Source organism: bacterium (genome assembly GCA_040754625.1).
In the GTDB taxonomy this organism is placed as follows: domain Bacteria; phylum JACRDZ01; class JAQUKH01; order JAQUKH01; family JAQUKH01; genus JAQUKH01.
Map to the genome: position 1 here is coordinate 1 of JBFMCF010000040.1, position 41235 is coordinate 41235.

Here is a 41235-nt window from a genome sequence, read left to right on the forward strand (position 1 = left end):
GAACATAACGGCAAAATAACAACAATAAGAATAGAATCCGCGTATGAATTTGAAGAAGACACCACGTGGAACGTAACACTCGAACTTTATGCCGGAGACACAACACTAACCGGTCAATTACTGGACTTTGAGACAATCCAGTTCAACAATCTGCCCGCCAGTTCCTGTGACACGAATACAGGTTATAACAGCACCAATTTAATAATAAACGGCATAGACGATCGGATAGAATTTATAATAAAAAACACAGCGCAAGACGGATACCTGTCGGGACAATACACCCTGAAAGCTTTAATAAACAAAGACAATTTTGAAACAACCTTAGGCCCTGTTTCATTCAACGTCGACAAATGCGTGACCCCGTTGTCCGGCGATACCCACGGTCCGTTTAAAATTACCGCTGTGGACAGGACGGGCATATGCTGTGAGGGCATCCAGGAACCCGCGATTATTCTGAATAACTATGGGAACGGGAAATCGGCGGCCTTCACATTCGACCTTGTCCAATCAAACAACGACACGACATTCGGAAAAATCAGGGAACTCATACTGAACAGCATAATCTGTACGACACCTGAAACAAGCCCTGTTTATCCGATGGCAACACTGCCGGTAGAAATAGATATTTTTAACAGAGGTAAAAATGTAGATTTAAAAATAAATGAAATAGTGCCGTTCGACTTGACAATTTCGGATATAATAGATGGCGGGATAAAAAACAATAACGAAATAACCTGGCAATTTAATATGCCGGAAAGCACAACAAAAGATTTAAAATACTATTTATTAATTCCGGATAATACCCTGCAATACACTTTAATGACAGAAGTAAACTATCTTGATTACGACAGCACCTGGAAGTTCTATAACAATTATCCGCTGGATATAGCCAATACCCACACGATGCTTGAATTAATCCAGGAAATAACAGATGAACTAAACAATATGAATTTAAGCCCCGGAGACAGGGAAAAGGCGGGTGCGGTAATAGAAAAGATGGAAAAAATAAGACTGCGAAACGCGGGGACAAAAAAAGAATATGAGAAAAATATTGAAGATTGTTTAAAGGCGGCAGACAAGTTAACTGATATAGCCGGTGCGGACATTACTTCGGTCAGGTTAAAACTGGATGAGGTTTTGAGGATAAATGAGGTGTGGTGGAGTAAAACTTTTTAGACAACTCTGGAGTCGGACAAATTATGTTAAAAAAGAAATTAGTTTATCTTGATAACGCGGCGACATCTTTTCCAAAACCCGGGCAGGTTTACCGGAAGATGGATTATTGCATGCGAAATGTGGGTGCCAACCCGGGGCGTTCGGGGCATCGTATGGCAATAAAAGCGGACGAGATGATTTACGAGACGCGTGAAACGATAAAAAAATTTTTCAATATGCCCGGTTCGGAAAACATTGTTTTTACATCCAATGCCACTATGGCATTAAATTTCGGGTTAAAAGGTGTTTTGCAAAAAGGCGATGAGGTTGTTACAAGCTCGATTGAGCATAATTCGGTTTTCAGGCCGCTGATGCAGTTAAAAAAAAAAGAAGGAGTCAGGGTTACATTCGTCCCTTGTTCAAAGGATGGTTTTCTTGACCCGGATGATGTTAAAAAGGCTGTAACCGGAAAGACAAAATTAATTATAGTAAATCACGCGTCAAATGTAACAGGGACAATAACTCCTGTAAGAGAAATTGGAAAAATCGCAAAAAAATCGGGGGTTATTTTTTTTATTGATGCCGCCCAGACCGCGGGAAATGTGCCTATTGATGTTCAAGAAGATTATATTGACATGCTTGCCTGTTCGGGACATAAAAGCCTTTTAGGTCCGCAGGGAACGGGCATTTTATATGTGGGCCCGGGATTAAAATTGAATACGATAATTGAAGGGGGCACCGGCAGCAGTTCTGAAAGCGAAAAGCAGCCGGAACTTTTGCCTGACAAATTAGAGAGCGGCACGCTTAATACAGCAGGCATAGCCGGGTTGGGCGCCGGCGTAGATTTTATTTTAGATACGGGATTAAATGAAATTATCGGCAAAAAATATTTATTAATAAAAAAACTGCTTGATAATTTAAAAAATCTTGAAAAAATCAAAATCTATGGACCGGGAGATCCAAAAAAAATTGTCCCGATAGTTTCTTTTAATATAAATTCAATTGACCCGTCTGAAGTCGGGTGTCTTTTGGACGAACGTTTTGGAATAATGACGAGGGTGGGTCTCCATTGTTCTCCTTTGGCGCATAAAACAATCGGTTCATTCCCGAGGGGAACAGTACGGGTAAGCATTGGTTTTTTTAACACGGAAGAAGATGTCGATTATTTGATAAAAAGCATAAAAAATATTTTAAAAATAAAGACATAATGGACAAAGAGCTGAAAGAAGAATGTATCCTGGTTTTTCAAACTACGCATAGAACGCTGCAGGCGGAAAATATTTTAAAAAAAGAGAAGATAAAGATTAAAATTATATTAAAACCCCGTTCAATTACAACTGATTGCGGCCTGGCGATTAAATTTGACCCTTTAAACAAAGATACAGTCTTAAAAATTATTAAGGATTATAATTTGTCATTAATGGGAATATACGGCAGGAGCGGAGAAAAATGGATAAAATTATAAAAAAGATATCGCGGGAATTATTTATGCTTTTTGTTTTGTTTATTGTTTTTTTAAATTTGCAAAAAGATATTTTTGCAAAGGATGACCAGAATTGTTCTGAATGCCATGCGCAAAAATATATGCGCAAGTACGACGATGACGGTAAACTGACAGAACTTTTTACGGATAAAGACATGTTTGACCATTCCATTCACGCAAAATTGACCTGCCAGACCTGCCATACAAGTGTCAAAAGCACCCCGCACAAGACAGAAGAAATTGAAAAAGTGGATTGCTCGGCGGAATGCCATATCGATGATACGACTATACCAAAGGCATACCGCCATAAGGCGCAATATGATACGGTGTTCCGCAGTGTTCACGGGGCAAGTTTTGAGGAGAAAAATGTGTGCGGCTGTCACGACCCTCATCGTATGACGAAAGCGGGAGAATTAAGCTCAAATGAAATTATAAAGGAATGTCTTAAATGCCATAATGATATTTATATGATGAAAAAACACAAGGTTTCGATAAAACCGCAAAAAACTTATGCTGATTCAATTCATGGAGAGATAATTAAATTCGGCGACCTTGATGCCCCAACTTGCAGTTCCTGCCATAATTATCATGATATACGGAGGAAGGATGATCCAAAAGCCACTCTTCATCCCCTCAATCTAATTAAAGTCTGCAAATTGGAAAATTGCCATCCGAACGCAAGGCCCGCGTTCGCGGAGGGCAGTGTCCATTTTATTTACAGGGGCACAAGAAAAAAAATAATATATTGGACAGAGAAAATTTTATTTTATATTCTTCTTATTACTGTCTGCGGGATGATGGTCCACTATCTTTCGGATTTTTTAGGTGAAGACGGCGAACGCAGAAAAAGTTTTAATATTATAATCAACCTTCTTATTGTTTTTTTTATTGCCGCGAGCGCCGGGGGATATTACTATTTTAATTTTTATAAAAAACTTCCGTTTAAATATGATACTTTTAATTTAAGTGCTGAATTCCAGAGTGTATGTTATACATGCCACGGGGAGATTGTGCATAAAAAAAATAAATCTATCAGGGCGTTTATGAACAGGCATACCCGGAAGATTGTCTGTGAAACGTGCCACCTGAAAAATAATGAGATAGTTGAAAAAGAAAGACTTTTATCTTTGGCCGGTGATGACAGCACCCTCGTAATACAGGAAAAAGGGGAGATGAAATACCGCTGGTATGACGGAGGCGGGGAAGTTTTGTCGGGCTTGAGGGGTAACGATGGTGATGACAAAGCCAGGATTGTTCCTTATCTTGAAAACAGCGGAAAAATGATATTTATTTTGTCGGATAAGGAAGGAAAAATTCCCCCTGGTTTTGCTGTTTCAAAACGGGGCAGGGAATGTTCTGAATGCCATCGCAAGGAAGGATTGCTTGATTTTAAGGCGTTAGGTTATTCAGACGCGCGAATAAAGAAATTTGAGGTATTGAATGTTTACAAACGAATGCGTGAAGGCGAAACATTTTTTCAACAGCAATTATTTTGATTATTTGAGTTCGGCAAATTTTTAATTTCAAAATCTCTTTTTGCTTGGCCCGAAACGCATTTCTATAAATCTAAGCTCATTTTGGACGATTTCCACAATCCCATCAAGGAGCAAATCAGGAGTCGTGGAAATCGAAATTCCAAAATTTCGCTAAGATTTATAACAAAAAGCGTTTCTATAGACGCAAAAAGAGACCTTGAAATTAAATTTGCCAAACCAAAGTTGATTACTTAAATAAAAATGAGAAAATTTTACAGGATATTTTTAATTTTATTTTTTCAAATATTTTTCTTAAGTTTTTTTGTTACCTCTCCTTTTGCCCAGGAACAGCCGGAGCCGGAAAAATCCCAGGAATTGCAAGAACAGCAACAGCCACAGGAGCCACAGAAACCGCAGGATACGGAGGTTCAAAAACCGCAGGAACAAGCGCCGGCCGCAGTTAAAGAAGAAGCACTTCCTCTTGAGCAGCAGGACATATCCAATGAAGAATGTGTAAAATGCCATTTTGAAGATGAAATAAACCTGAAATCCGGTTCAGGCACGGATATTATGGAATATAAAGGCGAAAAATATGTGGCGGACGAAATGATGTGCTATAGCTGCCACGATGGTTCCACTCTGGATAACCGTGCCACCCGGTGGACCGGGCAGCAGCATCCCATGGGAATGAAACCCTCTGAAAAGGTAGTTATACCCCCAAAATTTCCCCTTACAAAAGATGGTAAATTATATTGTTGCACATGCCACACCCCTCATGTTGTCCAGGGGACAAGCAATCTCAGGAAAGAATCAGTTAATTCTTCTTATTGTGAATTGTGCCATACAAAATTAAGCCAGGGAAGAAAGACCGGCGACCATCCGGTAAAAGTTGTTTTCAGCAAAAAACTTCCAAAAGAACTAGTAGGGACAAATGCCAAAATATCATTGTCAAATAAACCGGGAGAAGAGGGAAAACCAATTATGATATGCCAAACCTGTCATGTGGTTCATGGCGCGCCTAAGGGAACGGAAAAGCTCCTTGTAATAGCAAAAAAAGAGAATGGCATATCGGGCCCGCAGCTTTGTGAAGCCTGCCATGAGGATAATCCCAGCAGAATGGGTTATAAATATGGAACAACCAGCCATTCCATAAATATTATTCCAGGCGAAGAAAGTAAAATTCCTCCTGAATGGGAACCGGAAAAGAAAAGCATAAAAGGTGATGATGGAAGATTAACATGCAGGACCTGCCATACGCCTCATTTCGCAGTGAAAGAAACACCTATGCTGGTAATAAATAATAATAACGGTGCGTTATGCCTTAAATGTCATACAAAATACAGTGGCGGGGGAGTGAAAGAAAAAAATACGGGGTCCCATCCCGATATGATAAAACCAAAAAAGGATATGAAGATTAGTGACGTTGTCAAATCCCGAATGGAAGATGATATGGTAACATGCAATACATGCCATTCAAATCACAACACGGCTGATAATAAATTGCCCCAGAGCCCGAAGGCGTTATTAGTGGGTAACAGTGACGATTCAAATTTTTGTAAAAATTGCCACGAAAAGGATTACAGCGTAAGCAAAAAAGAAGCGGAAGAGACAGGCAACCATCCAATTAATATCAAAACTGGAAAGGTAAAATATCTGCCGGGGCTGAAGATTGCTGAATTAGGCGGCAGGTTAAGCAGTGAAAACCAGGTTATTTGCAACAGCTGCCACCGTACACACGGCGGTGTCAAGGGGACGGGTAACCTTCTTGCCTCTGTTGAGGATAATAAATTATGCGGCTATTGCCACCAGGATTACGGTGTTGAAGGTCTGGATTTTCGTGTCCGGATAATAGATAGTACAAAACTTGGTTTGCTGAAAAAAGGCTATGATTCTTCAGAAATTATTATAGAAAAGGAAGACGCCCATATAGATTTTACTAAAATAATTCCAGGGTCTTCACATCCTGTCAACCGTTCTTCGGAATTTATCAAGGTGAATAAGGACATCCTGGATGCAGGCGGGAGATTAGGCAGGGAAAATAAATTAATATGCCATACATGCCATAAATCACACGGCGCTTATAAAAATACCGCCAATCTTGTGCTGGAAAATAATAATTCCGGTTTTTGCCTGAAATGCCATAATGACAAAGAACCGGTCCTTCGCAGTGAACACAGCCTGGAAAAAATTGCTCCTCTGGATAAAAACATACAGGGCAAAACACAGTCCGAAAGCGGTATCTGCGGGATATGCCATTTGGCACATGGCGGGACAATAACTACGATGTTTAGCCGTGGAATTGATTCTACCTTAAACGACCCTGTATCACAGATGTGCTTAAGCTGCCATTCAAAAGGAAAGAACGGGGAGAAAAAATTGGCAGGCGAATACAGGCACAGCACGAACATTGGAATAGAAGAAACAAACCGGAAAGAAACATTACTGCCTTTATACAATAAATTGGGAGAGATTATACGTGTCGAGCCTAAAACCCTGAATAAGGATGGATTTGTTACATGCGGGACGTGCCATAATGTTCATCAATGGGACCCTTCGGATAAGAATAAGGGAAGTGTGGAGAATCAGGAAGGGGACAGCAAAAATAGTTTTTTACGTATGGTTTATAATAAAAAAGATTATAAATTCTGCAGTGAATGCCATACCGGATACGAGGCTGTCGAAGGTACGGAACATGATTTAAGGGTTACGGCCCCGAAGGAAAAAAACAGCAGGGGAGAAATCGCGGAAGAAAGCGGAGTATGCGAGAGCTGTCATTATATACATAACGGTAACCAGGCAAATATTTGGGCCAAAGAAGTAAAAGGAGATGCCGACACTATAACACTTTTATGCCGTGAAAGCTGCCACTGGCCGGAAAAATCCGGTGAGAAAAAATTAATCGGGAAATTTTCCCATAGCATTTTCGTCAATATGAAATATTCGGATGGTGAAACAATACTGCCTCTTTTTGATAAGAACGGGAAGGCCGTTAAAGAAAAAAGACGGGAAGAGAAAAAAAATGAACTTTTAATAACATGCGCGAGCTGTCATAATGTGCATCAATGGGACCCGCAAGACACAACTGCCGGCAGGGACAAGAAAAATACTGAAGGTACCAGGCTAAATAGTTTTTTAAGAATAAAAGATAAAGAGGAATCAGAATTATGCATGGATTGCCATTCTAACAAACCTACATCCAGGACAGAGCATGACCTCAGGGTTGTAGCCAAGGATGAAAAAAATATCAATAAGCAGACTACGCCGGAAAGCGGCATATGCGGTGCGTGCCACATAATCCATAATGCCAGGGACAGAATTTTATGGTCGAAAGAGTTAGATACAAGTACGGGAAAAGGCGGCTCAATCACAAGAGAATGTGAAAGCTGTCATATTGAAAAGAAATGCGGCGAAAAAAAACTGATTGGCAAAATCACACATCCGATAGACCGCGGCCTGCCGGGATATGAGGTAGTTCCTACTTTGCCGTTATATAGTGAAGACGGCAAGAGGATGTGGCCGAAAGAAGAGGAGAAAAATATTTATGGAGATGTGACCTGCGCCACCTGTCATGATGCGCACCAATGGGACCCTAATGATAGTTCTTTAGGGCGCAGCGGTAAAAATGAAGAAGGTAATGTATCAAACAGTTTTCTTCGCATGAGAGACGACTCTACATCTGTCCTTTGCGGGAATTGCCATGTTGAAAACGTATTAATCCTTAATTCTGAACACGATTTAAATATTACCGCGCCTAAGTCAACTAATGTTATCAAGCAGACAGTGAAAGAATCAGGGCCCTGCGGCGCGTGCCATTTAATTCATAATGGGCTGGAATTAAAACTTTGGGCAAGGATTCCGGTGCTTGTTAAAGATGATCTGATTGCGACCCTTTGCCTGAGCTGTCATTCCAAGGGAAATTGCGCGGAGAAAAAACAGACAGGTAAACATTCTCACCCCACAGGAATATCAATTTTTGAAGCCGGATTGACCACAAGCCTTCCGCTTTTTAATCCCGACGTTACAAAACGGGTGGATGGGAAAATGTACTGCAACACATGCCATAATGTACATCAATGGGCACCGGGTTTCCGCGGGCCCGGGGCCGGTGTTAACCTGGACGGCGATGGAACAAACAGCTTCCTGAGACTGCGTAATGATAAAGAATCGACCCTTTGTCTTGATTGCCACCAGCTTGAAGCTTTAATGGTCAACACGGACCATGATTTATCAGTAACAATTCCGAATGAACCGAATATTAATAAAGAATTGGTATCCCAGTCCGGTTCTTGTTCGGCCTGTCATCTTCCGCATAACGGCGGCGAAGCACAAAGATGGGCTAAACCGCTGGGACCGGGCGATGATATTGTGACAAAACAATGCCAGAGCTGTCATTATGACGGAAAAATTGCGGCGACAAAAGTAGGCGAGCATTCTCATCCTATTAATGTGAAGATTACGAAAAAAGATATGTCAACTTCACTGCCGTTATATACAAGAGACGGCAAAATTGATAATGTTGAAGGTGAAATAGGCTGTCTTACCTGCCATTTTGTTCATCAATGGAGCCCGAAACAATATGAAAAACAAGACAGGGCGTCAGGTATTTTTGATATAGAAAATATAAGCGATAAAATTATGGGAAAGATAGTCCATGTCGCGGAAAAATTTGTTTATGTTGACCCGACTGGTTTTCCTGCAAGCAGGGAACTTAAGGAAGGTGAGATACTTTCTATTTTGAAAAAGAAGAAAATAGCCGCGAAACTGAAAATTGAAAAGGTAAATCCTTTTTCTGCAAATTTCAAAATTTTTGCGCAAAGTCTTTCTGTAGACGAAGATGTTGTCCTGGAAGTGGGAGATGAGGTTTTGGATGACCAGAGACTGCAAAAGGGAATTGAGGGAAACGGGAAAAATAGTTTTTTAAGAAAGATATGTGATGTCTCAACTGCCTTGTGCATGGATTGCCATTATAAATATATCGGGACTATCGGTTCAGATCATGATTTATCGATAACTGCTCCGACCGCGAGGAATGCTGACGGAAAGACCGTTTTTGAATCCGGCTTGTGTTCGTCATGCCACAGGGCGCATGGAGGCAGCGGCCGCGGGATTTCCGCCCAGGCATTGGTCCATGGGCAGCAGGAACAACAAAACCTTCCTGTATTCAGGCCGATTTGTTATGCCTGCCACCGTGATTCCGGGGGGTTAGCCGACCAAAAGAAAATTTCCGTTCACCATAAAATCATTAAATATCCGGAATTTAGTAAAGCTATCAGGTTACCGGAAGTCCCTTTCCCTTTATATAATCAAAATGATTTACCATGGACAGTAAAGGATGAAGACAGGTATGTAAGTTGTGCCACCTGCCATGACCCTCATCAATGGGACCCCGAAAGAAAGAATACCCGGCATCCTGTTGATCCAAAAACCGGGAAATATATAATACGGGTAGAAGGCGACGATACCAATAGTTTTTTAAGAATGCGTAATGACAAATGGCTGATGTGCAATAACTGTCATCTGACGGAAGTTCATTTACACGCGGAGGAGATGCTTAAGAATATCGGCCTCTGGCAAAATTTAGGCAGTGTAATTTCAGGCGAAGAAGATGGGAAAACAAAAAAAATGGCCTTTTCATCAACTGAAGTTAATAAAACGGTTACAGATACAGTTTCAGCAGTAACAGACACGGCTTATGTTGATACAACCGTTAATATTGATACATCCAATATTGTGGAAGCGGAAGATACTACTTTGGACACCGCTTTACAGGAAGACGAACTTGATATTAAACCCAGTGTTATAGCTTATATTTATGACAGCCCGGTCCGCATTTCAAAAACTTTCCGTATCAGCATTATTTTCAGCGAAATGCTGAATCCTAATGTTGTTCCTAAAGTTACATTAATAGGCGACGGTAAAAAGTCTCCGGAGGTCCCGGAAGCGGGCGGGGTTTTTGGCACCAATGAAGTTGAAAATGATACTTATATAACTCCTCCTATTGTTTTGGATGAAGATATGGGAGGCAATATTACTGTTGTTGTTGAGAATGCAGAGGGTGTTGTTGAAAATAAAATGGACCCTGTTGCAGACCATACCTTTTTCTTTGATACAAGGCCTGAAACCATGGAGTTTTACCGGACAGCGAAGCTTATTATTAAAGAAGGAAGTTATACGCATTCTCCTGAAATACATCTTTTGATGGAGGCAAAAGGAGCGGTTAAAGTTTTAATCAGTGAAAATGCTGTTTTTAAAAACGCGGTTTGGCAGGATTTTGTCCCTGAAAAGAAATTAATGCTTTCAGAAGGGGACGGCGAAAAGATAATTTATGTCAAATATAAGAAAACCGATGAGATTGAAACAGTGCCTTTGAATGTAAAGGTTAATTTAGTAACTATTAAAAATGAAAGTGAAATCCGCGGGACAATCACTGATAATATAAGATTGACCACCGCGGGAAGCCCTTATATTATCCACGGGCTGGTAAACCTGCCTGAGGGTTTTTCCATGATAATTGAAAAAGGAGTAAAACTGTTGTTTGAAGATGCGGGGCAGAAAGAGGTTGAAAAAGGGAAATTAGTTGTTGAAGGAAGCATTATTGTGCAGGGCACTACAAGCATCCCGGTAATTTTTACATCCCGCAAAGATACACCGGCCCCTGAAGATTGGGAGGGTGTTACTATTGTTCGTTCCAAGGTCCAAAGTTCACTTGAAGGTTTTCAACTGAATTATGCAAAAAATGGGATTTTTCTGGAAGCGGCGCCGGTGTTGATAAAAAACAGTGTTATTGAAAAGTGTTCGGAATCCGGCATTGTTTGTGCCGGCCGTTCGGACGCCAAAATTACAGAATGTTCTATAATGGAAAATAAGTATGGAGTATCAGTTGAACAATCCAATCCTATTATTAATAAAAATACAATTTTAAAAAATAGGATAGGGATTTCCGCCAAGGCGGTTTCCAAACCGAAGATAGCCACGAATACAATTAAATTCAACGGGGTCGGGATAAATTGCGAGGAGATATCAAGCCCGTGGATCCTTGACAATTTAATTTCTGAAAACAGCAATGGTATCCGGTGCGCGATTTATTCGCCGCCGATTATAGCAAATAATGAAATAACGAAAAATAGCGAAAGCGGGATTTATATTGATGAGGCATGCCCGATGGTATTTAAGAATATTATAAAAGAAAATAAAATTGGTGTCCAGATTGAGAATGATTACCGTAAATTTTTAATCAGTTTCAACAACATAGTTAATAATATCGAATACGCGGTAAAAATGGATAAATATATTATGCAGGTAAACGCAATAGATAACTATTGGGGAGCGGAAAGAAGAGAAATAATTTCAAAGTTAATTTCTGACGGGAGTTCAATTAAAGAAGAAGTGAAAGTGGAAGAAAAAATCGAAGAAAAGACTTTTATCATGTTTGGGGAAAAAGCGGAAGAGGAACCGGAAGAAGAAAACAAAATTAAATTAGGTGTTGTAAAATTTCTTCCATTCCAGATAGAACAGATAAAGGATGCCGGTATATCACTGGATTAGGTAAAAATGGAATTTGATTCAAATTTATATGATCCGGGTAATTCAACAGCGCGATGTTTTGATGCCAGAATAAAGATAATTTTTCTATTTTTTGTATTTATTATTATATTTTTGACAGATACATGGATTAATATTTTTATATGTTCTTTATTTTCTTTGTTTATTGTTTTTTTAGGCAGGGTCCCTTTAAGAAAGTTATTCAGCGGCATAAAAACTTGGTTTTTAATAGTTGTTTTTATATGTATTTTTCCTTCTCTTGTTACTGAAGGCCGGCTGTTTATCAGATTAGGATGGATTAGCATCACTTATGAAGGAATAAGAGAAAGCGGAATGCTTTTTGCCAAGCTCTTATTGACCTCGCTAAATGCAAAGATTTTAACTGCAACAACAACAATAAGGCAGATTATTTTGGCATTCCAGTATTTTTCTTCTCCTTTGAAAATACTTGGTTTTTCATCTGAGGAAATGGGTTTTATTGTAAGTGCCGGGACCGGCTTCATCCATTTTTTTTCAAAAGAAGCCAGGCAGATTACCCAGGCAGGGACGCTGCGCGGTATTGACTGGGATGTGCGAAGGATTTTAAACCAGCCTTTTAAAATATTATTTTTGATACAGGCGGTAATAACCCGCATGTATACCGTTGGCTTCCAGATGGAAGAATCTTTAAAAATCTATGGATATAACCAATGTTGTAATAAAACTTCTTTCTATGAACTTAAATATAAAGCGGCGGACTGGATCCTTGTTTTAGGGATTGTGTTTTTAGGTGCAATTGTTTATTATTTTAATTGAAGTTTCGCGGCTTTTAAACAACTGGTGCATATAAGAGATTGTCTTGTGTGCCCTTTTATGGTTATTTTTGTTTTCTGGAGGTTTGGCAGAAAATTGCGTTTAGTTTTATTATGGGCATGACTTACATTGTATCCTTTTAATGTTCCTTTGCCGCAAATAGCACATGCTCGGGCCATGTTATAACTCCTTTTTTATTTTTAAATTTCAATGGATATAAAGAAAAATTATATCATAAAAAATAAATGTGTCAAGAAAAAATAATTAACACAGATATCCAGTATTTAAAGGGTGTTGGCCCTTACAGGGTGGAAATTCTGAACAAACTCGGGATTTTTAATATTATTGATTTGCTGTATTATATTCCGCGTGACTATGATGATAGAAGTAATATAAAACCAGTTGGTTTTGCCGTCCCCGGAGAGCGGGAAACCGTAAAAGGGATAATTATTTCGTCAAATGAATTCAGGCCGGGAACGAGGGGGCATGTTCATTCAATCCTTAAGGTCTTGGTCAGGGACGAGACGGGCATCATGGAAGGAATATGGTTTAACCAGCCGTATTTGAAAGACACATTTGCTGCCGGCAAAAAGGTGTTTTTTAGAGGAAAGATAGAGATTAACAGGGGGCGTAAGCAGGTAAATTCTCCTGATTTTGAACTGATTGATTCAGAAGAAGATGAAAAGTTTTTGGGTATTGCGCCTATTTACCGCCTGAAAGATAATATTTCGCAGAAGCAATTTAGAATTCTTGTGCGGAATGCGCTGGATAAATATTTAAATATAATTCCGGATTTTTTACCGGATGTTTTAAAAAAAAGAAATAATCTGGTAACATTGAAAGAAGCTTTATATAATATCCATTTTCCAAAAGACCTTATTTGTAAAGAGCGCGCGAGGGCGCGCCTTGTATTTGATGAACTTTTCCTTTTTGAGTTTAAATTGGCGCGCCGGAGGAGAAATTTATCATTAAAACAAGGCATTAAATTTGATGTGAACAATAAATTGATTGAGACCTTTTTAAAAAGCCTGCCGTTCTATTTAACTAACGCACAGAGACATGTTCTATCCGAAATTAATAATGATTTGTCAAGCGGAAGAATTATGAGCCGGCTTTTGCAGGGAGATGTCGGGTCAGGCAAAACGGTCCTTGCGATTTATTCTCTTATCATTGCTTCGGCCTGTAATTACCAGGGCGCGATTATGGCGCCGACAGAGATACTGGCAGAACAGCATTTTAGAAATATCAATAGTTATTTATCAGGTTTGAACATAAAAACAGGCCTCCTGATTTCAGGTGTTAAAAACAAAAAAGAAATTGAGAAGGGACTGTCCGACGGGACAATTCAAATTGTTGCAGGGACACACGCGCTTATCCAGGAGAAAGTAAAATTCAATCGTTTAGGTGTTGTTGTGATTGATGAGCAACACCGTTTTGGCGTAGGCCAGCGGAACATATTAAGGCAGAAGGGCATCGATTCTCATCTCCTCGTAATGACTGCAACTCCTATTCCAAGGACATTGGCCCTTACCTTATACGGGGATTTAGATTTATCCGTGATTGATGAACTCCCCCCGGGCCGGCAGAAAATAATTACCCGCTGGATAAATGAAAACAAAAGGGATTCAGCGTATTATTTCGTGCGCCAGGAGATTTCCAGAGGCAGCCAGGTTTATTTTGTTTATCCGTTGATAGAAGAATCAGAAAAGCTGGATTTAAAAGCCGCTTCTAAAATGTATGAACATTTTCAACAGGACATATTTCCTGATTTGCGGTTGGGCCTTCTTCATGGTAGAATGAAGCCCGAAGAGAAAGATAAAACCATGAATGCCTTCAGGAAAGGTGACATTGATATGCTTGTGAGCACCACTGTAATTGAAGTTGGTGTTGATGTCCCGGGGGCAACAATCATGTTTATCGAGCATGCTGAACGTTTTGGTTTGGCCCAGTTACATCAATTGAGGGGGAGGGTGGGCAGGAGTAAAAACCAGAGTTATTGCATTATTCTGACTTCGGGCAGGATATCCGCTGATGCAAAAAAAAGGATGGATGTTTTTGTTAAAACCCAAAACGGTTTTGAGCTGGCGGAAGAGGATTTAAAAATGAGAGGCCCTGGTGAATTTTTCGGGACAAGGCAGCATGGCATGCCGGAATTTAAAATTGCCGATTTAATTCATGACGCAAAAATTATTCCGCTGGCAAAAAAGGAAGCTTTTGATTTTTTGAAAAATGGAACTTTTGTTAAAAATAATTATATTTTATTGATAGAAAAAGAAATTGAACAAAGATATAATAAAAAACCGGAGGCAAATTGATATTGGGCCTGAAAAAAAATATATTGGTATATATTTTTTTGGCAGTAATTGTTTTTCCTCTCTGCCGGGTTTATTCACAGGCAGGGGCGGACAAGCTTTATTCGGAAAAAATAAAGAAGCAGTATGGTAAAGTATCAACTGTTGAAAAAGATTCTATTGTTATTAATCTCGGGTGGGACGATGGAATTATTCCAGGTATGATATTTAAGGTTTTTGACCACGATAATAATCTTGTTAACAGATTGGAAGTCAAGGAAATACTGGGGAATAACATTTCCCTGGCTGATTTGTACAGGAAGGAGAAAAGTTTAAAAATAGAAGGCGGCCGGAGAGAAGTAAAAACAGGGTACGCGGTAGAATTAGAGATTGAAAATTCCGCCACAGTCCCAAACGGCGATGAAGAAATCCAGTTAAAAAGGCTTAAAGACAAAAACTTGCAGGTTAGAGTTGATGCAATGGATATATTGGCAAGGACCGGGGGGATTAATGTAATACCGGAAATAATTCAAATATTAAATGAAAACTCTGCCGCGGACCCTGTAAATAAAGAGGGGGAATCCTCACGGCAGAATTCCGGCATAAATTTAAAAAGAAGCGCCTCATGGGCGTTAGGAGAGATATCTTTTCGTGTATTTTCACAAATTTTTTTTGAAAGCAAGGACAAAACAGTCCTGGATAAAGAAAAAGAAGGGTTACTATATAAGGTCACAAATATTTTGATTGATTTATGTTCAAGCCCGGATAAAAATATTTCTTTAAATGCCGCGAGAAATATCGGGCGTTTAATAGCAATAAGGCAGATTTTTGGTTTAAAAAATGAATTTTTGCTGGCTCCCCTTACTAAAATCTTAATCAAAGAAAATGACAACTATGTAAAACGGGCGTTGATTGATGCCCTGGCTGAATTGAAGGATGAACGGGCGGTTTTTGTTTTACTGTCAATCTGGGGTGATAAAGACCCTGTGGTAAGGGCGAATGTGAGCTGGGCATTGGAAAAGATAGGTTACCCTGTGGTTCCGTTCTTAAAAGAAATAATTAATGACCCGGATGAAGAAAAGAGGAAAGAAGCTGTCCGTGTTTTATTTAAGCTTGGATATAAAACAAAAAAGGTTGGGAATAAGTATGAAATTGCTGAATAGGTTATTTGGATATTTAATTATTGTTTTATTTTTATTTTTATCTTTTCATAAAGGTTTTGCTGAAACCGAAGTGGACAAAGCAATTGAGCTTCTTTTGAAAGGCAATGTCCGTGAGAGAGAATACGCGGCGGAGTTTTTAGGAAAGCTGAAGATAAAAAAGGCGGTACCTTTTCTAAAAGATGCGATGGTCAAGGACGAAAGTTTTCTGGTCCGCCTGGCTTGCGTTTCTTCACTGAATAAATTCGGGGAGGATTATGATGTTGAACTTGTTGAAAAATCCCTGCGGCACGAAGATAAGTATGTGAGGCTGAAAGCGGTCAATGTTTTACAGAATTTATCCGAATGGAAAAACAAGGAGATTATTTTTAGTTTATTTAAAGATAAAGATATTGAAGTCAGGAGAAATATACTTATTACCGCGGGGAAATTAAAAATAAAAGAGGCTTTTGAGCCGCTTGTCCTTATACTGAAAGACCCGGTCCCTGAAAGCAGGGAATCGGCGGCCATTTCGCTTGGCAGTTTAGGCGACAAAAGGGCGATAAAACCTCTCCTGGAGACATTGGAAGACACCTCCTCAAAAGTGGTAAGGGCGGCGGTCATTTCTTTAGGGGAGATTGGGGATGAAGAGATTACAATGCCTATGATAAGAATGCTGGGCCATAAAGATAAATCTGTTCGTTATTTTGCAATAAATATTTTGGGGAAATTGGGTGATAAAAGCGGTTTCAAGGCGGTCCTCGGGATGGTAAATGATAAGGACCCGAAGGTCAGGTTAGGCGCGGTAAACGTCCTTGGAAAGTTAAAAATAAAGGAATATATCCCTGTCTTCAAAGAAGTATTGAACGGGGAAACCGATCCCTCTGTAAAATTGGAGGCCGCGAAAAGTTTGGTTTTAATGGAAGATTATACAGGTTATGATTTAATCAGGAATGAAGTTTTTAATAAAAACACCGATTTGAAGAAAGAAGCGATAGAAATATTAGGGATGATTAAAGATAAAAGCTCGATATCCACGCTTAAAGATTTATTTTTATATCCAAACCCGGAAATAAAAGAAACTGTTATCTGGTCGCTTGGAGAAATCAAAGACGCCTCTACATTTAATTTTTTAATAAAAATACTGAAAGAAGAAAAGGGTTTTACGATTGCCGTTATTGATGCAATAAAAAAATTGCAGGACAAAAGATTGATTCCTTTTTTAAATGACTTCCTGACTGACGAAAATTTTTTAATCCGGAGGCACGCGGCGCAGGTTTTAGGTAATTTTTCCGACAATAACCCGGAAATCGAAAAAAGGCTGGTTAATCTTCTATCTGATGATTATCTTGAAGTAAGGCAGGCCGCTCTTGCCACCCTGACTAAATGGGGCAAAAAAATAGATTTTAACCTTTTAAATATTGCCAGGAATAATTCTGATCCGCTCCGGATAACTGCTATTGCGGCCTTAACAGAATTAAATAATAAAGAGGTGATCCCGATTATACATTCTTTAATCAATGGAGACTCACCAACGCGGTCTAAATTATTATTGGCATACCAGTTAGCTTCTTTCGGGGATTACAGCGGCAAGAATTTAATAATAGAAGCGGCAAAGTCTGAGGATTACACTTTAAGAAAACAAGCGGCAGAGTATTCATCCAGATTCATGGATGCCGATATATTTAATGCGCTTTCAGGTCTTATTAAAGATAATAAAAAGGAGGTTAAGCTGGCGGCTGCAAAAGCCCTCGGGCAGATGTTTGATGAGCGCGCAGTTTTTGCTTTAATGGACAACCTTGTTGTTGAAAATCTGTATCTTGAAACTGAAATAGATAATTCGTTAGTCCATCTGCAGAATATTTCTATCGATTTTCTCATGAATGTTTTCAAAGATAAAAAATCTTTATCGAAGGAAGATGTCATCTATATGGAGAGGGTCAGCTCAATTTTAGTCAAAATTGGATTGCCTTCCATTGATAAAATTATTAAGACATATGAAGTCCAGGATATTAATCAAAAAATTAATATGACGGCTGTCCTTGTAAGGATCGGAAAAGACAGCTTAAGGCCGCTGGTTAATTACTGGGACGGGAATTTTACCCAGCTAAATAATACGCTGGTTGATGCTATTACAAAAATATGCATGGATGATACAAAAATATTAATTGACCTTCTGGAAGATGAGATGCTGCAAAATAAGGCTGTAAAACTTATCGCGCGGTTCCCCTCTAATAAAATTTTAGATTTACTAATTGATAAATTGTATATTACAAGCGGTATGACGCGGATAAAAGTCATTGAATGCTTGAGGGGAATAAGCGCTGTATCCACGGACAGGTTGATAGCGGATTTAAATAAATCGGACGAAGCAAGACAAATAGTTATAATTGAGGTCCTGGGAGAAATCAGGTCAGAAAAGGCAGTCGCACCTCTGGAAAAAATAATGGCAGAAACACAAAATATTAAAATCAGGGAATCTGCCGGCCAGGCGGTTGCGAATATTAAAAAAACACTTGCAGACATGCAGGGCAGTGATAAATCACAACTGGATAAATTAAAGAAAAAACGCGGCAAAATTTCTATGGTTGAGAAAAATTTTATTTTCACGAATTTAGGATTGCAGGACGAGGTCAATGTGGGGATGGTTTTTAAGATTTTTGACAATGATAATAATATAGTCAACAAATTGGAAATTACCGAAGTCGTAGGCAATAATACATCGATTGGCAAAATACTTGGTAACGCCAAAGTGGAGGTTGGTTATGCCCTGGAAGAAGAATTCAAGGAAGCGGAAGTAAAAGTGACAGATGCCGAAGAAATAAAAACACAGCTAGAACGTTTAAAAAGTAATGATCTTTCGGTTAAGGCCAATGCAATCAATATGTTAGGGGGCAAAGGAGATGAAACTGTTCTTCCCGGTATTCTTTATTTTTTAGAAGGTAATGGCCGGCAAAAAGACGCCGGGGAGACGTCCGGGGAAGTGGAAAAAGCATGGGTGAATATAAGAAAAAGCGCTGTATGGGCTGCCGGTGAAATAGAATATAAACTGGTTTCAAAAATTTACCAGGAAAGTGGAGAAAAAAAGGATCTAAAAGATAATGAAAAGGAAATGTTAAACAAAATTACTGATATATTCGTTAAATTATTTCTTAATGAAGACAGTGGTATCCGTCTGGCCGCAGTCAGCAATATTAAAAGATTAATACCGCTAAGGGACGCTTTTGGCCTGAAAAATGATTTTATTCTTGAACCTTTATGCAGCCTGTTAAATGATCAGGATAATTATACCCAGCGTGCGGTAGTTGAGGCATTAGCGGAACTAAAAGACCCCAAAGCTATTCCCTTTTTGGTTAATGTTTGGGATGATGATGATTCCGCGGTAAGGGGAAATGTCGCATGGGCCCTGGAAAAAATAGGAAAACCCGCATTGCCCAGTCTGAAAGACGCTTTAAAAGGCAATAATGAAGAAAAAAAACGTTCGGCTGTCACTGTGCTTTATAAACTGGGTTATAAAGTAAAAAGAAACGGAAATAATTATGAAGTGGTGGAATGATAAACGCAGGGGCGGGTAATTATCCGCCTTTAAATTCTTTGATAAGAAGAGGCACGATTTCAAATAAGTCGCCTACGATTCCATAAGTGGCTATATTGAAAATAGGCGCGTTTGGGTCCTTATTAATGGCAATGATTATATCTGAAGACTGCATCCCTGCAAGATGCTGGATTGCGCCGGATATCCCGCATGCAATATAAACCTTTGGGGACACTGTTTTCCCTGTTTGTCCGACCTGGTGATAGGAAGAAATCCAGCCCGCGTCGACCGCGGCACGGGAAGCACCTACAGTCCCCCCCATCACCTTTGCAAGTTCAAAAAGCATTGAGAAATTTTCCATATTTTTCATGCCTCTTCCGCCGGACACAATAATTTCACTCTCCTCAAGATGGACATTTTCCTTTAATTCTTTTGTTATTTTAATAATATTATAAATGGAATTTTCCGTAACGCCCGGGGTAAGCCCGATAACTTTACTATTTCTGTTGGAGAAAGGTTCGGCTTTTTTAAACACATGAGGCCTTACTGTAGCCATCTGGGGCCTTCTACGGGGGCATGTAATAGTGGCCATGATGTTGCCGCCATAAGCCGGCCTTGTTTGTAAAAGCAGCCTTTTTCCCAAATCCAGGTCTATCCCCGTGCAGTCGGCGGTTAAACCGGTTTTAAGCCGTGCGGCTATCCGCGGGGCAAGGTCGCGTCCGATAGTAGTGGCCCCTATGAGCACAATTTCCGGTTTAATATCTGCAATTAAATCGCAAATTATTTTTGTATAAGGAAGCGTACGGTATTCTTTCAATTTTATATCAGATGCAAAATAAATAACATCTGCGCCGTATTCAGTTAATTCTTTAATCCTGGTGTTAAGCTGGTGCCCGATAATTACCGCGGAAAGGTCTTCTTTTAATTTAATGCTTAAATTCTTCCCAAGGTTTAAAAGCTCAAGGGCCACGTTATGGAGTTTATCTTCGCGCTGCTCGGCAAAAATCAGGATTCCCCGGTGAATATTTTTATCTTCATCAGAAGAATCAGGAATGTCTTTTTCTATTTTTATAGCTCCATAATTGCATACACTTAGGCAGGCATTGCATAATTGGCACTTATCATTAATTTTAACCTTATCACCGGACAATTCCATAGCGCCGTACAAACAGGTGTCAATACACTGGCTGCATGCGATACAATTTTCTGTTATAATTTTTATTCCCATAGATGTGATAAAATTTATTTAGAGCCGTATTTGAGTACTGTTTCTGCGACAGTATATATTTTATCAATGTCTTCGGAAGGTTTATCTTTTAAAAAATAAACAAGTTTCAGTATTTTTTGTTTCTTTTTGTCCTGTTTTATTCCGTCATTTTTTAAATTCAGGAGTGATTTCAATGACCCCTCAAGATTTTGTTCAATTTCTTTTAGTATTTCGATTGAAGGGCTCCGCAAACCGCGTTCAAGAAGCGAAACATAAGGTGTAGACACATTTAACCGGTTAGCCAGTTCTTCCTGGCTTAAATTTTGTTTTTCTCTAAGTTCCCTTATTTTGTCTCCAAATTTATTTTTGGCCGCTCTCACCATTTTGTCTCCTTATTTTAGTTTAAAGTTAGAATTCCGTATATTTATTGTGTAATATTTTTTTATAAAAGTCAACATAAATATTTTTCCCATATGATATAAGTTTTTATTTGACCGATAATCAAAAATACGGTATATTTTACATTAATTATGTTGAAAGTAAGGAATTTGGAAAAGGATTTTGGCGGGATAAAAGCCGTGCATAATTGCAGTTTTGAGGTCAAAAAAGGCACAATAACAGGTTTAATAGGGCCAAACGGCGCCGGTAAAAGTACGGTTTTTAACCTTATTTCAGGTATTTACACCGCTGACAGCGGAGAAATCTGGTTTAACGGGGAGCGGATTGACGGGTTGAAACCCTATGAGATTTTTAGAAAACGGTTAATGCGGACATTTCAGATTTCGCGTGAACTTCAGAAAATGACCGTCCTTGAAAATCTGATGCTTATCCCTTATAATCAATACGGGGAAGATGTGTGGGGAATATGGTTTTACCCAAAAAGAGTGAAAGCGGAGGAAGAAGAAATAAAAAATAAGGCGCTGGAAGTTTTGGAATTTGTTGAATTGATTCATTTAAAAAATGAATACGCGGAGAATTTATCCACCGGGCAGAAGAAACTTCTTGAAATAGCAAGGACGATGATGGCGGACCCTGAAATGATACTGCTCGATGAGCCGGGCGCGGGAGTTAATAAAACATTAATGAAAAAATTAGTCGAAGATATAAAGAAATTGAACGCAAAAGGCAAAACTTTTTTACTGATAGAACACGATATGGATTTAGTGATGAACCTGTGTGATCCGATAATTGTTATGAGTGAAGGGGCAAAATTAACCGAGGGAGCCGCTTCTCAAATTAAATCCGACCCGCGTGTCCTTGACGCTTATCTGGGAGTATAATGATTCCTTTAAAGGATGAAAATCCGACAAGAACATTTCCATTTTTTACAATTTTACTGATTTTATTAAATACCGCTGTTTTTTTTTATGAGATGTCCCTGGGGATTGAAAATGCGCGTATTTTTATCAATAAAATGGGGCTGATACCTTCTGAACTTCTGCGGGGCAGGCATTTACTTGTTAAAAGCCCTGTTCCTGTTCAGCTAAATATTATTACATCAATATTTTTACACGGGAGCCTGATGCATCTTCTGGGGAATATGCTGTATCTCTGGATTTTCGGCAATAATATTGAGGATTATCTGGGACATGCAAAATTTTTGATTTTTTATTTCGCATGTGGTATCCTGGCTACAATTACACATACCGTTGTAAATATTAACTCAAATGTGCCTATTGTTGGTGCGAGCGGCGCCATTTCCGGGATATTAGGCGCGTATCTTTTGCTTTATCCGCGGGCCAAAATTTTAGTGCTTGTACCGATTTTTATTTTTATACAATTTATAAAAATTCCGGCAATAGTTGTTATAGGATTCTGGATTGTTTTTCAATTTTTAAACGGTATTACATCTTTGGGAGTAGGAGAACCTCAGGGTATAGCGTGGTTCGCGCATATCGGAGGGTTTGCGGTAGGGATTGTGCTTATTAGGATGCTTAAACGGAAATAATTGCAGGGGCAACCCTTGGGTTGCCCAAGAAGGAGGGCAGGTCAAGACCTGCCCCTACATTGGGGGAATATGGACATTAAAAAACAACTGGAAATAATTAAACGCGGCACTGAAGAAATAATTTCCGAAGAGGAACTTATTAATAAATTAAAGAAAAGCAGGGGCGGGGATACCCCGCCCCTGCGGGTCAAATTCGGCGCTGATCCGACAACGCCGGACATTCATCTAGGGCATACTGTGGTCTTGCGGAAATTAAAACAATTTCAGGACTTAGGCCATAAGATTGTTTTTTTGATAGGTGATTTTACGGCCACAATAGGCGATCCAAGCGGAAGGTCCGTAACACGCCCGCCTATGTCAAAAGAAGATGTGGAGAAAAACGCGAAAACTTATGTCAGCCAAATAGGTAAAATACTGGATTTAAGTAAAATCGAAATTGTTTATAACGGTGACTGGCTAAACAAAATGAACTTCAGCGATGTTGTTAAACTGGCCTCGCATTATACAGTCGCGAGAATGCTCGAAAGGGATGATTTCTGCAACAGGTATAAAAAAGAAGAGCCGATAAGCGTGCATGAATTTTTATATCCTTTGGCGCAGGGCTATGATTCCGTGGAATTAAAAGCTGATATTGAAATTGGCGGGACGGACCAGAAATTTAATTTACTTGTCGGGCGCGCGCTGCAGAAGGAATATGGACAGGAACCGCAGGTTGTTCTGACACTGCCTTTACTGGAAGGCACAGACGGTGTTCGTAAGATGAGTAAAAGCTATGGAAATTATATAGGGATAAATGAACCCCCGAGGGAAATATACGGAAAGATAATGTCTGTTTCAGATGAACTTATGATGAAGTATTACAAATTATTGACCGATGTCCCCCAAGAAGAATTGGATGAATTAAATGACCAGATGAAAGAAGGCGCGATGAATCCTAAATTTATAAAAAGCAGGCTCGCAAAACTTATAATAACCGATTATTATCCGGAAGAAGAAGCGGACAAGGCTGAGATAGAATTCAACGAAATATTCGCTAAAAAAGGCCGGCCGGATGAAATTGCGGAATTCAGAATATCCCATAGCGGAACTAATTTGCTGGTTGATATTATGGTAAAAAGCGGGCTTGCTTCGAGCAAAAGTGAAGCAAGAAGGCTTGTCGAGCAGGGCGGGGTAAGTATTGACGGGACAAAAATGACAGATGAAAAATTTGATATTGGAAAATTGGCAGGGGCGAATAATTATTCACCCCTGCTGAAAGTTGGTAAAAGGAAATTTTTAAAATTAATAATAAAAGATTAATTTATTTTTCCACTTGTCATCAATTTATCTCTATTATATAATATATATTCAAAACTAACAGAGGAGATGCTGCATATGAAGAAGAACTATTTATTAACGCCGGGGCCGACAGCGGTTCCGCCGGAAGTCGCTCTGGAAATGGCAAGGCCGATAATTCATCACCGGACACCGGTTTATGTCGAACTTTTCAAGAAAGTAAATGAATCATTAAAGGCTGTTTTCAGGACAAAACAGGAAGTTTATGTTTTAACTTCGTCAGGCACCGGCGCGATGGAAGCGGCGGTAGTAAATACCCTTTCAGCCGGAGACACCGTTCTTGTGATAAAGGGCGGAAAATTTGGAGAGAGATGGGGAAAAATAGCGGAAGCTTACGGCGTGAATGTTATTTATATGGATGTGGAATGGGGCAAGGCGGTCAATCCGGATGATATTAAAAAACATTTACAGGATAATAAAGCCATAAAGGCTGTTTTTACAACCCTGGTTGAAACTTCTACCGGCGCGAGGACGGATATCAAGGCTGTTGGGAACATAGTTAAAGATACAGACGCGATACTTGTTGTTGATGCTATCAGCGGGCTTGGTGCTGAAGAATTCCATACAGATGACTGGCATGTTGATATTGCTGTAACAGGTTCTCAAAAAGCTTTAATGCTGCCTCCCGGCCTGGCGTTTATTTCAGTAAGCAGGAAGGCGTGGAAAATGGCTGAAAAATCTAAACTGCCTAAATTTTATTATAGTTTAAAAAAGGCTAAAAAATCTCTGGAAGACGGGGAAACACCTTTCACCTCGGCAATTTCTCTTGTTATCGGCTTAAATAAGTCTTTGTCGATGATCCTGGAAGAGGGCCTGGATAATGTGGTTAAAAGGCACGAAAAAATGGGAAAGGCTGTCCGTGAGGCGGCTAAGGCAATGGGTTTGGAACTTTTTGCGCCTGATGCCCCGAGCAATGCCGTAACACCTGTAAAGGTCCCGGCGGGAATTGACTGCGGTGTATTTATCAAAAAATTGAAGAGCAAATACGATGTTACGATAATCGGCGGCCAGGACCATGTAAAAGGTAAAATATTCAGAATAGCCCATCTTGGGTATATGGATGTGTTTGATATAGTAATCGCGATTTCCGCGATTGAGATGGTGCTTTTTGAAATGGGATACAAACTTGAATTGGGGAAAGGGACAGGTGCGGCGCAAAAGATTCTAATGGTTTAATCTGCTTAAACTGTTTGAACCGTTTAAACGGCTTGAACAAATATTACAGGAGAAAACGATGGCGAAAATCTTAGTTACAGACCCGATATCCGAAGAAGGGATAAAAATTCTTAAAAATAACAAAAATCTTGAAGTTGATGTAAAGTTAAAACTGCCTCCTGAGGAAATCAAAAAGATTATCGGGGCATATGAAGGTTTGATTGTGCGCAGTGAAACCAGGGTGACAAAAGACATTATTTCTGAAGCCTCGAATTTGAAAGTTATCGGCAGGGCCGGTGTCGGGGTGGACAATGTTGATGTTGATGCCGCGACTAAAAAAGGTATTGTTGTAATGAACACGCCGGGCGGGAATACCATTTCCGCGGCGGAACATACAATTACATTGCTTTTATCAATGTCGAGAAATATTTCCGCGGCAGACGCATCGTTAAAAAATAAACAATGGGAAAGAAAAAAATTTACAGGGAGCGAAGTCTATAAAAAGACATTGGCAATCATAGGTTTAGGCCGTATAGGCCGTGAGGTGGCTAAAAGGGCGCAGGGTATGGGTATGCAGGTTATCGGATATGACCCTGTTCTTTCACAGGATAAAGCAAAGAATTTGGGGATTACGTTGATGAGTGTTAAGGAATTATTACCCCAGGCGGATTATATTTCACTTCATATCCCTTTAACTTCAGAGACAAAATATTTGCTGGGTTCCAAAGAGTTTGATGTTATGAAGAAAGGTGTCAGGATAATTAATTGCGCGCGCGGCGGTGTTGTTGATGAAAAAGCTTTATGTGAAGCGATTAAGAATGGGAAAGTGGCGAGCGCCGCGTTAGATGTTTTTGAAGAGGAACCGCCCTTTAACAGCCCGGTGTTATCCTTGCCACAGATATTGGTTACACCGCATCTGGGCGCATCGACAGAAGAAGCGCAGTTAAACGTGGCAATCCAGATTGCCGAGCAAATGGTCGATGCCTTTAACGGAAAAATGATCCGGAACGCCGTAAATATTCCTACGCTGGAACCTGAGATATTAAATAAACTCAGGCCTCATATTGATTTGGCGGAAAAGATAGGAAAGTTCATTTCACAGGTAAATGAAGGCCATATTGAGGAAGTTTATGTTGAGTATAGCGGCGAAATCACTTGTTATGACTTAACACCAATTACGCTTTCGGTTTTAATAGGTCTTTTAAAACCGATGCTTTCCGAGACTATTAACTTAGTTAATGCTCCGGTAATTGCGCAAGAACGCGGGATTAGAATTGTTGAGAGTAAGAGCAGTGAAGAAACTTCCTTTACGAATTTAATTTCTGTTAAAGTTACTACAGATAAAAAGACAATGAAAGCTTCCGGTTCTCTGATTTCCAGGGGTGAACCGAGGCTTGTTAAAATTGATGACTTTATTATTGATGCGACATTTTCAAAATATATGTTTGTTTGTTTTAATATTGATAAACCCGGCGTGATTGGAAAAATCGGCACAATCCTGGGTGAAAAAGCAATTAATATTGCCGGTATGCGGTATGCCCGGACCCAAAACGGCGGCCAGGCAATCGCTGTATTTAATGTTGATGAAAATATCCCCGCGATAGTTTTAAAAAAGATTGAACAGGTGGAAGGGATTACTAAAACAAAACTTGTTATTTTGTAGATGTCTTGACAAATATAAAAAGATAGTATATTATCAGATTTAGAAACTCTGGGTATATAACTCAGAGTTTTTTTCTGCGTATAGGGGTGGTGGAGAAATTATGAACCCCGCTCTTCCTGGGGATAAAGAAAGAGGAGCAGGGGGAATAATAAGTTTAAACGGTAACTATAGGAGGAAGAGCGGGGTGAATACAGTAGTAATCGGTACCCAGTGGGGTGATGAAGGAAAAGGCAAGATAGTTGATTTGCTTACGGAAGAGGCAGATTGTGTGGTTCGTTACCAGGGCGGCCATAACGCGGGGCATACTGTGGTTATAAAAGGAGAGAAATATATCCTGCATCTTATACCATCGGGGATTATGCATCCTGGCAGAATTTGCCTTATTGGAAGCGGGGCTGTAATTGATCCGAAGGCCTTATTTAATGAAATTGATATGCTTACAAGAAGGGGTATTAATCTTAAGGGCAGGATTTTTGTAAGCGAATCAGCCCATGTGATTATGCCTTATCACCAGGCAATAGATGTTTTAACTGAAACAGCAAAAAAGGGTAAAAAAATCGGGACAACAGGATTGGGTATCGGCCCGGCTTATACTGATAAATACGCGCGTATTGGTATCCGTATAGGTGATTTGTTCGATGAGAGTGTGTTTATAGAGCGGTTGGATTTTAATCTCCGGATGAAAAATTTCTTATTGAGAAAAATGTATCGTCATCCCGGGTTCAACAAGAAAAAAATTTTAAAAGAATATCTTGAATACGCAAAACGAATTAAAGAAATAGCCTGTGACATTTCTTTATTATTGAACAATTTCATAAATGAGGGTAAAAATATTCTGTTTGAAGGCGCCCAGGGAACCATGCTTGATATTGACTGGGGGACATATCCTTATGTGACTTCCTCTAATGCGACTATCGGCGGCTTATTTACAGGATTGGGGATTGATCCTCGGAGAATCGACAGGATAATGGGTGTGTCCAAGGCTTATACGACCAGGGTAGGTGAGGGGCCGATGCTTACAGAATTTCCGTTAGGGATGCAGGAAAAAATGCGTGATGAAGGCAAGGAATTTGGAGCAACTACCGGAAGGCCCAGGCGCTGCGGCTGGTTTGACGCAGTAGTTGTCCGCTATGCAGTGAGGATCAATGGTATAAACGAAATTTGTCTTACAAAACTGGATATCTTGGATAAATTAAAAACAATAAAGGTCTGTACAGGTTACCGTTATAAAAATAAAATTCTAAAGGAATTTCCAGGCCAGATGGGTGTTCTTTCCCTGTGTAAACCTGTTTATGAAGAACTGCCCGGATGGGAAGAGAGTTTATCAGGGAGAAAGTATTACAATGAACTGCCGGACAATACCAAAAAATACATAAAAAAAATTGAGGAATTGGTCGGAGTAAAAGTTTCACTTATTTCTGTAGGCGAAGGCCGCGAACAAAGTATTGACAAAGATTAAAACTTGTAGTATCATATATTTTTTTTAAAACTTAACACTTTCATGCCAAAGGCAGATTCGCCTACGGCGGAGTAACTTTAAAGTTAAAACTATGTTGTGGGCCATTAGCTCAGTAGGTAGAGCACCTGCCTTTTAAGTAGGGTGTCGTTGGTTCGATTCCAACATGGCTCACCATAAATTTTCGCGTAAAGCGAAAATTTATGGAATTTAAAATTTTAAATTCAAAATATAAAATTCAAAATTGTATTTTAAATTTTTCATTTTGATTTTTGAATTTATTCAGGTGTCCCCATCGTCTAGTGGCCTAGGACATTGCCCTTTCAAGGCAACGGCACCGGTTCAAATCCGGTTGGGGACGCCATAACAAATCCACCTGGGTGGATTTGTAGAGCAATCGAAAATCGAAATTTGAAAATCAGAATATTTTTTCGATTGCGGTCAAATTTCGATTATCGATTTTCATAAAGTAAAACTAATTCAAAAAATAAAATTCTATGCCAAAAATCCTTGTCACCGGCGGGGCCGGATTCATAGGCTCAAACTTAGCAGATCGTTTAATTGAAGAGGGATATGAAGTAGTTGTAATTGATAATCTCTCCACAGGCTTCCGTAAAAACATCAATAAAAAAGCAAAATTTTATAAAGTTGATATCCGGAATAAGAAAAAAATTGATGAAATGTTTGCGAAAGAAAAACCGGATTTTGTCAGTCATCATGCCGCACAGATGGATGTGCGAAAATCACTTGAAAATCCTCTATATGACGCGGATGTTAATATTTCAGGGTCCCTGAATATCCTTGAAAATTGCCGGAAATATAATGTTAAAAAAATAATCTATATTTCTACCGGAGGAGCGGTGTACGGTGAACCTGAATATCTTCCGGCGGATGAAAAACATCCTATTAATCCTATCAGCCATTATGGTGTTTCAAAGCATACCGTAGAACATTATCTTTTTTTATATAATTATATTTATGGTTTAAATTTTACTGTGCTGCGGTATCCAAATGTGTATGGTCCGAGGCAGAACCCCCATGGTGAAGCCGGGGTTAACGCGATTTTTATAGAAAAAATGCTGAAAGGAGAAGTCCCTGTCATCTACGGGGACGGCGAACAACTGAGAGACTATATTTATGTCGGGGATATTATTGAGGCCAATGTTTTAGCCTTGTCAAGAGGAGATAAAGGTTTTTATAATATTGGTGCGGGAAGAGGGATTTCTGTAAACCAGATTTACGCTTTGCTTCAGAAAATAATTAATTTTGCCGAAAAAGCTGTATATGCGAAGGCGAGGCTTGGTGAAATAAACAGGATATTTATAGACAGCAAACTCGCGGGCAGGGAACTTGGCTGGTATCCTAGAGTTTCTTTTGAAGAAGGCCTTAAGAAAACAGTAGACTGGTTCAAAAAGAAAAAAATTGACAAATTTCCCAATTAGTAATAAAATTATATAAGTAATGAAACTTTTTTATTTGAATAAAGTATATTATTTTAGATAAAAATTTTTTCAAGAAACTGACTACCTGTGAAAGGAAGGAGGACTAAATGGAGAAAAAGATAAAATACTTTTCACCAAAAATTGTAGCTAGTTCTTATATTCATCCTTGCTGATTTTTATATTATTAAGCAATTTAAAATAACCTCCATATCAAGCAATTTAAAGTCCATTTTCACAATAATACAGTGATGAAAGTGGGTAAAAGTTTCTCATGTTTGATATGGGGGTTTTTTATATTTTAACCTTCATTGCACAAAATTCTCCGCACATCGAACATTCTTTCCCGTTTGCTACATTTGATAATGAATGAATAAATTCTGCCTTTTTCGGGTCGATAGCCATCTGCATTTGTTTTTTCCATGAAAGATTCTTTCGGGCAATTGCCATTTTTTTATCCCAGACTGATGCCAGAGGAATTCCTTTCGCAATGTCTGCGGCATGGCCGGCAATACGGCTTGCAATTACCCCTTCCTTTACATCATTTACTGACGGCAATTTTAAATGTTCAGCAGGGGTAACATAGCAAATAAAATCTACACCATAGCTTGCGGCAAGTGCGGCTCCGATGCTTGAAGTAATATGGTCATAACCGGGTGCGACATCCGTAACTAAAGGCCCAAGGCAGTAAAAAGGCGCTCCTTTTGTATATTTCTTTTCTAATTCGACATTTCTTTTGATCTGATGGATGGGAACATGGCCGGGTCCTTCAATTATGATTTGTACACCGTCATTCCATGCTTTTTGGCAGAGTTTACCTAACGTTTTTAATTCCTCAATTTGACCGGGATCGGAGGCGTCAGCGATGCAGCCGGGTCTTAAACCGTCGCCCAGGCTCAATGTTAAATCATATTTTTTGGCGATTTTTAATAAACGTTCAAAATTTTCAAAAAAAGGGTTTTCTTTTCTATTTTGTTTCATCCATGATGCGATAATGGCCCCCCCGCGGCTGACGATTCCTGTGATTCGTTTTTTTTGCTTAAGTTTTTCAAGGACGTACCGTGTTACACCGCAATGTATCGTCATAAAATCGACACCGTCTTCAGCTTGTTTTTCTATAACATCGAAAAATAATTCCACAGGGATATCTGTGATATTTTTTCCTTTTTTAGTTGTTTCCTGGGCGGCCTGGTAAATTGGCACTGTTCCAAACGGGATGGGACAGAGAGAGAGCAATTTTTTTCTTATTTTATCCACATTCCCGCCGCAGCTAAGGTCCATAATTGTATCTGTGCCTGCATCAATTGCAATTTCCAGTTTTTTAATTTCATTTTTAAGGCTGAAAGCAAGTGGAGATGTGCCGATGTTGGCATTGACCTTTGTGCGCAGTCCTTCCCCGATGCCGCAGATTTTTATTTTCCGCTTTTTGTTACGCGGGACGGCGATTTTTCCTTCAGCAATTTTTTTACGTATTTCTTCAGGACTGATTTTTTCGATTCTCGAAAGTTTGATTATTTCCTGTGTAATGATTTTATTGTTAGCTTTTTCTCTTAAAGTCATTTATGGCTGCTCCTGTTGATTAATTGCAGGGGTTTGGTTCATTCGAACCCTGGGGCTTGATAAATCAAGCCCCTGCATCAATATATTTAGTGATTTTTATAATTTTATTTGCGACATCGTCCGGATTCCTGCCGAGCACACGAATCATTGGTTCTTTGCCGTCTGCGCCGCGGTCAAAAATGATGTCCGGGATATTTTTAATTTTTTTAATTGCGAAATCTGTCCCCCATTCGATAGTGCAGCCGTCTTTGAATTTTGTTTCCGGCGGTTCTTTTCTGCGGTTGAATTCAGCTGTTTTAAATTTTAATTTTTTGCAGATATTTATTATTTTATCAGAGAATTTTACATTCATGGCCGCCCGGAAAGAAGGATTATGTTTCATCGCCGTCAGAACAACTTTCCCTGTGTGTTTTGAGGCGCCTGGTTCCGGCGGAGCTAAAATTTTTAATTCGTCTTTAAAACGGATTATTCGTCCCGGGAACCCAAGCACTTCGTTTAAATTGTCCGCATTTTTAAAAGCATAGGCCAGGTTTGATTGCACCTCGGGAATCAACCCGGCTGTTTGTGCGGTATTTATTTTTTTGACTGCCGCTTTCAGTTCTTCACGCATTAAAAGAACTTCTTCCTGTCTTTGCATTAAGACAAAATGATTAACAGGGCCGCGGCCTTTTCCCAATTGCATGGAATTTTTTATCGCCATGTGCAGGTAATCGCGGGCCTTTTGGACCGCGGTTTCTAATTTTTCTCCTTTTGCAAGGTAAGCGGCGATAGCGGAAGAATATGTGCATCCTGTCCCATGGGTATTTTTTGTCTTGATTCTTTTGCGGGAAAAAACGATATATTTATTGCCTGTTAATAAAAAATCCCTGCAAGTATTGTTTCTCAAGTGGCCGCCTTTAATCAAAACATTTTTAGCACCTGTTTTTACTAATTTTTCAGAGGCTTTTATTATTAATTCAAAATTATTTATTTTTATGCCTGTGAGAATTTCGGCCTCGGCGGTATTGGGTGTAATCAGAAAAGCCTGCGGGATTAATTTTTCTTTTAAAACATTTATCGCGGCTTTTTCCATGAGACGGTTTCCGCTTTTGGAAACCATTACAGGGTCGAGAATAACATTTTTAAATTTATATTTTTTAATTATATTTGTGACCGTCTCGATTGTTTCACTATTGGAAAGCATTCCTATTTTTATAAAATCCGGTTTAATGTCGGATATGACCGTATCAAGCTGTTCATGGACTATTTTTGCGGGAAGAGGATAAACAGAACTCACTTTTAGAGTGTTTTGGGCGGTAACGGCTGTAATGACGCTAGATCCGTAGACACCAAGAGCTGTGAATGTTTTTAAATCGGCCTGGATGCCCGCGCCGCCGCCGGAATCCGAACCGGCAATTGTTAAAACAACTGGAAGAATGTTTTTTTGTTTCATTGTGCAGCTAATTTCTCTACTGTTTCTTTGATATTTTCCGCTTGCAATATTCCAGAAATAACCGCTATTCCATCCGCCCCGGCTTTGACCACTTCTTCAGCGTTATTTTCTTTTATGCCGCCGATGGCGAAAACCGGCAGCCGGATAGATTTTCTAATATCAGAAAAATTATCGCAGCCGAGTGGTTCTATCAAGCCCTCTTTTGAAGCAGTATGGAAAATGGGGCCAAGCGTAATATAATCGGCGCCTTTCTCCATGGCGGAAACAGCTTCATTTTTGGAATGTGTCGAAATGCCAATAATTTTTTCTTTGCCCATGAGGTGCCTTGCTATATGAAAAGGCAAAGACTGCCACCCGAGATGGACCCCGTCTGCTTCAACAGCCAGCGCAATATCAATACGGTCATTTATAAAAAAAAATACAGAATTTCGTTCACAAACAATTTTAATTTGACGGGCAAGCTGAAAATATTCTTTTGCCGGCAAATCTTTCTCCCGCAGTTGAACAATATCGATGCCCGCGCCGGCTGCCTCTTTGACCGCGTCTATTAAAGGATATCTTGATATTTTTCTGTCTGTAACCAGGCAAATCCTTGGTTTATTAAAATAATTTTCTGGAAACATATTGTTAATTTATTTTTCCTTCCATCGGGCTTGACGCGTTCGCATACAGTTTTTTTGGTATTCTTCCCGCAAGAAACGCCTTGCGGCCCGCCTCAACCGCCTGTTTCATTGCTTCAGCCATTAAAACAGGATCTTTCGCTCCCGCGATTGCCGTGTTCATTAAAATACCGTCGACACCTAATTCCATTGTAATTGCGGCATCTGACGCAGTCCCCACGCCTGCATCTACAATGATAGGAATTTTTATATGCTCGCGCATAATGATAATATTATTCCGGTTGAGAATTCCCTGCCCTGAGCCGATTGGCGAGGCCAGGGGCATAATGCAGGCGGCGCCCGCATCGGCTAATTTTTGCGCGGCAATAATATCGTCATTTGTGTAAGGCATAACAATAAAGCCTTCTTTAACAAGGATTTTTGTCGCCTCGATTAAACGCGATGTATCGGGAAAAAGTGTTTTTTGGTCGCCGATTACTTCAAGTTTAACCATCTCGGATAGCCCGGCTTCCCTCCCGAGGCGCGCCGTGCGGACCGCTTCATCAACATTAAAACATCCGGCGGTATTAGGTAAAATCGTATATTTTTTAATATCAATATAATCAAGCAGTGATTCCTGGGTTTTATCAGTAAGGTTCACGCGGCGGACAGCAACAGTGACAATTTCCGCGCCTGATTTTTTCAGTGCCTGTGCCATTATTTTGAAATTGGAATATTTCCCTGTGCCGACCAGAAGCCTCGACATAAATTTCTTGCCGCTGATTTCCAAAATATCATTTTTTTGTGTGCCTGAATTTTGCGCCATTATCTGGAGCTCCTTATTTTTTAGATAATATTATACAACATAAATTTTATTATAGAAAGGATTTGTTATAAATAGTAAAATCGGGTTGACAAAATACTAAAAACGTTTTATAGTAACAGCTATGGAATTAAAAGATTTAAGAAAAAAGATCGATTTGATTGATTCGGAAATTTTGGAATTAGTGAACAAAAGGACTGATTATGCCCTGAAGATAGGGTCAATAAAAAAATCCAAAGGAATGGATACATATGCGCCGAACAGGGAAAATGAAATTATTGAAAGAATTGTAAAACTTAATAAAGGGCCGTTTCCTGATGCCGGGTTAACTGCGGTTTACCGGGAATTAATGTCAGCAACGCGTTTTCTTGAAAGACCTATAAAGGTAGCTTATATGGGTCCGGAGGCAACGTTTTCCCATCTCGCGGCCCTGAAGAAATTCGGCCAATCGGTAAATTATGTGCCTGTTAAAACTATAAAAGATGTTTTTGAAGAGGTGGAACGGAAGCGGGTGGATTACGGAGTTGTTCCTATTGAGAATTCAATTGAAGGGGTCATAAATTACACTTTAGACATGTTTGTTGAATCAAATCTTAAAATTTACGGGGAAATATTGCTGGAAGTGTCGCTTAATCTTCTATCGAATTTCCCAATGAAAAGCATTAAAAAGATTTTTTCTCATCCGCAGCCCTATGCGCAATCAAGAAATTGGCTGGAAAATAATTTGCCGGGTGTCCCGCTTATAGAAACAGTGAGCACCACCCAGGCCGCTTTGATGGCCCAGAAAAATAACTGGTCGGCGGCTATAGCAAGCGAGTTGGCCGGGCAAATGTATGGCTTAAAAACTATTGCCGGAAATATCGAAGATTATCCTCATAATTTTACACGGTTTTTAGTAATAAAAGATTCTTGCTGCGAAAAAACAGGCCACGATAAAACCTCTATAGTTTTTTCTGTAAAAGACAAGGTCGGTGCACTGCACAGTATTCTTGCTCCATTTGCCAGGTATAAGATTAATCTCACCAAAATTGAATCAAGACCGTCCAGAAAAAAAGCATGGGATTATATATTTTTTGTAGATTTTCAGGGACATAAAGACGAGGAAAAAGCATCTTTATGCCTTTCAAAAGTACATGATCAATGCAATTTTCTAAAAATACTGGGTTCCTACCCTGATGCGAAAATAAGATAATTGTTTTTGCAGGAGACCTGAATTTTCTTGCCAGCTTTATTAAAATATTATAAAATAGTAAAATATTGTGTTATTTAAATGGAGGTTAATATGGTCCTTGTTTTACGGAAAGATATTACTGAGGAACAGATAAAACATATTTGTGAAAAATTAGAAAAATGGGGAATGAAACCTGTTATTTCACGCGGGGTTGAAAGGACGGTCATCGGGGCCATCGGAGAAGAGGATGTCCTTCGCGCCCAGCCGCTGGAAGCCATACCGGGTGTTGAGCAGGTCATGCCGATTTTGAAACCATATAAGATTGCCAGCCGCGAATATAAAAAAGAAAATACAACTATTTCAGTAAATGGTGTTGTTATCGGAGGGAAAAAAATTATTGTCGGCGCAGGGCCGTGTTCGGTAGAAACTGAAGATCTTTTGATAGAAACGGCAAAGGCAGTTAAAAAAGCGGGAGCAACAATACTGCGGGGAGGGGCTTTTAAGCCGAGGACATCCCCGTATAGTTTCCAGGGATTAGGAGAGCAGGGATTAAAGTTTTTAGCCCAGGCAAAAAAAATAACCGGACTTCCTATTATAACCGAAGTTATGGACGCCCGCCAGATAGAAGTTGTGGTGCGTTATGCCGATATAATCCAGATAGGCGCGAGAAATATGCAAAATTTCGAACTCCTCAAAGAGATAGGAAAAACAAAAACACCGGTTATTTTAAAACGGGGCATGATGTCGACTGTTGAAGAATTTCTTATGTCGGCAGAATATATTCTTTCACAGGGGAATCTCGCTGTTATGCTGTGCGAACGCGGGATAAGGACTTTTGAACGGGCCACCAGAAATACACTGGATTTATCATGTGTTCCTGTATTAAAAAGTTTGACCCATCTCCCGGTTATTGTTGACCCCAGCCATGGAACCGGCCACTGGAAGTGGGTCAATCCTCTTTCACGTGCCGCTGTCGCAGTCGGAGCGGACGGGCTTCTAATCGAGGTGCATCCAAGCCCCGAAGACGCTTATTCGGACGGCGAACAGTCTTTATTACCTGAAAAATTTTCCAAAATGCTTGAAGACTTAAAACCGGTTGCAAGTGCTGTAAACAGGGAAATATGATAAAAACCCAAAATTCAAAATTCAAAATTAAAAATTATGGTAAAACTATATCTATAATCGGAGTAGGATTAATAGGGGCTTCTTTAGGATTGGCGTTTAAAAGACTAAAAAAATACAGGGTCACTGGAATCGGCAGAAATATGCAAAAACTGAAATATGCGAAAAAATGCGGGGCGGTTGATGAAATTAATACTAGTTTTTCGAATGGCGTAAAAGACGCGGATATTGTTGTTTTAGCTGTGCCTGTAATGACCTGCCCGAAGATTGCCGAAGAAATAAAGCCTTTTCTTAAAGAAAATGCTGTTATATTTGATGTCGGAAGTACCAAACTGGGAGTTACCGGTTTGCTTACAGGACTGCTCGGCAGGAATTTTGTCGGTGCTCACCCGATAGCCGGGTCAGAAAAAACAGGGGTCAAATACGCTAATGCAGATTTGTTTAAAAATACTATTTGTGTTTTAACACCTGTCCCCCAGACTGAAAAAAAGGCCGTAAAAATTGTAAAAGATTTAATGACAGGCATTGGGACACGGATAATAAAGATGTCCCCGTCGGAACATGACAAGATACTGGCTTTTACAAGTCATCTCCCGCATATTACCGCTGTCAGCTTAGTTAAGCTTTTAGGACCTCTGGAGAACGAAAAACCGCTGGTGAGATTTCTTATCGGGAATGGTTTTAAGGATACCACAAGGATTTCCGCAGGGTCGCCGGAGGTATGGGTTGATATTTGTAAGACTAACAGGGAAAATCTTATTTATGAATGCGATGAAATGACGGGGAATATTGCGGCAATAAAAAAGCTGTTGCAAAAACAGGACTGGGAAACTTTATTTATCGAATTTGACAGGGCAAAGAAACTGAGGGAGACCATATCAAATGGAACAATTACGCATTAAACCTGTTAAATCGCTTAAAGGATTGATACGGGTCCCGGGGGATAAATCCATATCTCACCGTGCTGTTATAATTGGTTCAATTGCCAGGGGAGTATCGGAGATAGAAAATTTTCTCGAGGGAGATGATTGTTTAAACACGCTGAATATTTTCCGGAAGCTGGGGATAAGCGCGGAAAAAAAAGATAAAAAATTATTTATCCGGGGAAACGGCCTTTTTGGGTTAAGAGAACCAGATGATATTCTCGATGTTGGTAATTCAGGAACAACAATCAGGCTTTTGTGCGGGCTGCTTTCCGGCCAGAATTTCTATTCGGTTTTAACAGGGGATGAATCGATAAAAAAAAGGCCGATGGAGAGAGTGATTAAACCCCTTTCGGAAATGGGTGCCGGGATTTTTGGAAGGGTAAATAATTCTTATGCTCCGCTTGCGGTTATAGGAAAAAAACTGTACCCGATAAGTTATGTTATGCCCATGGCCTCAGCGCAGGTAAAATCCGCCATACTTCTGGCGGGGCTTTTAACAGACGGGGACACAGAGGTCACGGAGAAAGTCCCTTCGCGCAATCATACAGAATTGATGCTTAAATATTTCGGCGCGGGGATTGAAACTAAAGGGCTGAAAATAAAAATAACGGGGAACATCGGCTTAGAGGCAAAAAGGGTGAAAATTCCCGGGGATATTTCTTCCGCGGCATTTTTCATGGTTGGGGCAAGTATACTGCAGGGTTCGGACCTTGTGATTAAAGATGCCGGGATAAATTTTACCCGCTCCGCAATAGTCGAGGTCCTGGAAAAAATGGGTGCGGATATTCAGATTTTGGAGAAGAAAAAAGAATTTGGAGAAGAAGAAACAGCGGACATAAGGATAAAAGGTGCTTCACTTAAAGGTGTGACTATTGAAGGCGATATTATTCCCCGCGTAATAGACGAGATTCCGGTTTTGGCAATAGCCGGGATTTTTGCAGAAGGTGAAACAATTATCCGCGGCGCGGGTGAATTAAGAATAAAAGAAACAGACCGTATTAAAGCAATGAGTATCGAACTAAAAAAAGCAGGCGCGGATATTGAAGAAATGCCTGATGGTATGATAATCCGCGGGAATCGTGATATCAAAGGATCTGTTTTTGAAAGTTACAATGATCACAGGATGGCAATGTCTTTAGCTATAATGGGCCTTGGGGCTAAAGGGGAGACTGTAATCAAAAATACGTCCTGCATAAAAACGTCTTTCCCCGATTTCGAAAAGATTTTAGAAGCCGTTTCCGGGTAATTAAAAAAAATGATGAATCAATTTGCTCCCAATTCTATGTTTTATGCTACAGGGATGCTTATTTTTTTGATCCTTCTTTTTATTTTGCTTTTTATATTACTGAGTATTTTTAAGCGGAGAAGTGTACTTGAAATCATAAACAGTAATCCACAATACAAAGAAGATTTTAAAAGCATCAACCAGGAATTATCGGTTCATATCAACGCCCTCAAGGAAGCGAACGCAAGAATTTCGGGTCTTTATAATCAGGTGGACAAAACTGCTTTTGAATTAAACAAAAAAGTTGAAGAACTTAAGCGGATTAATGAAATTGGAAAAGCCATCAGTTCCTCATTGGACCTTAACGAAGTTCTAGAGACTATTCTTTGGTCAGGGATAGAATGGACCCGTGCGACGCACGGGGCAGTAATGCTTTTGGACCCTGTAACCAATACACTTGCAATAAAATATGCAATCGGCATTAATTCCGAGACCTTAAATAATTTTAGGCTGAATATAGGAGAAGGAATTGCGGGATGGGTCATTAAGGAGAAAAAAACAGCAGTGGTTGATAAGGAAACTGATGACCCGAGATTTAAAACATTTAAACCTGGTCTTAATAAAGACAATTCACTTTTAGCGGTCCCGCTGATATATCGTGATAATGCCACCGGGGTCCTTAACTTGAGCAGCAGGGATTCAAGAAAAAAATTTACCGAAGAGGATGTCTCTTTTGTCACTACTATCGCGTCGCACGCGGCTATCGCGATCGAGAACGCCAATCTTTATGAAGGGATGCAGCATAATTATTTTGAGATTATTAAGTCGCTGGCTTTGACATTGGAAGCGAAAGACCATTACAGCCACGGCCATTCAGAAAGGGTGACTTATTACGCGAAGGAAATTGCAAAGGAAATGCGGCTTCCGGGGGAAGATGTTAAATTGATAGAGTCCGCGGGTATTTTACACGACATAGGGAAAATCGGGATAAGCGAACAGATTTTAAATAAGAAAAACCCGCTCTCCGAAGGGGAATGGAAAGTTATTGAAAAACATCCTCTTATGGCTGAAAGTATTATCGAACCGATACATTTTCTGGCGAAGGAACGTTCGATTATACGAAATCATCATGAAAGATATGACGGGAAAGGGTATCCGGACGGCCTTGCAGGGGAAGAGATATCAATACATGCGCGTATATTGACCGTGGCTGACGCGTTTGATTCTATGACAACGGACCGGCCGTATCGTAAGGCGTTATCTGTTGATGTTGCAATTGAAAGATTAAAAGAGTCCGCGGGCACTCAATTCGATAAAAATGTGGTCGACGCCTTCCTTAGATTTTATAATAAAAAATTAGGTTAGGGATGAAGATAGCTTTAACTACTGTGGGATGCAAATTGAACCAGTATGAAACTTCCGCCATGTCGGAGTTGTTGAGAGAAAACGGTTTTGAAATTGCCCCTTTTTTTTCTTGCGCGGATTTTTATGTTGTGAATTCCTGTTCTGTGACAAAAAAAGCCGAGCTTGATACCCGGAAATTTATTAAAAAGGCAAAACGGATCAATCCCCGCGCAAAAATAATAATAACCGGGTGTTGTGCGTCATTGATTGATCCTCTTTCTGTCGATCTGATACTTAATAATAAACAAAAGACAAAAATAGCCGATTATGTATATAAATTACAAAAAGATGCTCCCTCAAAAACTTTTTCTGGAAAAGAAAACACAGTTTTTTTTCCTTCCTTTAAAACGTTTTTTGAACACAGCCGTGCGTTTATAAAAATCCAGGATGGATGTGATGTCTCATGTTCTTATTGTATTGTGCCTCAAGTCCGCGGGAAAAGTCAAAGCCAGAAAGAGGATGAAATTTTGGAACAGGCAAAAATATTTATAAACCGCGGGTATAAGGAAATTGTAATCAGCGGGGTCAATATAGGCGCCTATGGCAGGGATTTTTTCCCGGAAACAAATTTAGCCGGTCTTTTAAAAAAATTAATAGCTATTCCGGGATTAGGCCGTATAAGGTTAAGTTCAATTGAGCCGCAGGAATTTGACAAAGAATTGTTAGATATCATAAAAGACCCAAGGATATGCCCCCATCTTCATCTGCCGCTCCAAAGCGGTGATGATAAAATTCTTGAAGCGATGAGAAGAAAATACCGCGTGAGATATTACCTCTGCTTGATTGACGCCTTGTTCGAAAAAGTGCCGGATTTGAATTTAGGAACAGATATTATTGCCGGGTTCCCGGGAGAGGGAGATAAAGAATTTAATAACACATTTGAACTTGTCAAGAAAATCCCTTTTGCGTATCTTCATATTTTCAGGTATTCACAAAGGCCGGGTACAATAGCAGAGTCATTTGACAATCAGGTTGCGGAAAAAATAAAAAAAGAAAGAGCGATGCGGCTTGCGGTGTTAAATAAAGAAAAAAAAGATTTATACGCGGGGAAATTTTTGAATAAGACCCTCCAGGCCTTTATTGAGAACCGGAGAGATAATAAAACGAAAAGGTGTATAGGGCTCTCTGATAATTACCTGAGGCTTTATATAAACGGGCCGGAAGAAATAAAGAACCAGATTGTCACGGTAAGAATAACAGGAACCGGTGATAAAATATTTGCAGAAGTATGCTAGCCTAAGTTCCGCAGTTTTAAAATCAAGCTTCTTATTTTTCAAGGGGTTGCGGGTTTTACCCCCTCAAATTCTGCACTACATTTTGTATAAAAACCGGACGATTAGGGATCTTTATTCCCAGCC

The 41235-nt window shown here is 39.6% G+C and carries 29 protein-coding genes and 2 tRNA genes; 24 read left to right on the plus strand and 7 right to left on the minus strand.

The window, feature by feature from the left end:
• From AB1498_03155 to AB1498_03180, 6 genes are all read left to right on the plus strand, one after another.
• Positions 1-1176 (plus strand): hypothetical protein (locus tag AB1498_03155; protein MEW6087278.1); only part of this gene is annotated, 1176 nt, incomplete at its 5' end.
• A 23-nt stretch (positions 1177-1199) separates the two neighbouring features.
• Complete coding sequence (locus AB1498_03160; GenBank protein MEW6087279.1) at positions 1200-2363, plus strand: aminotransferase class V-fold PLP-dependent enzyme; 1164 nt, start codon at positions 1200-1202, stop codon at positions 2361-2363.
• On the plus strand, positions 2363-2620 hold the full coding sequence (locus AB1498_03165) for a DUF3343 domain-containing protein (GenBank protein ID MEW6087280.1): 258 nt from the start codon (positions 2363-2365) through the stop codon (positions 2618-2620). The genes AB1498_03160 and AB1498_03165 overlap by 1 nt, the downstream gene beginning before the upstream one ends.
• A complete protein-coding gene (locus AB1498_03170; protein ID MEW6087281.1) occupies positions 2605-4134 on the plus strand; it encodes a hypothetical protein in 1530 nt (509 codons plus the stop codon). Before AB1498_03165 ends, AB1498_03170 begins: the two co-directional genes overlap by 16 nt.
• Positions 4135-4374: 240 nt before the next feature.
• Positions 4375-11658, plus strand: coding sequence for a cytochrome c3 family protein (locus AB1498_03175; protein MEW6087282.1), 7284 nt, complete (start codon positions 4375-4377; stop codon positions 11656-11658).
• 6 nt (positions 11659-11664) lie between these two features.
• Complete coding sequence (locus AB1498_03180; protein ID MEW6087283.1) at positions 11665-12450, plus strand: energy-coupling factor transporter transmembrane component T; 786 nt, start codon at positions 11665-11667, stop codon at positions 12448-12450.
• Here AB1498_03180 and rpmB read toward each other — a convergent pair.
• The gene (gene rpmB / locus AB1498_03185) at positions 12438-12626 is read right to left on the minus strand and encodes a 50S ribosomal protein L28 (protein MEW6087284.1); all 189 of its coding nucleotides are present in this window, start codon (positions 12624-12626) and stop codon (positions 12438-12440) included. The genes AB1498_03180 and rpmB overlap by 13 nt on opposite strands.
• A 66-nt stretch (positions 12627-12692) precedes the next feature.
• Here rpmB and recG point away from each other — a divergent pair, with 66 nt between their 5' ends.
• The 3 genes from recG to AB1498_03200 are packed head-to-tail and all read left to right on the plus strand — an operon-like array spanning position 12693 to position 19433.
• Positions 12693-14762: an ATP-dependent DNA helicase RecG gene (gene recG / locus AB1498_03190; GenBank protein MEW6087285.1), complete on the plus strand. Its 2070-nt coding sequence runs from the start codon at positions 12693-12695 to the stop codon at positions 14760-14762.
• A 2-nt stretch (positions 14763-14764) separates the two neighbouring features.
• On the plus strand, positions 14765-15901 hold the full coding sequence (locus AB1498_03195) for a HEAT repeat domain-containing protein (GenBank protein MEW6087286.1): 1137 nt from the start codon (positions 14765-14767) through the stop codon (positions 15899-15901).
• Positions 15885-19433, plus strand: coding sequence for a HEAT repeat domain-containing protein (locus AB1498_03200; protein ID MEW6087287.1), 3549 nt, complete (start codon positions 15885-15887; stop codon positions 19431-19433). The genes AB1498_03195 and AB1498_03200 overlap by 17 nt, the downstream gene beginning before the upstream one ends.
• A 19-nt stretch (positions 19434-19452) precedes the next feature.
• On the opposite strand, the gene AB1498_03205 is transcribed toward AB1498_03200, so the two are convergent.
• Both AB1498_03205 and AB1498_03210 read right to left on the minus strand, forming a co-directional pair.
• On the minus strand, positions 19453-20640 hold the full coding sequence (locus AB1498_03205; protein ID MEW6087288.1) for an FAD-binding protein: 1188 nt from the start codon (positions 20638-20640) through the stop codon (positions 19453-19455).
• Positions 20641-20654: 14 nt separating this feature from the next.
• Entirely contained in the window at positions 20655-21002 is a 348-nt protein-coding gene (locus AB1498_03210; GenBank protein MEW6087289.1) for a helix-turn-helix transcriptional regulator, read from the minus strand.
• 147 nt (positions 21003-21149) lie between these two features.
• On the opposite strand from AB1498_03210, the gene AB1498_03215 reads away from it, so the two are divergent.
• From AB1498_03215 to AB1498_03255, 9 genes are all read left to right on the plus strand, one after another.
• Entirely contained in the window at positions 21150-21899 is a 750-nt protein-coding gene (locus AB1498_03215) for an ABC transporter ATP-binding protein (protein MEW6087290.1), read from the plus strand.
• Positions 21899-22567 (plus strand): rhomboid family intramembrane serine protease, encoded by a 669-nt coding sequence (locus AB1498_03220; protein MEW6087291.1) that lies wholly within the window; start codon positions 21899-21901, stop codon positions 22565-22567. Before AB1498_03215 ends, AB1498_03220 begins: the two co-directional genes overlap by 1 nt.
• A gap of 69 nt (positions 22568-22636) precedes the next feature.
• Positions 22637-23866 (plus strand): tyrosine--tRNA ligase, encoded by a 1230-nt coding sequence (gene tyrS / locus AB1498_03225; protein MEW6087292.1) that lies wholly within the window; start codon positions 22637-22639, stop codon positions 23864-23866.
• A 75-nt stretch (positions 23867-23941) separates the two neighbouring features.
• Positions 23942-25078, plus strand: coding sequence for an alanine--glyoxylate aminotransferase family protein (locus AB1498_03230; GenBank protein MEW6087293.1), 1137 nt, complete (start codon positions 23942-23944; stop codon positions 25076-25078).
• 58 nt (positions 25079-25136) lie between these two features.
• Entirely contained in the window at positions 25137-26720 is a 1584-nt protein-coding gene (gene serA / locus AB1498_03235; GenBank protein MEW6087294.1) for a phosphoglycerate dehydrogenase, read from the plus strand.
• Between the two features lie 184 nt (positions 26721-26904).
• Positions 26905-28179, plus strand: a complete 1275-nt coding sequence (locus tag AB1498_03240; protein ID MEW6087295.1) for an adenylosuccinate synthase — start codon at positions 26905-26907, stop codon at positions 28177-28179.
• 98 nt (positions 28180-28277) lie between these two features.
• Positions 28278-28353, plus strand: a tRNA-Lys gene (locus tag AB1498_03245).
• A 111-nt stretch (positions 28354-28464) separates the two neighbouring features.
• Positions 28465-28540 (plus strand) — tRNA-Glu (locus AB1498_03250).
• A 133-nt stretch (positions 28541-28673) separates the two neighbouring features.
• Complete coding sequence (locus tag AB1498_03255) at positions 28674-29618, plus strand: SDR family oxidoreductase (GenBank protein ID MEW6087296.1); 945 nt, start codon at positions 28674-28676, stop codon at positions 29616-29618.
• 291 nt (positions 29619-29909) lie between these two features.
• Here the strand turns inward: AB1498_03255 and thiC are convergent, their stop codons facing one another.
• The 4 genes from thiC to AB1498_03275 form a co-directional block, all read right to left on the minus strand.
• Complete coding sequence (gene thiC / locus AB1498_03260) at positions 29910-31175, minus strand: phosphomethylpyrimidine synthase ThiC (protein MEW6087297.1); 1266 nt, start codon at positions 31173-31175, stop codon at positions 29910-29912.
• Positions 31176-31239: 64 nt separating this feature from the next.
• Positions 31240-32607 carry a bifunctional hydroxymethylpyrimidine kinase/phosphomethylpyrimidine kinase gene (thiD, locus tag AB1498_03265; GenBank protein MEW6087298.1) on the minus strand — a complete coding sequence of 456 codons (1368 nt, stop codon included), beginning with the start codon at positions 32605-32607 and terminating at the stop codon, positions 31240-31242.
• On the minus strand, positions 32604-33230 hold the full coding sequence (gene thiE / locus AB1498_03270; protein ID MEW6087299.1) for a thiamine phosphate synthase: 627 nt from the start codon (positions 33228-33230) through the stop codon (positions 32604-32606). The genes thiD and thiE overlap by 4 nt, the downstream gene beginning before the upstream one ends.
• Before the next feature lie 4 nt (positions 33231-33234).
• Positions 33235-34032: a thiazole synthase gene (locus AB1498_03275; protein ID MEW6087300.1), complete on the minus strand. Its 798-nt coding sequence runs from the start codon at positions 34030-34032 to the stop codon at positions 33235-33237.
• A 121-nt stretch (positions 34033-34153) separates the two neighbouring features.
• Here AB1498_03275 and pheA point away from each other — a divergent pair, with 121 nt between their 5' ends.
• From pheA to mtaB, 6 genes are all read left to right on the plus strand, one after another.
• A complete protein-coding gene (gene pheA, locus AB1498_03280; GenBank protein ID MEW6087301.1) occupies positions 34154-35221 on the plus strand; it encodes a prephenate dehydratase in 1068 nt (355 codons plus the stop codon).
• A gap of 90 nt (positions 35222-35311) precedes the next feature.
• Positions 35312-36325 carry a 3-deoxy-7-phosphoheptulonate synthase gene (gene aroF / locus AB1498_03285; protein ID MEW6087302.1) on the plus strand — a complete coding sequence of 338 codons (1014 nt, stop codon included), beginning with the start codon at positions 35312-35314 and terminating at the stop codon, positions 36323-36325.
• Entirely contained in the window at positions 36322-37224 is a 903-nt protein-coding gene (locus AB1498_03290; protein ID MEW6087303.1) for a prephenate dehydrogenase, read from the plus strand. Before aroF ends, AB1498_03290 begins: the two co-directional genes overlap by 4 nt.
• Complete coding sequence (aroA, locus tag AB1498_03295; GenBank protein ID MEW6087304.1) at positions 37205-38494, plus strand: 3-phosphoshikimate 1-carboxyvinyltransferase; 1290 nt, start codon at positions 37205-37207, stop codon at positions 38492-38494. Before AB1498_03290 ends, aroA begins: the two co-directional genes overlap by 20 nt.
• A 9-nt stretch (positions 38495-38503) precedes the next feature.
• The gene (locus AB1498_03300) at positions 38504-39838 is read left to right on the plus strand and encodes an HD domain-containing phosphohydrolase (GenBank protein MEW6087305.1); all 1335 of its coding nucleotides are present in this window, start codon (positions 38504-38506) and stop codon (positions 39836-39838) included.
• 2 nt (positions 39839-39840) lie between these two features.
• A complete protein-coding gene (mtaB, locus tag AB1498_03305) occupies positions 39841-41112 on the plus strand; it encodes a tRNA (N(6)-L-threonylcarbamoyladenosine(37)-C(2))-methylthiotransferase MtaB (GenBank protein ID MEW6087306.1) in 1272 nt (423 codons plus the stop codon).
• Positions 41113-41235: the final 123 nt, after the last annotated feature.

Bases quoted from the DNA above. Each gene is read 5' to 3' on its own strand.
- AB1498_03160 (MEW6087279.1), top strand. From the start codon at position 1,200: ATGTTAAAAAAGAAATTAGTTTATCTTGATAACGCGGCGACATCTTTT.
- AB1498_03165 (MEW6087280.1), top strand. From the start codon at position 2,363: ATGGACAAAGAGCTGAAAGAAGAATGTATCCTGGTTTTTCAAACTACG.
- AB1498_03170 (MEW6087281.1), top strand. From the start codon at position 2,605: ATGGATAAAATTATAAAAAAGATATCGCGGGAATTATTTATGCTTTTT.
- AB1498_03175 (MEW6087282.1), top strand. From the start codon at position 4,375: ATGAGAAAATTTTACAGGATATTTTTAATTTTATTTTTTCAAATATTT.
- AB1498_03180 (MEW6087283.1), top strand. From the start codon at position 11,665: ATGGAATTTGATTCAAATTTATATGATCCGGGTAATTCAACAGCGCGA.
- rpmB (MEW6087284.1), bottom strand. From the start codon at position 12,626: ATGGCCCGAGCATGTGCTATTTGCGGCAAAGGAACATTAAAAGGATAC.
- recG (MEW6087285.1), top strand. From the start codon at position 12,693: ATGTGTCAAGAAAAAATAATTAACACAGATATCCAGTATTTAAAGGGT.
- AB1498_03200 (MEW6087287.1), top strand. From the start codon at position 15,885: ATGAAATTGCTGAATAGGTTATTTGGATATTTAATTATTGTTTTATTT.
- AB1498_03205 (MEW6087288.1), bottom strand. From the start codon at position 20,640: ATGGGAATAAAAATTATAACAGAAAATTGTATCGCATGCAGCCAGTGT.
- AB1498_03210 (MEW6087289.1), bottom strand. From the start codon at position 21,002: ATGGTGAGAGCGGCCAAAAATAAATTTGGAGACAAAATAAGGGAACTT.
- AB1498_03215 (MEW6087290.1), top strand. From the start codon at position 21,150: ATGTTGAAAGTAAGGAATTTGGAAAAGGATTTTGGCGGGATAAAAGCC.
- AB1498_03220 (MEW6087291.1), top strand. From the start codon at position 21,899: ATGATTCCTTTAAAGGATGAAAATCCGACAAGAACATTTCCATTTTTT.
- tyrS (MEW6087292.1), top strand. From the start codon at position 22,637: ATGGACATTAAAAAACAACTGGAAATAATTAAACGCGGCACTGAAGAA.
- AB1498_03230 (MEW6087293.1), top strand. From the start codon at position 23,942: ATGAAGAAGAACTATTTATTAACGCCGGGGCCGACAGCGGTTCCGCCG.
- serA (MEW6087294.1), top strand. From the start codon at position 25,137: ATGGCGAAAATCTTAGTTACAGACCCGATATCCGAAGAAGGGATAAAA.
- AB1498_03255 (MEW6087296.1), top strand. From the start codon at position 28,674: ATGCCAAAAATCCTTGTCACCGGCGGGGCCGGATTCATAGGCTCAAAC.
- thiC (MEW6087297.1), bottom strand. From the start codon at position 31,175: ATGACTTTAAGAGAAAAAGCTAACAATAAAATCATTACACAGGAAATA.
- thiD (MEW6087298.1), bottom strand. From the start codon at position 32,607: ATGAAACAAAAAAACATTCTTCCAGTTGTTTTAACAATTGCCGGTTCG.
- thiE (MEW6087299.1), bottom strand. From the start codon at position 33,230: ATGTTTCCAGAAAATTATTTTAATAAACCAAGGATTTGCCTGGTTACA.
- AB1498_03275 (MEW6087300.1), bottom strand. From the start codon at position 34,032: ATGGCGCAAAATTCAGGCACACAAAAAAATGATATTTTGGAAATCAGC.
- pheA (MEW6087301.1), top strand. From the start codon at position 34,154: ATGGAATTAAAAGATTTAAGAAAAAAGATCGATTTGATTGATTCGGAA.
- aroF (MEW6087302.1), top strand. From the start codon at position 35,312: ATGGTCCTTGTTTTACGGAAAGATATTACTGAGGAACAGATAAAACAT.
- AB1498_03290 (MEW6087303.1), top strand. From the start codon at position 36,322: ATGATAAAAACCCAAAATTCAAAATTCAAAATTAAAAATTATGGTAAA.
- aroA (MEW6087304.1), top strand. From the start codon at position 37,205: ATGGAACAATTACGCATTAAACCTGTTAAATCGCTTAAAGGATTGATA.
- AB1498_03300 (MEW6087305.1), top strand. From the start codon at position 38,504: ATGATGAATCAATTTGCTCCCAATTCTATGTTTTATGCTACAGGGATG.
- mtaB (MEW6087306.1), top strand. From the start codon at position 39,841: ATGAAGATAGCTTTAACTACTGTGGGATGCAAATTGAACCAGTATGAA.